At 73.6% G+C, this 55,643-nt stretch carries 55 protein-coding genes and 1 riboswitch (2 of these 56 cut by a window edge); of the genes, 23 read left to right on the top strand and 32 right to left on the bottom strand.

Going from position 1 to position 55,643, the window contains the following annotated elements:
• Together CCO04_RS05230 and CCO04_RS05225 are read right to left on the bottom strand one after the other, a co-directional pair.
• Positions 1-341: the start of a DUF6801 domain-containing protein gene (locus tag CCO04_RS05230; RefSeq protein ID WP_308281134.1), read on the bottom strand. The gene continues 721 nt to the left of window position 1, outside the view; the window shows 341 of its 1,062 coding nt (coding positions 1-341); it begins with the start codon at positions 339-341; the stop codon falls past the left edge of the window.
• A gap of 131 nt (positions 342-472) precedes the next feature.
• The gene (locus tag CCO04_RS05225; RefSeq protein WP_215813061.1) at positions 473-4,684 is read right to left on the bottom strand and encodes an SdrD B-like domain-containing protein; all 4,212 of its coding nucleotides are present in this window, start codon (positions 4,682-4,684) and stop codon (positions 473-475) included.
• A gap of 217 nt (positions 4,685-4,901) precedes the next feature.
• Here CCO04_RS05225 and CCO04_RS05220 point away from each other — a divergent pair, with 217 nt between their 5' ends.
• From CCO04_RS05220 to CCO04_RS05210, 3 genes are all read left to right on the top strand, one after another.
• Positions 4,902-6,479, top strand: coding sequence for a CdaR family transcriptional regulator (locus CCO04_RS05220; RefSeq protein WP_215813060.1), 1,578 nt, complete (start codon positions 4,902-4,904; stop codon positions 6,477-6,479).
• A 171-nt stretch (positions 6,480-6,650) separates the two neighbouring features.
• Positions 6,651-7,382, top strand: coding sequence for a 4-hydroxy-tetrahydrodipicolinate reductase (locus tag CCO04_RS05215; protein WP_215813059.1), 732 nt, complete (start codon positions 6,651-6,653; stop codon positions 7,380-7,382).
• Positions 7,383-7,429: 47 nt separating this feature from the next.
• Positions 7,430-8,491, top strand: a complete 1,062-nt coding sequence (locus CCO04_RS05210; protein WP_215813058.1) for a DUF917 domain-containing protein — start codon at positions 7,430-7,432, stop codon at positions 8,489-8,491.
• A 19-nt stretch (positions 8,492-8,510) separates the two neighbouring features.
• On the opposite strand, the gene CCO04_RS05205 is transcribed toward CCO04_RS05210, so the two are convergent.
• The 9 genes from CCO04_RS05205 to CCO04_RS05165 all read right to left on the bottom strand — a co-directional run bounded on the left by CCO04_RS05205 (position 8,511) and on the right by CCO04_RS05165 (position 18,076).
• The gene (locus CCO04_RS05205; RefSeq protein WP_215813057.1) at positions 8,511-9,500 is read right to left on the bottom strand and encodes a zinc-dependent alcohol dehydrogenase family protein; all 990 of its coding nucleotides are present in this window, start codon (positions 9,498-9,500) and stop codon (positions 8,511-8,513) included.
• Positions 9,497-10,267, bottom strand: coding sequence for an aspartate/glutamate racemase family protein (locus tag CCO04_RS05200; RefSeq protein ID WP_215813056.1), 771 nt, complete (start codon positions 10,265-10,267; stop codon positions 9,497-9,499). Before CCO04_RS05200 ends, CCO04_RS05205 begins: the two co-directional genes overlap by 4 nt.
• A gap of 57 nt (positions 10,268-10,324) precedes the next feature.
• Positions 10,325-11,311 (bottom strand): ABC transporter permease, encoded by a 987-nt coding sequence (locus tag CCO04_RS05195; RefSeq protein WP_215813055.1) that lies wholly within the window; start codon positions 11,309-11,311, stop codon positions 10,325-10,327.
• Positions 11,301-12,839 (bottom strand): sugar ABC transporter ATP-binding protein, encoded by a 1,539-nt coding sequence (locus tag CCO04_RS05190; protein WP_215813054.1) that lies wholly within the window; start codon positions 12,837-12,839, stop codon positions 11,301-11,303. Before CCO04_RS05190 ends, CCO04_RS05195 begins: the two co-directional genes overlap by 11 nt.
• A gap of 6 nt (positions 12,840-12,845) precedes the next feature.
• Entirely contained in the window at positions 12,846-13,853 is a 1,008-nt protein-coding gene (locus tag CCO04_RS05185; protein WP_215813053.1) for a sugar ABC transporter substrate-binding protein, read from the bottom strand.
• Positions 13,854-14,044: 191 nt separating this feature from the next.
• On the bottom strand, positions 14,045-15,052 hold the full coding sequence (locus tag CCO04_RS05180; RefSeq protein ID WP_215813052.1) for a dipeptidase: 1,008 nt from the start codon (positions 15,050-15,052) through the stop codon (positions 14,045-14,047).
• Positions 15,049-15,453, bottom strand: coding sequence for a nuclear transport factor 2 family protein (locus CCO04_RS05175; RefSeq protein ID WP_215813051.1), 405 nt, complete (start codon positions 15,451-15,453; stop codon positions 15,049-15,051). The genes CCO04_RS05180 and CCO04_RS05175 overlap by 4 nt, the downstream gene beginning before the upstream one ends.
• Positions 15,450-17,003, bottom strand: coding sequence for a hydantoinase/oxoprolinase N-terminal domain-containing protein (locus CCO04_RS05170; protein WP_215813050.1), 1,554 nt, complete (start codon positions 17,001-17,003; stop codon positions 15,450-15,452). Before CCO04_RS05170 ends, CCO04_RS05175 begins: the two co-directional genes overlap by 4 nt.
• A gap of 5 nt (positions 17,004-17,008) precedes the next feature.
• Entirely contained in the window at positions 17,009-18,076 is a 1,068-nt protein-coding gene (locus CCO04_RS05165) for a DUF917 domain-containing protein (protein ID WP_215813049.1), read from the bottom strand.
• A gap of 200 nt (positions 18,077-18,276) precedes the next feature.
• Here CCO04_RS05165 and CCO04_RS05160 point away from each other — a divergent pair, with 200 nt between their 5' ends.
• From CCO04_RS05160 to CCO04_RS05135, 6 genes are read left to right on the top strand one after another with little or no spacing between them, the layout of a single operon-like run.
• Entirely contained in the window at positions 18,277-19,248 is a 972-nt protein-coding gene (locus tag CCO04_RS05160; RefSeq protein ID WP_215813048.1) for an ornithine cyclodeaminase family protein, read from the top strand.
• Complete coding sequence (locus tag CCO04_RS05155; protein ID WP_215813047.1) at positions 19,242-20,561, top strand: FAD-binding oxidoreductase; 1,320 nt, start codon at positions 19,242-19,244, stop codon at positions 20,559-20,561. Before CCO04_RS05160 ends, CCO04_RS05155 begins: the two co-directional genes overlap by 7 nt.
• Positions 20,552-21,664, top strand: a complete 1,113-nt coding sequence (locus CCO04_RS05150; RefSeq protein WP_215813046.1) for a low specificity L-threonine aldolase — start codon at positions 20,552-20,554, stop codon at positions 21,662-21,664. The genes CCO04_RS05155 and CCO04_RS05150 overlap by 10 nt, the downstream gene beginning before the upstream one ends.
• A 53-nt stretch (positions 21,665-21,717) precedes the next feature.
• Positions 21,718-22,626, top strand: coding sequence for a dihydrodipicolinate synthase family protein (locus CCO04_RS05145; RefSeq protein WP_215813045.1), 909 nt, complete (start codon positions 21,718-21,720; stop codon positions 22,624-22,626).
• A 2-nt stretch (positions 22,627-22,628) separates the two neighbouring features.
• Entirely contained in the window at positions 22,629-24,131 is a 1,503-nt protein-coding gene (locus CCO04_RS05140; protein WP_215813044.1) for an aldehyde dehydrogenase (NADP(+)), read from the top strand.
• Complete coding sequence (locus CCO04_RS05135) at positions 24,128-25,444, top strand: leucyl aminopeptidase family protein (protein ID WP_215813043.1); 1,317 nt, start codon at positions 24,128-24,130, stop codon at positions 25,442-25,444. Before CCO04_RS05140 ends, CCO04_RS05135 begins: the two co-directional genes overlap by 4 nt.
• 16 nt (positions 25,445-25,460) lie before the next feature.
• On the opposite strand, the gene CCO04_RS05130 is transcribed toward CCO04_RS05135, so the two are convergent.
• From CCO04_RS05130 to CCO04_RS05115, 4 genes are read right to left on the bottom strand one after another with little or no spacing between them, the layout of a single operon-like run.
• A complete protein-coding gene (locus tag CCO04_RS05130; RefSeq protein WP_215813042.1) occupies positions 25,461-26,228 on the bottom strand; it encodes an ABC transporter ATP-binding protein in 768 nt (255 codons plus the stop codon).
• Entirely contained in the window at positions 26,225-27,244 is a 1,020-nt protein-coding gene (locus tag CCO04_RS05125; RefSeq protein ID WP_252372784.1) for an iron ABC transporter permease, read from the bottom strand. The genes CCO04_RS05130 and CCO04_RS05125 overlap by 4 nt, the downstream gene beginning before the upstream one ends.
• A complete protein-coding gene (locus CCO04_RS05120) occupies positions 27,241-28,008 on the bottom strand; it encodes a methyltransferase domain-containing protein (RefSeq protein WP_308281133.1) in 768 nt (255 codons plus the stop codon). The genes CCO04_RS05125 and CCO04_RS05120 overlap by 4 nt, the downstream gene beginning before the upstream one ends.
• Positions 28,005-29,033, bottom strand: coding sequence for an ABC transporter substrate-binding protein (locus CCO04_RS05115; protein WP_215813041.1), 1,029 nt, complete (start codon positions 29,031-29,033; stop codon positions 28,005-28,007). Before CCO04_RS05115 ends, CCO04_RS05120 begins: the two co-directional genes overlap by 4 nt.
• A 67-nt stretch (positions 29,034-29,100) precedes the next feature.
• Positions 29,101-29,296: riboswitch (cobalamin riboswitch) on the bottom strand.
• Between the two features lie 79 nt (positions 29,297-29,375).
• Between CCO04_RS05115 and CCO04_RS05110 the strand changes: the two genes are divergently transcribed.
• From CCO04_RS05110 to CCO04_RS05095, 4 genes are all read left to right on the top strand, one after another.
• The gene (locus CCO04_RS05110; RefSeq protein ID WP_215813040.1) at positions 29,376-30,104 is read left to right on the top strand and encodes a helix-turn-helix transcriptional regulator; all 729 of its coding nucleotides are present in this window, start codon (positions 29,376-29,378) and stop codon (positions 30,102-30,104) included.
• A 66-nt stretch (positions 30,105-30,170) separates the two neighbouring features.
• A complete protein-coding gene (locus tag CCO04_RS05105; protein ID WP_215813039.1) occupies positions 30,171-31,016 on the top strand; it encodes an alpha/beta hydrolase in 846 nt (281 codons plus the stop codon).
• A 31-nt stretch (positions 31,017-31,047) separates the two neighbouring features.
• Positions 31,048-31,611 carry a dihydrofolate reductase family protein gene (locus CCO04_RS05100; protein ID WP_215813038.1) on the top strand — a complete coding sequence of 188 codons (564 nt, stop codon included), beginning with the start codon at positions 31,048-31,050 and terminating at the stop codon, positions 31,609-31,611.
• 9 nt (positions 31,612-31,620) lie between these two features.
• Positions 31,621-33,342, top strand: a complete 1,722-nt coding sequence (locus tag CCO04_RS05095; RefSeq protein ID WP_308281132.1) for a helicase — start codon at positions 31,621-31,623, stop codon at positions 33,340-33,342.
• Between the two features lie 463 nt (positions 33,343-33,805).
• Here the strand turns inward: CCO04_RS05095 and CCO04_RS05090 are convergent, their stop codons facing one another.
• Together CCO04_RS05090 and CCO04_RS05085 are read right to left on the bottom strand one after the other, a co-directional pair.
• On the bottom strand, positions 33,806-34,159 hold the full coding sequence (locus tag CCO04_RS05090) for a cupin domain-containing protein (RefSeq protein ID WP_215813037.1): 354 nt from the start codon (positions 34,157-34,159) through the stop codon (positions 33,806-33,808).
• Between the two features lie 15 nt (positions 34,160-34,174).
• Positions 34,175-35,515 carry an FAD-binding oxidoreductase gene (locus CCO04_RS05085; RefSeq protein WP_215813036.1) on the bottom strand — a complete coding sequence of 447 codons (1,341 nt, stop codon included), beginning with the start codon at positions 35,513-35,515 and terminating at the stop codon, positions 34,175-34,177.
• 151 nt (positions 35,516-35,666) lie between these two features.
• Between CCO04_RS05085 and CCO04_RS05080 the strand changes: the two genes are divergently transcribed.
• Positions 35,667-36,479 carry a DUF4262 domain-containing protein gene (locus tag CCO04_RS05080; RefSeq protein WP_215813035.1) on the top strand — a complete coding sequence of 271 codons (813 nt, stop codon included), beginning with the start codon at positions 35,667-35,669 and terminating at the stop codon, positions 36,477-36,479.
• Here the strand turns inward: CCO04_RS05080 and CCO04_RS05075 are convergent.
• Both CCO04_RS05075 and CCO04_RS05070 read right to left on the bottom strand, forming a co-directional pair.
• Positions 36,457-37,557 carry a lipase family protein gene (locus tag CCO04_RS05075; RefSeq protein ID WP_215813034.1) on the bottom strand — a complete coding sequence of 367 codons (1,101 nt, stop codon included), beginning with the start codon at positions 37,555-37,557 and terminating at the stop codon, positions 36,457-36,459. The genes CCO04_RS05080 and CCO04_RS05075 overlap by 23 nt on opposite strands.
• A complete protein-coding gene (locus tag CCO04_RS05070) occupies positions 37,554-39,005 on the bottom strand; it encodes a M28 family peptidase (protein WP_215813033.1) in 1,452 nt (483 codons plus the stop codon). The genes CCO04_RS05075 and CCO04_RS05070 overlap by 4 nt, the downstream gene beginning before the upstream one ends.
• A gap of 88 nt (positions 39,006-39,093) precedes the next feature.
• On the opposite strand from CCO04_RS05070, the gene CCO04_RS05065 reads away from it, so the two are divergent.
• The gene (locus CCO04_RS05065; protein ID WP_215813032.1) at positions 39,094-40,101 is read left to right on the top strand and encodes an AsnC family transcriptional regulator; all 1,008 of its coding nucleotides are present in this window, start codon (positions 39,094-39,096) and stop codon (positions 40,099-40,101) included.
• Here CCO04_RS05065 and CCO04_RS05060 read toward each other — a convergent pair.
• The 3 genes from CCO04_RS05060 to CCO04_RS05050 all read right to left on the bottom strand — a co-directional run bounded on the left by CCO04_RS05060 (position 40,072) and on the right by CCO04_RS05050 (position 43,415).
• Positions 40,072-41,409: an MFS transporter gene (locus CCO04_RS05060; protein ID WP_215813031.1), complete on the bottom strand. Its 1,338-nt coding sequence runs from the start codon at positions 41,407-41,409 to the stop codon at positions 40,072-40,074. The genes CCO04_RS05065 and CCO04_RS05060 overlap by 30 nt on opposite strands.
• Before the next feature lie 288 nt (positions 41,410-41,697).
• Complete coding sequence (locus CCO04_RS05055) at positions 41,698-42,336, bottom strand: HD domain-containing protein (RefSeq protein ID WP_215813030.1); 639 nt, start codon at positions 42,334-42,336, stop codon at positions 41,698-41,700.
• 83 nt (positions 42,337-42,419) lie between these two features.
• On the bottom strand, positions 42,420-43,415 hold the full coding sequence (locus tag CCO04_RS05050) for a GlxA family transcriptional regulator (RefSeq protein WP_308281131.1): 996 nt from the start codon (positions 43,413-43,415) through the stop codon (positions 42,420-42,422).
• A 43-nt stretch (positions 43,416-43,458) separates the two neighbouring features.
• On the opposite strand from CCO04_RS05050, the gene CCO04_RS05045 reads away from it, so the two are divergent.
• Positions 43,459-43,917: a GNAT family N-acetyltransferase gene (locus CCO04_RS05045; RefSeq protein ID WP_308281130.1), complete on the top strand. Its 459-nt coding sequence runs from the start codon at positions 43,459-43,461 to the stop codon at positions 43,915-43,917.
• Here the strand turns inward: CCO04_RS05045 and CCO04_RS05040 are convergent.
• On the bottom strand, positions 43,914-44,264 hold the full coding sequence (locus CCO04_RS05040) for a GNAT family N-acetyltransferase (RefSeq protein WP_215813028.1): 351 nt from the start codon (positions 44,262-44,264) through the stop codon (positions 43,914-43,916). The two genes, CCO04_RS05045 and CCO04_RS05040, sit on opposite strands and share 4 nt — an antisense overlap.
• A 104-nt stretch (positions 44,265-44,368) precedes the next feature.
• Here CCO04_RS05040 and CCO04_RS05035 point away from each other — a divergent pair, with 104 nt between their 5' ends.
• Positions 44,369-44,623, top strand: coding sequence for a hypothetical protein (locus tag CCO04_RS05035; protein ID WP_215813027.1), 255 nt, complete (start codon positions 44,369-44,371; stop codon positions 44,621-44,623).
• A gap of 6 nt (positions 44,624-44,629) precedes the next feature.
• On the opposite strand, the gene CCO04_RS29115 is transcribed toward CCO04_RS05035, so the two are convergent.
• A complete protein-coding gene (locus CCO04_RS29115; protein ID WP_256448406.1) occupies positions 44,630-44,752 on the bottom strand; it encodes a hypothetical protein in 123 nt (40 codons plus the stop codon).
• A 55-nt stretch (positions 44,753-44,807) separates the two neighbouring features.
• Complete coding sequence (locus CCO04_RS05030) at positions 44,808-45,359, bottom strand: hypothetical protein (RefSeq protein ID WP_215813026.1); 552 nt, start codon at positions 45,357-45,359, stop codon at positions 44,808-44,810.
• Positions 45,360-45,436: 77 nt separating this feature from the next.
• Here CCO04_RS05030 and CCO04_RS05025 point away from each other — a divergent pair, with 77 nt between their 5' ends.
• Genes CCO04_RS05025 through CCO04_RS05015 form a run of 3 tightly spaced genes read left to right on the top strand, consistent with a single transcriptional unit; the run spans position 45,437 to position 47,542 of the window.
• Positions 45,437-46,081, top strand: a complete 645-nt coding sequence (locus CCO04_RS05025; protein WP_215813025.1) for a TetR/AcrR family transcriptional regulator — start codon at positions 45,437-45,439, stop codon at positions 46,079-46,081.
• On the top strand, positions 46,078-46,734 hold the full coding sequence (locus tag CCO04_RS05020; protein ID WP_215813024.1) for an enoyl-CoA hydratase-related protein: 657 nt from the start codon (positions 46,078-46,080) through the stop codon (positions 46,732-46,734). Before CCO04_RS05025 ends, CCO04_RS05020 begins: the two co-directional genes overlap by 4 nt.
• A 10-nt stretch (positions 46,735-46,744) precedes the next feature.
• Positions 46,745-47,542: an endonuclease/exonuclease/phosphatase family protein gene (locus CCO04_RS05015; RefSeq protein WP_215813023.1), complete on the top strand. Its 798-nt coding sequence runs from the start codon at positions 46,745-46,747 to the stop codon at positions 47,540-47,542.
• Here CCO04_RS05015 and CCO04_RS05010 read toward each other — a convergent pair.
• From CCO04_RS05010 to CCO04_RS04995, 4 genes are all read right to left on the bottom strand, one after another.
• The gene (locus CCO04_RS05010) at positions 47,532-48,851 is read right to left on the bottom strand and encodes an NAD(P)/FAD-dependent oxidoreductase (protein WP_308281129.1); all 1,320 of its coding nucleotides are present in this window, start codon (positions 48,849-48,851) and stop codon (positions 47,532-47,534) included. The genes CCO04_RS05015 and CCO04_RS05010 overlap by 11 nt on opposite strands.
• Before the next feature lie 68 nt (positions 48,852-48,919).
• On the bottom strand, positions 48,920-49,543 hold the full coding sequence (locus CCO04_RS05005) for a TetR/AcrR family transcriptional regulator (protein WP_215813022.1): 624 nt from the start codon (positions 49,541-49,543) through the stop codon (positions 48,920-48,922).
• Positions 49,544-49,548: 5 nt separating this feature from the next.
• Complete coding sequence (locus CCO04_RS05000) at positions 49,549-50,430, bottom strand: PaaX family transcriptional regulator C-terminal domain-containing protein (protein WP_215813021.1); 882 nt, start codon at positions 50,428-50,430, stop codon at positions 49,549-49,551.
• A gap of 1 nt (position 50,431) precedes the next feature.
• A complete protein-coding gene (locus CCO04_RS04995) occupies positions 50,432-51,040 on the bottom strand; it encodes an N-acetyltransferase (protein WP_215813020.1) in 609 nt (202 codons plus the stop codon).
• A 59-nt stretch (positions 51,041-51,099) separates the two neighbouring features.
• On the opposite strand from CCO04_RS04995, the gene CCO04_RS04990 reads away from it, so the two are divergent.
• Complete coding sequence (locus tag CCO04_RS04990; protein ID WP_215813019.1) at positions 51,100-52,317, top strand: DUF418 domain-containing protein; 1,218 nt, start codon at positions 51,100-51,102, stop codon at positions 52,315-52,317.
• Here the strand turns inward: CCO04_RS04990 and CCO04_RS04985 are convergent.
• The 3 genes from CCO04_RS04985 to CCO04_RS04975 are packed head-to-tail and all read right to left on the bottom strand — an operon-like array spanning position 52,304 to position 53,976.
• On the bottom strand, positions 52,304-52,645 hold the full coding sequence (locus tag CCO04_RS04985) for a DUF1801 domain-containing protein (protein WP_215813018.1): 342 nt from the start codon (positions 52,643-52,645) through the stop codon (positions 52,304-52,306). The genes CCO04_RS04990 and CCO04_RS04985 overlap by 14 nt on opposite strands.
• 10 nt (positions 52,646-52,655) lie before the next feature.
• Positions 52,656-52,979 (bottom strand): GatB/YqeY domain-containing protein, encoded by a 324-nt coding sequence (locus CCO04_RS04980; RefSeq protein ID WP_215813017.1) that lies wholly within the window; start codon positions 52,977-52,979, stop codon positions 52,656-52,658.
• Between the two features lie 22 nt (positions 52,980-53,001).
• The gene (locus tag CCO04_RS04975; RefSeq protein ID WP_215813016.1) at positions 53,002-53,976 is read right to left on the bottom strand and encodes an AraC family transcriptional regulator; all 975 of its coding nucleotides are present in this window, start codon (positions 53,974-53,976) and stop codon (positions 53,002-53,004) included.
• Between the two features lie 129 nt (positions 53,977-54,105).
• Between CCO04_RS04975 and CCO04_RS04970 the strand changes: the two genes are divergently transcribed.
• Positions 54,106-54,585 carry a flavin reductase family protein gene (locus tag CCO04_RS04970; RefSeq protein ID WP_215813015.1) on the top strand — a complete coding sequence of 160 codons (480 nt, stop codon included), beginning with the start codon at positions 54,106-54,108 and terminating at the stop codon, positions 54,583-54,585.
• A gap of 29 nt (positions 54,586-54,614) precedes the next feature.
• A protein-coding gene (locus CCO04_RS04965; protein WP_215813014.1) for an LLM class flavin-dependent oxidoreductase crosses the window boundary here: on the top strand, positions 54,615-55,643 show its 5' portion. Its footprint extends 84 nt past the window's final position; only the first 1,029 of its 1,113 coding nucleotides appear in the window; the start codon lies at positions 54,615-54,617; its stop codon lies beyond the right edge, outside the window.

Genomic DNA, 55,643 nt, shown 5'->3' with positions numbered 1-55,643 from the left:
ACCCGATCGATCGTCGCATCGACGGTTCCCGTGAGCGTGTCGTAGCCCGCGCTCTTGATCCGCTGGGACACCACCGGCGGAAGCGTCAGGACGAGCGCGACGCCGGGAGTGACCCGGTCCCCCGCGTAGATCGCGTCCGGCAGCGTGATCGTTGCGTCGACCGCCACCTCGAAGGGGTTGCCCGAGTTGACCTCCGCCACCGTGCAGAAGACCGAGAACGACTCCGTGAACGCACGTGCCGACGCGCTCGGCGTCGCTACGACGGCCGTCGTTCCTGCCACGGCCAGCGCTGCGACCCCCGCGACGGCCGTCCGCACGGCCCTGCCCAAGTACCTGCTCATCTGAAGCAACTCTCCCTCGTATCGTCCCGCCCGAGACGCGGCGCCTGGCCACCGGCTTGCTCTTGAGGTGACACCACCCACCGGGGGCGCTTACGTCACCTCCGCCGGCGCCCCCGGTGCAGCATGGATGGTCAGCGGCGATCCGTACGCCGTCGCGCGACGACCAGGCCGGTGCCGGCGGCGAAGCACAGGAGGCCTACGAGGAGCGCCCACAGCGCCGGGCCACCGGTGTTGGGGAGCCATCCACCGCCTTCGGTCTTGCCCCCGACGGTGCCCGGCCCGTCACCCACACCGTGATACCAGGACTGATCCGTGGCCTCACCGGCCGCGACGCCGTCAGCCGGGTCCGCGGAGGTCGCGGTCGCGGTGTTCTCGTACCGGCCCTCGATCGCGGTCGTCCGTGCGGTGCAGGAGAGCGTGTCTCCCGGCCGCAGGCCGCCTTCGGGCGTCTGCGGGCACCGGACCGCCACCGTGCCATCGGTCCCGTCGTCCGCGACGCTCACGTCGCCGACGGGGTAGTTGCCGGTGTTGGTCACCTCATAGGTCCACGAGACCTTCGAACCGGTGGTGACCTTCAGTCCGGGCGCCTTGACCTGGTGGGTGTCGTTGACCAGCTTGACCAGCTCAAGGCCGGCCGTGACGCCGAAGTACCACGACGTCGCACGGTTCGAGGTCACCGGCTCACCACCGAGATCGGTGGCCGTGGCCGAGGCCGTGTTCTCGTACTGACCCTTGATCGCCGTCCCCGACGCCGTGCACTCCACGGTGGCGCCGGCCGCGATCCGCTCGGGGCACGTGACCTCCGGCGCGGTCTCGTCCGACCCGGCGTCAGTGACCTCCAGGCCCGTCACCGGCGCATTGCCGTTGTTGGTCACCTCGTAGGTCCAGGTCACGGGCGAACCGGCGCCGACCAGGGCGCCGACAGCGCCGAAGTCGTCGGGCGTAGCGGTGTAGGCCCGGCCGTTGGTCTTCTTGACCAGGGTCAGACCGGTCGTCTTGCCGAAGTAGTACGACGTGTCCTCATTGCTGGTCACCGACGTCAGGCCGACCACGGGCGCACCGTGGTCGTCGACCGGCTTCCCGGTCGCCTGGGCGGTGTTGGAGTACTGCCCGGCGATGGCCGAGGCACCCGCCGTGCAGGTCATCGTGCGCCCCGGGAGGAGCCCACCGTCCGGGGTCTGGCACGCCGGTGCGGGCGTAGTGCCGTCGGAACCCCGGTCCTTCACCACGACCTCGGTGAGCGGGCTGTTGCCGTCGTTGGTGACCTCGTAGGTCCAGGTCACCGCCGAGCCGACCGCGACGGCCGCGCCCGGCGCCGCCGGGTAGTGGGTGCCGTTGGTCTTCTTCACCAACGAGAGCTCGGCTCGAACTGCCCGATAGCCGAACCGCACCCCACCGACCTGGTCCTTCCTGGCCACGGCGACGAGGCCGGAGTCGTTGTCCAGCGGCGGCGTCCGGTCGTAGGTCTGGACCGAGCCGCCGCCGAGGGCGGTGCTCACACTGGGCTGGTCGACCACGACGTGATAGCCGCCGGAGTGCAGCTGGTCGAACGTGTACGTGCCATCAGCAGCCGTGACGGTCGTGTCGACCTGGACGTCGTCGGCGTCGTAGAGCGCCACGTCGACCCCGCCGATCCCACCCTCGGCACCGTTCACGGTGCCGTCGGCGTCCAGGTCGTTCCACACGCGCCCCGACAGCGAGCTTCCCACTACGTCGACCACCGCCGGGCGACCGTCGCCGAAGGTGAAGTCGAGCGTCTTGCCCGTCACGGTGTTCGCGTACGAGTCACCGATCCGCTGACCGTCCACCTCGAGCTCCACCGCGAGCGATCCGACACCGGCATCGCCCGCCGCGAACTCGTCGATCTCGACCAGGAGTGCAGTGATGCCGGAGACGGTCGACAGATCCACACCCGCCGCGTCGACCCACGTCGTACTCGCCGCCGGTGCCGCCGAGACCGTGCCCGGCGCATCAGTCGTGTAGTACAACATGCCATCACCGGCTGCAGCCCCACCCAACGTCGCACTCCGCAACTGGGCAGTACCGTGGAACGCCGTACCCCGGGGGTCACCGTTGTAGGGCAGCACGTCCACGAAGCTGCTCCGCCCCTGGCTCGTGTTCTGGTAGTTGATCCAGGTGCTCTTCCAGGAGACGACGTCGTCGCCCACCTCGATGTCCGGCCCGACCGTGCTGACCTTCTGCTTCGTCGTCACGTTCGCCTGCTGGACCGCCACGGTACGCGTGGCCGTCGGCCCGTCGATGCCGTTCACCACCAGCTGCGCAGAGTTCGTCAGAGCCCCGTTGGACGGCGCCACGATGCTCGTCTGCGCGGTGTAGGTGATCGGCGGGAGCTCATCATCCGAGGTGACCGGACCCACGTGCGTGAAGGTCGCCACGATCCTGCCGTTGACCGTGGTCTGACTGACGGTCCACGCCGGATCGAGCCCTGAGGTGTCGATCGAGATGATCTCCGCAGGGAGCGTGTCGACGACCTTCAACGGGTTCACCGTCACGCTCTCGGGACCGCCGGGGACCGAGAACATGTAGGGCGTGATCGTGTAGGCGATCGTGTCGCCCGAGAGGTACGCGTTCTTGTTCGTGGACTTGTAGATCTGGAGCAGGTAGGGGGCGACGTACACCACCTGGCTCACGCCCGTACTGGCTTCCTTCGAGGTCCACTGCGCGGTGTCCGGCACGGCCTCGCCCGTCCCGGCGACGATGCGGAACGGCAGCGCGACCTCGAACCACAGGTCGCTCCCGGTAGCACCTTCGCCGTAGACCGGCCCACCGGTGTAGGCGATCCGGATGCCGCGAACCGCCGCGGGTCCACCTGCGTCAGCGACGGTGTCGTACCAGGTGTTCGCGGTTCCCGGGGAGCTGGTGCTCGCTCCGTCGGTGTACTGCACCCGGTAGCTCGACGGCGGGAGCTCAGTGGGCCCCGGCGCACTCCCGTCGTAGGCCCCTCCGACGTAGTAGCCGTGGTCCGAGATCAGCCGCTGCTTGGCCGGGTCCCAGAAGTCGTAGGCCACCAGGTCGGTGCTTCCCGTACCCGTGCCGTCTTCGTGCGTCGTGCCGTGGAAGAACATCCGGCTCACCACGACCGAGTGGGGAGCGACATAGCTCAGGCTGACGTTCTGGTAGGCCGATGGGTTCGACGCCGGATCGATGCCGTAGACCGGGTGGTCCGGATCCTGGGCAACCCAGATCTCCTTCTCCCTCGCGATCGGCAGGCCGCCGCCACCACCACCCGTCGTCGGCTTCACGTAGCTGGTGGTCGCCACGTTGTTGTTCGGGTTGACGTCGTTCGCGCCGATTCCCCAGTCGCCGACAGCGCTGACCTGGTTGCGGAGATAGAGGGGCCGCTCGCCGTTGTTGGGCACCTCCGAGGCAGGAATCCAGACCTTCACCAGGATCCCGTAACCCCAGACCTCCGCCAGCGACAGAGGTGTGGGCCCACTGATCGTGACCGTCGAACCGCTGACACTGACGGTGTCGCCCGCCGGCAGGTTGGGCCCCGACACCTCGGTGTCGAGCGTGACTCCCGAAGGTGTCGGCGCCAGTACGTCCTCGAACGAGATGGGCAGCGTGAGCTTCGTGTCCGCCGCGCCCACCCGGTTCTCCGGCTGCTTGATGTTCACCCAGAACACGGAGGAGAAGGCGTCGACCTCACCGGCACCGAAGTCGTGCTTGCCCGCCGCACCGTTCGAGGAGGCGGTCTTCAGGAGATCACTGCGGTCCTCGGAGCGCACCGTGATCGCGGGCGCGGTCACACCGCGGGACCCGGCCGCGTCGGTGACGGTCAGCGTCGGGGTGTAGGTGCTGCCGTTGGCACAGCTGCCGTTCACGGTCGCGGTCAACGTCCGGAAGCTGATGCCGGTGGCGGAGGCGTCCTTCGTCGAGACCCTCGCTGTGAGCGTCTTGGTGCCATCCGGGTTGGTCACGATCTCGTAGGTGCTGGAGTAGTACGAGTTGTCGGTGTCCAACGTGCCGAAGGTGCCCGCGTCCCAGGTCCAGCACGCCGGGATCGTCTGCGAGAGGATGCCGTCCTTCAGGTCGTTGGCGGTGATCGCCCACTCGAAGCCGACCCGGTCGTTGACCGCCACCACGTTGTTGCTGGAACCGTCATCGACGGAGTTCGGCGTCGCCGTACCGTCGAACAGCGTCTTGATGACGGGATTGTTGACCGTCCCCGAAGGTGGGCCTGCGACGGCCGGCGCGACCACCGCGCTCATTGCTCCGAGCGCCAGCACCAAGACGAGGCCGACCGGCCAGGTCCGCTTCGCCGCGCGCCGCGCGCGGACCAGGACGTCACGCAGAGCACACGTGAAGACAGACATTCTCATGGGATTCCCTAGTCCTTCGTTCAGCCATGGCCAACGCCAGCGGTTTGGCGCGGTGGATCCGAAGATGGGGACCGGGATGAGGCGAGTCGCTTACGCCGCCGCATTCCGCGATCAGTCATTCGTGGGCAGATCAGTACGGGCGATCCGCACACCGATCCGCCCTCTCGCGCTGCAGAACGCGCATCCACCGCGGCGGCGTTGTCCCTACACTCGGACGATGGGAGGCGCCGCGGCCGAGCACGGTCCAGTCACGGTTCAGCAGCTGGCGGCAGCGCCCCCGCTCCGCGGTGCCGAGCTGGTCGGTGGTATCGACGGGCAGGGCAACCAGGTGACGTCGGTGCGCCTGGCGCCCTCGACCCGTGACGGCGGCGACGACTTCGCCGGCGCCGTGGTGCTCATGGACGGCGAGCAGCTCGCCCGCGACACCTACCTGGTCGACTTCACCCTGCGCTGGATGCACGACCTGCAGGGCGGCGCGTTGGTCGTGGTGTCCGCGCGGAACGCCATCAGCCTGGCCAGCTGCCGCCTGGCCGACAAGCTCGGGGTCCCGCTGCTCACCGTGGACGGCGACCTGCTGCAGCTCGCCGACGGGCTGCGGGAGATCGTGCACGCCCCGGACCGGGTGATGTCCGCGCTCGTCATCGACGGTGTCCACCGGCTCTCCCGGGTCTCACCGGCCCAGGGGCTCCCCGGGCTCCTCGAAGCCCTCGGTGAGACGCTCGGGGCCGATGCGACGCTGATCGGGGCCGAGGGCAGTCTCGTCGCGGGAGCGCCGCTGGCGACCCCGGTCGAGGACCGGGACCGGCTGCCGGTCCCGATGGGGCGGCACCACCACGATCGGTACCGGCTGGTCCATCCGATCACGCTCGCCAGCGGCGAGGCACCGTCGTTCTGGCTGGTCGTCGAGACCGCGGCGCCGACGACGGTGTGGACCGGTGCGGCGGGGATGCTCGCGCACGTGGCCAGCCAGCACGTGGCGATGCGCCTCGTCTCGCACCGGCTAGAGCTGGAGCGCGACGCACGCTTCCGGCTCGGCGTCCTCAACGCGGTCATGGCGTCGAGCGACCACCCCGAGCCTGCGCTGGTCCAGCAGCTGGCCACCCTCGGTTGGGCGACGGAGGGCTGGTGCAGCGCCGTGCACATCCGGGTCGGGGCGTCGGAGTCCGCGCGGGTCCTCGCGCTCACCGACGAGCTCTTCCAGGAGCTGGACCGGCTCGACCTGACCGGGCCCGTCATCGAGCGCCCCGACGGGTGGACGACGTGGCTCACGACGCCGACCGAGCCCACCGCCGCCGTCCAGACGGCCACCGTCCAGCGGCTGCGCGGCGCCCTGCGCGAGTTCGGGAACGGGCACGCCACGCTCCGCCTCCATGCGGGCATCGGCCGGCCCTATCCCGGCGTCGCCGGGCTGAAGCGGAGCCTCGACGAGGCCCGGCAGGCGGCCACGCTCGTCGCGGCCGGCGGTACCCGGGTGGGGCTGCAGCACATCGACGAGTTCGGGGTGCAGCGGATCCTCTTCGGCTGGTACACCTCCGACGACTTCGGCGAGTTCGCGCGCACCCTGCTGCACCCGGTGCAGTCGATCGATCGCGACGAGGACCTGATCCGGACGCTCGAGGTCTTCCTCGACAACGAGTCGTCGCCGACCGTGACCGCGGCGATCCTCGGCGTCCACCGCAACACCGTGATCAAGCGCGTCGCCCGCATCCGCTCGGCCATGTCCGTCGACCTCGACGAGCCGGACCAGCGGCTCGCCGTCCAGCTCGCCTGTCGCGTGGTCAACCTGCGCCACTGACCGAGAGGTACGACGGGGAACGGCGAGCCGGCAAGGGGCAGGTCGCCCACCCCGCGGGCTCGCCCGTGTGAACGACGACCACAGACGGACGCCCCGCCGCGGTGGTGGAGTCGGGTCGCCAGCCGTACCCGACGAAAGGGACCGATCGAGATGCCGCGTGCCCTCGCGCTCGTGGGAGCGACCGGAGCGATGGGCCGCCTGGTCCAGGAGATCGTGGCGCTCGACCCGGCGTACGAGATCGTGGCCGGGCTCGACTCCCGGTCCTCGCTCGACGCGCTCCGGGGCGTGGACCTGGTCGTCGACGTCACCCTCCTCGACGTGAGTCGCCGGGTCGTCGACCGCTGCCTGGAGGAGGACCTCCCGGTGCTCGTCGGCACGTCCGGCTGGACGGCGCCCCTGATCGACGACCTGCGCCGGCGCATCGCCGACCAGGGCCGCGGCACGGTCGCCGTCGTCCCCAACTTCTCGATCGGGTCCGTGGTGGGCAGCGTCCTGTCCCGGGTGGCGGCCACGGTCCTCCCGGACGTCGAGCTGGTCGAGATCCACCCGCGGAGCAAGCCCGACTCGCCCTCCGGTACGGCGATCCACACCGCCCACCTGATCAGCGGCGCACGCACGTCCCGAGCCGAGCCCGCTCACGCCGATCAGCCGGCGCGCGGGGTGCATGTCGGCGGCGTCCAGGTCCACAGCCTGCGCCTCGGCGGCGTCCACGGCGTCCAGCAGGCGATCTTCAGCGGGACCGAGGAGGTCCTGACGATCAGCCACGAGACCTACTCGTCGCAGGCCTACGCGCCGGGGATCCGGCTCGCGCTCGATGCCCTGCCGCACCGGCCCGGGCTGTCGGTCGGGCTCGCCGAGCTGGTGGACCTCGGCGTCGTCTCCGAGCTTTCGGGCCGCGCCTAGGAAGGGTCGCCGGTACGCTCCCCCCGGGGGTGCCGATGACGAGGATCATGCACGAGCTGACGAGCGCGGACATCGGTGACCTGGCGCTGGGCGCGACCCTGCTGGGCGCCGGCGGCGGAGGCGACGTCCGCGTCGCGTCCCTCATGCTGCAGCACACGATCGAGCAACGCGGCCCGGTCCGGATCGTCCGTGCCGAGGACCTCGATCCCGAGGCCTACGTGCTGCCCGTGGCCAACATGGGCGCCCCGACGGTCTTCGCCGAGAAGCTCCCCACCAGCACCGAGTACGTCGCCGCGGTCACCGAGCTCGCCCACTTCCTCCGGGTCGAGCCCGCGGCCGTGATGCCGCTCGAGGTCGGCGGCCACAACACCCTGCTCCCTTTCGTCGTGGCGGCCGAGCTGGGGCTCCCCGTCGTCGACGCCGACGGCATGCGGCGGGCCCTTCCCCAGCTGGAGATGACCACCTTCGGGCTGCACGGCATCCCCGCCGCCCCGCTCAGCGTGGCCGACGAGCACGGCAACGCGATCATCATCCGCAGCGCCGACAACGAGCTCACCGAGCGCCTGGCCCGCGGCACGATCATGCTGATGGGGATCTCGAACGCGATCTCCTGCTACGCGATGACGGCACGCCAGGTCGGTGCGGCCGCCATCCAGGGGTCGATCGCCTACTGCTGCGAGCTCGGCCGGCGCTGGCGCGCGGTCATGGAGTCGCGGGAGGACGCCTGGGCCCGGTTCGCCGAGTACTCCGGCGCCCAGCTGCTGTTCGCCGGCAAGGTCGTCGACATCGACTGGCGCACGACCGACCGGTTCGCCCGCGGGACCGTCGTCATCGAGCACCTCGTGGAGCCGGACCGCACGATGCGGGTCGAGGTCCAGAACGAGCTCCTCATCGCGATCGAGGACGGCCGTCCGCTCCTGACGCCGCCCGACCTGCTCTGCGCCGTCGACCACGACCACGCGACGCCGGTCGCGACGCACGACCTCGCGTACGGCGAGCGCATCGACCTGTTCGCCCTGCCCGCCGCCCCCGAGTGGCGGCGGGCGGGCTATCTCGACCTCGTCGGCCCCCGGGCCTTCGGGTACGACGTCCCCTACGTCCCGCGCTGAGCCGCCCCGCGGCCGGCGTTCAGGCGCCGGTGGTGACCACGATCTTGCCGGCCTGGGCGTTCGACTCCATGTAGCGGTAGGCGTCGAGTGCGTCGGCGAAGCCGAAGACCCGGTCGACCCGCGGCCGCAGCGATCCGCCGGCGACCGCCTTGCTGATCAGCTCGACGCCGCGCCGGCGCTGGTCGGGGATGCCGATGTGGTTGAACAGCGAGTACGGGTGGAAGACCGCGCCGGCCCGGCACATCGCCGCCACCGGGATCACCGGCTGCTCGTCGCTGAGCGTCCCGTAGCCGAACACGGTCGCGCCGGGCGCGAGGTCGTCGACGTACCGGCTCAGGGAGTCGCCCGCGATCGGGTCGAAGGCGGCGTCGATGCCTCTCCCCCCGCTGACCTCGGCGATCGCCGCCGAGAGGTCGTCGTCGCCCACCACCACGGCGGTCGCCCCCGACGCGCGCAGCAGGTCCGCCTTCGCCGCTGAGCGGGTCGTGGCGACGGTGGCGATCTCCAGCTCGCGGCACAGCTGGAGGGCACCCAGGCCGGCCGAGCTCGCCGCCGCGGTCACCAGGACGACATCGCCCCGGCCGAGGTCGCGCACCTCCTTGAACGCCATGTACGGCGTGAGGTACTGCATCCAGACCGCGCAGGCGTGCACGTCGTCCAGGTCGCCGGGCACGGGCACCACGTAGTCGGCCGGGAACACCGCGCTGGTGCCCTGCACGCCGTCCTGGGTGAAGAAGGGGATGGTCGCCACGCGGTCACCGACCGCGAGCTCGGACACGTCGGCGCCCACCTCGGTGACGATGCCGCTCGCCTCCGAGCCGATCCGCGCGGGGAACTCCGGGATCGTGTAGTGCTCGCCGTGCAGGTACATCAGGTCCGCCCGGTTGAGCGCGAACGCCGCCACGTCGAGCCGGACGTCGCGCGGGCCGAGCGGGCGGTCCTCGAACGCGCCGGACTGGAGCACCTCGGGGCCGCCGAAGCGCTCGAAGAAGATCGCCTGGTGGGTCATCGCGGGTCCTCCGTGAGCACGGGCGCGAGGGGCTCGATCGTGAACGGCTCGTCCGGTCCGGGGCTCTGGTAGCCGAGGCGCGACGACACCGTCCAGCCCTGCACCTTCGCCGCATCGGCGAGCATCTCGGCGTACCGCAGCGGGGCCACGGTCGCGTCGATGATCGGGACGCCGACCTCGGCCTGCAGCCTGCGGTAGAAGCCGAACTCGATGGTGCAGCCGAGCACGACGACGTCGGCCCCGTCCTGCTCGACGGCGGCGATCGCCTCCTCGCGGATCCGCTTCTCGGTGACCTCGGGGTCGACCTGGAACTCGGTGACGCCCAGGCCCAGCTCGCGGAACGACGCGAGGTTGCGCTCCGCGCCGTACCGGTGGACGTTCTCCTCCATCTCGGGGATCCACTTGCGCCGCCCGACGAGGATCGAGAAGCGCTCACCCACCGACTGGGCGAGGCGGATGCAGGCCTCGGCGGGCGCGGTCACCGGCATCCGGTTCGTGACCTCCTTGGCCGCGCGGACGAAGGGGTCGTAGAAGCACCCGATCACCGCAGCGTCGTAGCCCTGCTGCTCGGCCCAGACGATCGCCCGGATCGAGGGCTCCGCGACGCACAGCTCGAAGGCGTTGTACTCCAGGTGCACGGGTCCGCGGCCCGCCAGCGACGCGACGTCGAGGCGGGTGTCGGGACGGGCCTCGGCGCGCAGGGACTCGCCGATCGCCACGTCGTACGCCGGGGTCATGGCCGGGTTCAGCCAGAGAATTCGACTCATTCGCTCTACTCCTCTTGGGTCAGGTGGTGCAGGGGATGTCCGGGTGCGACGGGAGGGTCAGCGCCGGCGGGCGCGCGACGAGGCATCGATGCCGACGGCCAGCAGGATGACGGCGCCCAGGATGATGCGCTGGTAGATGGGGTCGACGCCGTTGAGGTTGAAGCCGTTGTTCATCATCGCGATGAACAACGCACCGGCGGCGCTGCGCCAGACGGCGCCCGCGCCGCCCGCGATCGACGTACCGCCGACCACGACCGCGGCGAGCGCGCCGAAGACGAAGCTGAAGTCGTCGGTCGCCTGGGCACTCATGCTCTGCGAGGCGTTGACCATCCCCGCGAAGGCCGCGGCGGCCGCGGTGAGGACGAAGGTCGACGCGACGATGACTCCGGTCCGCACGCCCGAGAGGCGCGCGGCCTCGGTGTTCGCGCCCGTCGCGTAGACGTGTCGGCCGTAGCGGGTGGTCTGCAGCAGGATCCAGAACAGCGCGGTCACGAGCAGCGCCATCCAGCTGGCCGTGGTCAGGCCGAGGACCTTGGTGCCGGAGAAGTCGATGAAGCCGGGGTCCGACGGCGTCAGGATCGCCTGGTTGCTCACGAGGTAGCCGAGCCCCGCGATGATGTACGACGACGCGAGCGTGCTGATGAAGGAGTTCACCCGGCACACCACGATCAGGAAGGCGTTGAACCCGCCCGCGACCACGCCGGCCAGCACCCCGGCGAGGACCGCCAGCAGGATCGAGTGGGTCTGGCTCTCGACCTGGAGCCCGACCAGGGGCGCGGTGATGTAGACCGCCGAGAGGCTCACGTCGAACTGGCCGGCGATCAGGATCAGGGTGAGCGGGGCTGCCACGATCAGGATGGGCGCCTGCTGGTCCAGCAGGTTCACCAGGTTCATCGAGGTCAGGAAGCCCGGCGTGGTGAGCGCCAGGACGACGAACAGGAGCCCGACCGCCCACAGGATCCCGAAGCGCGTGGCCCGGTCGGCCAGCGCCTTCGCCTGCGGGCGGGCGACCGGTGGTGACTGCGTGGCGCTGTCAGTCGACATAGTGATGTCCTTTGGTTGTCTGCCCGAAGGCGAGGTGGGCGATGCTGCTCTCGTTGATGTCGTCGCCGGTGAGCTCGCCGAGGACGCGGCCCTGGCGCATGACGATGACGCGGTGGGCGAGGCCGATGACCTCCTCCATCTCGGAGGAGACCAGCAGGACCGCGCTCCCCCGGGCCGCCTCCGCGGCGATGAGGTCGTAGATCTGCCGCTTGGCGGCGACGTCGACACCGCGGGTCGGCTCGTCCGCGATCAGCAGGCGCGGCTTCCCGAGCAGGGCCCGGGCGAACAGCACCTTCTGCTGGTTGCCGCCCGACAGCAGGCTGGCCGGCGCCTCGGGGGAAGGCGTCTTGACCCCCACGTCCTCCATCGCGCCGGCCGCGGCCCGGACGACCTGCTTCGCCCGCACCAGACCGGCCCGGGTGAAGCGGCGCAGGTGCGGCAGGGAGACGTTGGCGACGAGCGGGAAGTCGAGGAAGAGGCCCTCCGTCTTGCGCGACTCGGGGATCAGCGCGACTCCCCCCGCGATGGACGCGCGGGGACTGCCCGTGCGGCTGACCTTCCCGTCGACCTCCACGGTGCCGGCGGTCGGCGTGTCGAGGCCGTAGATCGCCCGCAGCACCTCGGTCCGGCCCGAGCCGACCAGCCCGGTGATGACCACGATCTCACCGGGCCGGACCTCGAAGCCGACGTCCTCGAAGACACCGCTGCGGGTCAGGCCGGTGACCTTCAGCGCCGGCGCCGGGACCTCGTCGGCCGCCGTCCGGGCCTCCGGGACGATCCGCTTGGGCGGGAAGGCCGCGTCGAGGGTGCGGCCGACCATCGCCGCGATCAGGCTCGCCGGCGTGAAGGACGACGCGGCTCCGTCCGCGACGACCCGGCCGTCGCGCAGCACGGTCACCTGGTCGCTGATGCCGAGCACCTCCTCGAGGAAGTGCGATACGAACACGATCGTCGTGCCCGCGCGGCGCAGCCCGTCGAAGATCCGCATCAGGGCCTCGGCCTCGTGGGTGGCGAGGCGTGCGGTCGGCTCGTCCATGACGATCACGTCGGCCCGGCGGGCGAGGGCCCGGAGGATCTCGACCTTCTGCTGGTCGGCGATGGTCAGCTGGTCCACCGTGGCGTCGCCGTCGACGTCGATGCCGGTCTCCGCGACGAGTGCCTCGAAGCGGCGCCGGAGGGCCGCCGTACGGACGAACGGGCCGGTGGTGACCTCGGAGCCGAGGAAGACGTTCTCGATCACCGACCGGGTGCCGACCAACGCGATCTCCTGGGCGACGATCGTGATGCCCAGGGCCAGCGCCTCCCGCGGGGAGGCGGGGTCGACGCTGGTGCCGTCGAGCCGGACGACGCCGGTGTCGGCCTGGTGCACCCCCGCGAGGATCTTGCCCAGCGTCGACTTGCCCGCGCCGTTCTCACCGACGAGGGCGTGGATCGTCCCGGGCCGGACGTCGAGGTCGACGTCGACCAGGGCCGCGTTGCCCTCGAAGGACTTCCCGACGCCACGGACGCTGATGGTCGGCGCAGGCATCGCGGGTCAGCCCGCCCACTGGGGGGTGAACTCGTCGACATTGGCCTGGGTGATCAGGCCGTCGTCGACCAGGGACGTGGTCACGTCGATCCCCCCGTCGTCGGTGCCGTCGAGGGCGTTCATCATCGCCTCGAAGGCCTGGTGGCCCTCCGTCTCGGGCGCACCGGCGACGTCGCCCCACCAGGTGCCGTCCTTGAGCCCCGCGATCGCCGGCTCCGAGCCGCCGACGCCGATGAGCTTGACGTCGGTCTTGCCGGCGGCCTTGAGCGCGAGGTGGGCGCCGCGGATCTGCTGGTCGCCCGTGCCGACGAGGACGTCGAAGGCCGGGTGGGCCTGGAGGATGTCCTGGGTCGCCTTCTTCGGCTCGTCGGTGCCCAGGAAGCCGCCCTGGCCCTCGGCGATGACGGTGATGCTCGGGTGCGCTCCGATCTGCTCGTCGAAGGTGCTCCGCAGCGCGGTGTCGAACGGGGTGCCCTTCTGGCCGTACATGAAAACCACCCGGCAGGGGTCGAGGTCGGCGCAGGCGTCGACGGTCAGCTTGCCGACCCGCTCACCGGTCGCGGTCGGCGGCGCCAGCACGGACGCCGAGACGCCCGGGACCTGCGGGTCGGCGGTGTCGAGCTCGGTACCGATGATCTGGTTGAGCACGACGACCTTCAGCCCCGCCTTGATGGCCTTCTGCAGCGCGGGGATGACCCCGGCGCCGTCGACGGTCGCGATGATGATGCCCTTGTACTGACCGGACGAGATGACGTCCTGGACCTGCTTGGCCGCGGCCCCCGGCGTGAACTTGGCGTCGAAGGTGGTGATCTCGACGTTGTTCTTCTTCGCGTCCTCCTGCATCGCCTTGCCCGAGGCGGTCAACCAGGTGTTCGCGGCGCTCGCCGTGAGGTAGGCGATCTTGACCGGTCCGTCCCCCGAGTCAGACTTCCCGCTGACGGCACAGCCGCTCGCCATCGCCAGCGCGAGGGACGCGGCGGAGATGCCGGCGACGGCGCGAGCTCGGATCCTCATGTCTGCTCCTATCGATCTCCTCGCCTCCTGCGAGGGTTGCCCGACAGTAGGAGCGGCTCCGGAGCGACGACAGGTGCAGAATGCACACCCGCGTGCCGGGCACTGCTGCGGCGCGCACTCGAGACAGAAAACGGCAACGGACCGGCCGCCATCGACGTGATGGCGGCCGGTCCGTTGTCGCCGTGCTGGTGTCAGTCCCCCAGCGTCTTGACGAGGAAGTCGGTGAGGTTCCGGCTCAGCACCGACCGCGCCAGGTCCGGCCCGAACCGGCGCTCGCCGGCCTCGGCCAGGCCCGGGAAGTCGGACGGACGCTGGAGCCCCACCGTCTGCGGGATCTGGGTCCAGTCCACGAGCAGGCCGGTGAACACCGGATCGACGACCTCGACCACGTCGTCGATGAAGTCGGTGCCGAGCCCGACGCGCTCGGGCCCCAGGACGCCGATCGCGTGCTCGACGTGGTCGAGGAACCGCTCCACGGTCGGCTCGCCGTCGGTCAGGAACGGCCCGAAGGCGTTGATGGCGACGAACCCGTCGGCTGCCCTGACGGCGCGGAGCTGCTCGTCGCTGAGGTTGCGCGGATGGTCGGCGAGCGCCCGGCACGAGGAGTGCGACGCGATGAACGGCTTGCTCGCCACGTCGAGCAGGTGGAAGAAGCCCGCCTCCGACAGGTGGGAGACGTCGACCAGCATGCCCACGTCCTCCATCCGGCGCACGGCGTCGACGCCGAGCTGGGTGAGCCGGCCTCCGGTGTCCTGCTCGCCCACGCCGTCAGCCATCATCGTGCGGCGGTTCCACGAGAGCGAGCACATCCGCACGCCCTCGCGCCACATCACGTCGATCAGCTCGAGCGAGTGCCCGATCGGCTCGGCGCCCTCGATGGCCAGCAGCAGCGCGATCCTGCCGTCCTCCTCGGCCTCACGGATCTCACGGCCGTTCGTCACGATGGTCACCTCGTCGGCGTGCACCTCGGCCAGGTGACGCGCCTCCTCGATCATCAGCAGCGCACGGCGCAGCGCGCCCTCGCCGACGAACTGCTCCTCGGTGCAGACGGGGAGCACCTGGAGCGCGACCCCGCCCGCCCGCAGCTGCGGGAGCCAGAAGTCGCCGAACGGGTCGGCCTGGCCACGCTCGCGCTGGTGCCGCACCGACATCAGCAGGTCGTTGTGGCAGTCGGCGATCGGGTGGCGGACGGCGCTCATGACCGCTCCCCCGCCGTCTGGAGCACCCGGTCGAGGGCCGCGCCCTGGTAGTACAGGAAGGCCTCGGTCATCCGGCCTCCGCGCACGGTGACGACCGAGCAGCCCGGGACGTCGAGGGGCTCGACGGCCGAATCGGCGGAGGTGCCCCGCATGCGCCACCGAGCGACGACCCGGTCACCGGCGCCGATGATCTCGTCGACCTCACGCCGGTAGTCCGGGTAGACGCCGATCAGGTGCTCCATCGCGCGCAGGTCGTCCTCGGCCGAGCCGACGGCCCGGACCCCGTTGACCTGGACGGTGAGGTCCTCGGCGATCAGCGCCGCCATGGCCACGTAGTCGCGAGCGTTCTCGGCCGCGTTGTACGCCAGCCAGGTCGCCGCGCCCTCCGTCGGCGCGCTCATGCGATCAGCGGGCCGGCGGCCTTGACCTGCACCCGGCAGGCCTGACCGGGCACGTACGACAGCGGGACCTCCTGGACGGCGGTGATGCGCACCTTCCGCGGGTCCGCACCCGAGCGGGTGGCCGCGTCGATGGCGAGGGAACGCGCCTCCTCCAGGCACGCCTCGCGGCCGCGGTCCTCGTAGCGGAAGACCCGGTCGATCGCACCCGAGGCCTCGGCGATCGCCGCGCCGTAGGCGTTCGCGACCGCGTGGTTCTCGGGACGGACCACCTCGGTGACACCCGGCACCACGTCGGGCACCAGGTGCGAGCCGCCGCCGACCGCGATCAGCGGAAGCGCGTGCCGGCTCGCCTTCATCCGGTCGGCCATGATGCGGATCTGCTCGTCGACCCAGGCCAGCGTGCTCTTGACCGTGGCCTCGGAGACGGACCCGGCCAGGTCGGCGTCACCGAAGCCGGTCAGCCGGCCCGCGCGGGTCGAGATGTCGGAGAGCGTCACCGTACGCCCACCGCGGACCAGGGCCTCGGTCACGACGCCGTAGCCGACGGAGTCGGGACCGACCACCACGTCGGTCCCCTCGCCACGGACGACGGTGCCGCCGCCGAGGCCGATCGAGATGAGGTCGGGCATGCGGAAGTTCGTGCGGACGCCACCGACCTCGATGGCAGCGGTCGACTCCCGCGGGAACCCGTCGACCAGGATGCCCACGTCGGCGGAGGTGCCGCCCACGTCGACCACGAGCGCATCGGAGAGCCCCGCCAGGGAGCAGGCCCCGCGCATGGAGTTCGTCGGCCCCGAGCCCAGGGTGAGGACCGGGAACTGCGCCGCAGCCTCCGCGGTCATCAAGGTCCCGTCGTTCTGGGTGAGGAAGGAGTCGATGTCGAGGCCGTTCTGGAGCAGCGCGGCGTGGAAGCCGGCGACGACATTGCGCGCGACGCCGAGGAGCGAGGAGTTCAGGATCGTCGCGTTCTCGCGCTCCAGCAGGCCGAGCGCGCCGACCTGGTGGCTGAGCGAGACCGCGAAGTCCGGGCCCAGCTCCTCGGCGAGGATCTGGGCAGCGCGCAGCTCGTGGTCGTTGCTCGCCGGCGAGAACGGTGCCGACACGGCGACCGCGGCGACCTGGCCGCCCGCGCACTGACCGGCGAAGCGCCGTACGGCGTCCTCGTCGAGCGGAGCGATCTCGGAGCCGTCGAACTCGTTGCCGCCGCCGACGATCTCGGCCGGTCCCATGATGGTCTCGAGGAGGTCCTTCGGCCAGGAGACACCGGGACGCACGCCCAGCGAGGCGGGCGCCGCCAGCCGCAGCACGCCGACCCGCTGGAGGTCGCGGCGCTGGATGATGGCGTTGGCCGGGTGCGTCGTACCGAGCATCGCCTGGGTGATCTGCGTGCGGTCGACGTCGGCGATCACCTTCGACAGCGACTCCTTGATCCCGTCGAACGGGTCAGGAGTGGTGGCGGACTTGGTGGCCGCGACGACCTTGCCGTCCGCGTCCACCACGACAGCGTCGGTGTTGGTGCCGCCGACGTCGATTCCGATCTTGAGCGACATGGCGATCAACCTTTCAGGGGCGTGTAGTCGGCGTCGTAGCCGAAGGCGGCAGGACCAACGATGTCGAGCATCCCGTCCCGCTTCCAGCCTTCGGCACAGGGAATCCCGAGGACCCGGACGCGCTGGCCGTAGGCCAGCGCCTCGGTCGTGATCGGCTCGGAGGTCTCGTGGTCGAGCATGCAGATGAGGTCCGGCGGCGTGACGACCGGCCGGCCGTCCTCGACGGCGAGCAGGAGCTCGTTCTGGATCTCGATCTGCAGGGTGCGCGACGGGTCGGCGAACGCCTCGACGACCACGGTGCCGCGCGCGAACCCGGTCGTCGTACGACGGTCGAGGTCGATGATCTTGCCCTCGAAGATGATCACGCCCTCGGTGAAGTCGAGGAACCGCTCCCAGGCGCCCTCCTCGTGGCTCTGGACGGCGTGCAGCAGCCCGCCGACCTCGTGGCAGTAGGTCAGCGAGCCCGGGATCGCGGCGTCCTTGGCCTGCGCCACCGTCATCGGGTACGACGCGAGCGCGTTCGTCAGGCCGAGCATCATCGCCGAGCCGCGCGCGAGCTTCTCGCTGACCTGGTTGCTGATCGTCTCGAACGCGAGCTTGTTGCCCTTCTCGTCGGCCAGGCTCATCGGCGAGGCCGAGATCCCGCCCAGCGTGAAGGTGGTCATCTCGATCTGCGGGAACGCCCGCCGCATGCCGTCGGCATCGACGCACGGGATGCCGATCTCCGAGGCCACCGCCAGCGGGACGAGCGTGTTCATGCCACCGACCTCGACGGGGATGATCGCGTCCAGCTTGCGTCCCAGGTAGGACTCGAGGGCGCGCACGGCCTCGATGAACTCCCGCCCCGAGGGGATCTTCTCGATGATCACCGTGGGTGCGCCGATCACGGCGACGGTGGCGATCATCGCGTCGTCGGGCAGGTCCTCGAGCCCGACGATCTCGATGGGTCCGTTGTCGATGATGGCCTGCTCGACCATCAGCTTCGCGATGAACGGATCTCCTCCGCCACCGTTGGCCAGCAGCGTGGCACCCAGCGTCAGCTGGTCCAGCGCATCCAGTGCGAGTTGTCGCATGTAGCGGTCGTCCTCTCTGTCCCAGCACCCGCCCGAAGGCGGTCGCCCGATCCGGTTGGACTGGTCCCGGCCGGGACGAGTCGAGTCGGACGCTAGGCACAGCCCGGGAGCGAGGCGATGAGCGATCTGCCCCCATTCCCCGCCTTCGGCAGTGCGCCGTGCCCATCGTTGCGCGCGACGGACTCCACGAGTCTGGGCACGTGAGCCAGACCCCCGCCGCTACGGCCCTTCTCGCGTTGTCCCGGGACGACGTCGTCGACCTGCTCTCCTTGACCGAGGCGATCGCGACCCAGCGTGCGGCCTTCGTCGGCCTCGCGACCGGGGAGGCCTACCTGGCGCCCCGCATCCTGTCCGGCGGCGCTCACGACGACACCACGTTCGTGTACGTCGCGCGGCTCTCGCCGGAGGCCGGTGTGGTCACCAAGATCGGGAGCGTCGTCCCCGGCAATGCGGACCGCGGCCTGCCCACGATCCACGCGCTCGTCGTCGCGGTCGACCCGCTCACCGGTCGCCCCGCGGCGCTGCTGAACGGCGAGGCGGTCACCGAGCTCCGCACGGTCGCGGCGTCCATGCTCGCCGCGCAGACCCTGCGGCCGGGCGGCGTGGCGCACCGGATCGCCCTCGTCGGCTACGGCCGGCAGGGCCGCGGCCACGGCGCCGCTGCGCGACGGCTCTTCCCCGACGCCGAGATCACCTTCTGGGACCCGGTCGCCACGGGCGACGACGAGGAGCACCGCATCGGCCGCGCCGGTTCCGCCCAGGACGCGGTGGCCGGCGCCGACCTGGTCATCACGTGCACCACCAGCACCGAGCCCGTCATCGCGGCCGACTGGCTGGCCGACGGCGCGACCGTCATCAGCGTGGGCTCGTTCGGTCCGCAGCACCGCGAGGTGGGCGACGACGTCCTCTCCCGGGCGAGCGTCGTCGTCGACCACGCGGCCACCGCCGTCGAGCAGGCCGGTCCGGTCCGGCACGCGATCGCGACCGGCGCCCTGGCCGTGGACGACGTCCGCTCGCTGGGCGAGGCGATCGTCGACGGCTACACCCGGCCGGCCGACCGGACCTGGACGTACTACAACACCGTCGGGATCGGCATCCAGGACGCCGCCGTCACCGCCGCGCTCCTGGAGCGGGCCGCGGCGGCGGGCGTGGGAAGTCTCCTCCCGTGGTGACCCCCCGCTCGCTCCGGCCGCAGGGCGACGCCTCGGACGTGGTCGTGATCGGCGGCGGCGTCGTCGGGCTGTCGACCGCGCTGCACCTGCGCCTCGGGGGCGCCGAGGTGACCCTCGTCGAGGCCGGGCCGATCGGCGCCGGTGCGTCGCGCCGCAATGCGGGTTGGCTCGTCCCCTCCATGTGCGAGCCGGTCCCGTCTCCCGCCGGCCTCCGGACGGCGCTGCGGTGGCTCGGCCGCCGCGGCGGGCCGCTCAAGGTCGGCTTCGAGCCGTCCTGGTCGTACCTCACGTTCCTCACCCGGATGCTCCTCGCCTCGCGCACCTCCCCCTACCAGCGCGGTCTCGCGGCGACCGCGGCCCTGGCGTCGCACGCGATCGACGCGTTCGACGAGCTGGCCGCGCTGGGGATCGAGTTCGAGCGGCACCGGGACGGCGTCCTCCTGCTGTTCGTCCAGGAGCACGGCATCCAGCCCCATCTCGACGACCTCGCCGCCATCGAGCGGTACGGGTTCCCCCGCGCAGAAGCGCTGACGGGACGCGACGTCCGCGACCTCGAACCCACGGTGGGACCGGGGGTGATCGGCGGGATCCTGTGCCCCGGGGACGAGCGCGTCGACCCCGACTCCCTCACCGACGCCCTCGCCGCCCGGTGCATCGAGGCAGGTGTCCGGATCCGGACCGACGCGCCCGTGACCGAGATCGCGGCCGGGCGCGGCGGTACGACCGTCGTCGCGGGCGGCGTCCGGCACCGGTCCGGGTCCGTGGTCCTCGCCGCCGGCGTCGGCACCCGCCGGCTCGCGGCGCAGCTGGGGATCCGGGTCAACATCCGGGCCGGCAAGGGCTACGGCTTCGACTACGGGCCGGCGCCGCTGGGACTTCGCCGCGCGGTGTACCTGAGCGACCACAAGGTCGCCGTCACCCCGCTCGACCGGGGCATCCGGCTCGCCGGCACGATGGAGTTCGGCGCGGAGGACCTGCGCGTCGACGAGCGCCGCGCCGCCGCCATCCCGGCGGCCATGGCGCACTACTTCCCCACGTGGCCGGCGTCCCGGCCCCGGCCGTGGACGGGCCTGCGGCCCATGACGTCCGACGGGCTCCCGGTGATCGGGCGGGTCTCCCCCGCGCCCGTGTACGTCGCCGCCGGGCACGCCATGCTCGGCGTCACCCTGGGGCCGCTGACCGGGAAGCTCCTCAGCGAGTCGATCCTCACCGGCACCGAGCCCGCGCTGCTCCGGCCGTTCGGCCTCGACCGGTTCCAGGTCCTCCCGCACCGGGACCGCTCGTCCGTCGCCGAGGGCGTGCCGTGGGGCTGATCGCCACCTACCACGAGTCGCCGGCCTTCCGGCAGGCCTTCGCCAGGTGCACGGCCTTCGTCGTCCGCCACGACGGGCGCAGCCCCCGCCAGGTGTACGCCGACCTGGCCGGCGACTGCGAGCGGCTGGGCATCGAGCACTGGGACGTCATGGCCGAGGGCGGCGCGGTGACGCGCCTGGAGGACGCGGTGCGCGGGCTGCTGGGCACCGAGGCGGCCGCCGTCTTCCCCAGCGGCGTGATGGCCCAGCAGGCGGCGCTGCGCGTCCACGCGGACGACACGGGCAGCCGCCGGGTCGCCGTACCGGACCTCAGCCACCTGCTGGTCCACGAGGAGGACGGTCCACGGATCCTCCAGGGCCTGCGGTTCGAGCACCTGACGACCGGCTGGGAGACGCCGACGGCACGACACCTCGACGCGATCCCGGGCCGGCTGGCGGCGGCCGTGGTCGAGCTGCCCCTGCGCGACGGCGGGAGCATCCTGCCGTCGTACGCCGACCTGGAGCGGCTCGCCGCGGCCTGCCGCGGGCGCGGGGTGCGGCTGCACCTCGACGGTGCCCGGATCTGGGAGAGCCAGGCGTGGTTCGGCCGGCCCCTGGCCGACGTGGTCGCGCTCGCCGACAGCGTCTACGTCTCGCTCTACAAGGGGCTCGGCGGCCTGTCCGGCGCGGTCCTCGCCGGCCGCGCGGACTTCGTCGCCCAGGCCCGGCTCTGGCGACGGCGCCTCGGCGGGACCCTCTACCGCACCACTGACGCCGTCGCGGGTCTGGCCGGGCTGGAGCGCATGCTGCCCCGCATCCCGGACACCGTGCGCTGGGCCCGCGCCCTCGCTGCCGCCCTGCCGCCGGAGGTCCGGGTGTTCCCCGCCGTGCCCCACACGAGCTCGTTCGTGCTGTTCGCCGACCGCGACCCCTCGTCCGTCAACGCCCGCCTGGTCGCGCACATGGCCGCCACCGGCACCGCGCTCACCCGCTCGTGGCGCTCCTACGACGGGTCCGGCGTCGCCATGACCGAGCTGACCGTCGGCGTCGGCGCGCTCGCCCTCGACCCGCACGAGGTCGCCCGCGCGATCGCCGCCGCAGTCGTTGGCCCGCCCCCGTCCTGACCCACCCCTGAGACCGCCGAGGGCGGTCGCCCACCCCAACCCGAGGAGAGAGCATGACCACCACCGAGAAGAAGCCCTGGCACGGGGTCTACGTCGCGACGGCGCTCGCGTTCACCGACGACCTCGAGGTCGACCACGACGCCTATGCCGACCACGTGCGCTGGCTCGCGGAGAACGGCCTGCACGGCGTGACGCCGAACGGCTCGCTCGGCGAGTACCAGACGCTCACCCCCGAGGAGCGGGCTCGGGTGGTCGAGACGGCCGTGGCGGCTGCGCCCGACGGCTTCGGCGTGATGCCCGGGGTCGCGGCGTACGGGGCCCGGGAGACGTGCCGCTGGGTGGACCACGCCGCGCAGGCCGGCGCGGCGTCGGTGCTGATGCTGCCGCCCAACGCCTACCGGGCCGACCGCGCCACGGTCGTCGAGCACTACCGCGAGGCGGCCAAGGTCGGCCTCCCGATCGTCGCCTACAACAACCCCTTCGACACCAAGGTCGACCTGACGCCCGGCCTGCTCGCCGAGCTCCACGCCGAAGGACTGATCGTGGCCGTCAAGGAGTTCACCGGCGACCCGCGCCGGGCGTACGAGATCCGCGAGCTCGCCCCCGAGCTCGACCTCCTCGTCGGCACAGACGACGTGCTCGTCGAGCTCGGCCTCGCCGGTGCCGTGGGCTGGATCGCCGGCTACCCCAACGCGCTGCCGGCCGCGAGCCTGGAGCTGTACGAGCTCGCCACCTCCGGCGACGTCGCGGACCTCGAGAAGGCGCTGCCGCTCTACCGCGACCTCCACTCCCTGCTCCGCTGGGACTCGCGCACCGAGTTCGTGCAGGCCATCAAGCTCTCCATGGACGTCGTGGGCCGTCGCGGTGGCCCCTGCCGGCCGCCGCGGCTCGCGCTGCCCGAGGACACCCGGGCCGAGATCGTGCGGGCGACCGAGGCCGCGCTCGCCCTGGGCTACCGCTGACCATGAGCACGGGGAGCGCGGAGAGCACGGAGAGCGCGGTGTCGCTGGTGCCGGACACCCGGCCCGAGGAGGTCGATGACGTCGTCCGTGCGGCGGCGCGCAGCGCGACCGTCTGGTCGGCGTCGCCCCGGTCCGTGCGCGCCGCGCTGCTGGAGGCCGTGGCCGACGCCCTCGGCTCGGCACGCGAGGCGCTGCTCCCGCTCGCCCACCGGGAGACCCGCCTCCCGGTGGACAGGCTCGGCGCCGAGCTGGACCGGACGACCTTCCAGCTCCGGCTGCTCGCCGCCGCGGTGCGCGACGGCGGCTACCTCGGCGTCCGCGTCGACCCTGCCGACGACCAGTGGCTCGCGGGAGCGCCCCGGCCCGACCTGCGTCGTACGCGGGTCCCGCTGGGGCCGGTCGTGGTCTTCCCGGCGAGCAACTTCCCCTTCGCGTTCGGCGTCGCGGGAGGTGACACGGCGTCGGCCCTCGCCGCGGGCTGCCCGGTGATCGTCAAGGCCCACCCCGGGCACCCCGGGCTCTCGGCCGCCCTCGGCGAGGTCGTGCGGGCGGCGCTGGCGTCCTGCGCGGCACCCGACAGCCTGTTCCAGGTGGTCTTCGGGCGGCAGGCCGGGGTGGACGCGCTCGCCCACCCCCTCGTCCGGGCCGGGGCCTTCACCGGCTCGATCGCCGGCGGTCGCGCCCTCCTCGACGTCGCGAACGGCCGCTCCGAGCCGATCCCGTTCTTCGGCGAGCTGGGCAGCGTCAACCCGGTCTTCGTCACGGCCCGCGCGGACGCCGACCGGGGAGCCGAGCTCGCCGCCGGCCTCGTCGGGTCGTTCACCCTCAGCGCCGGACAGCTGTGCACGAAGCCGGGCGTCGTCCTCGCCCCGGCCGGCGGCCGGCTGGTCGAAGCGGTCCGGCGGTCCCCGCTGCCGCCGGCCGCGCCGATGCTCAACGACCTGGTCGAGGCGGGCTACCTCGCCCGGCTCGCGGAGCTGCGCTCGGCGCCCGGCGTCCGGGTCTTGGCCGGGGACGGCTCGCCGACGGCGTCGCAGCCCGGTCCGGTCGTCCTGACGGTGCCGTCGTCCGCGCTGCGGCACTCCGCCGGCGTCCTGCTCGAGGAGTGCTTCGGGCCCAGCACCCTCGTCGTGGAGTACGCCGACCAGCAGGAGCTGCTGCCCCTCGCGACCGGCCTCGCCGGCCAGCTGACCGCCGGCGTCTTCGCCGACGAGGACGACCCGACCGCCGGCGACCTCGTCGGCGCGCTGACCGCGAAGGCCGGGCGCATCCTGTGGAACCAGTGGCCCACCGGCGTCGCGGTCACCCATGCCCAGCAGCACGGCGGCCCCTATCCCGCGAGCACCGCCGCGGGGACCACCTCGGTCGGCACGGCCGCGATCGAGCGCTTCACGCGGCCGGTCACGTACCAAGGCCTTCCGGACGGCCTCCTGCCACCCGAGCTGAGGGCCGCCTCGTCGGTGCCCCGGCACCTCGACGGCTCCTACGTCACGGCACGATCGTGACGCCCGAGAGCGACCCGGTCGACCCGATCGACCAGGCCCTGGCCGGGCTGTCCGGGCCGGCCGGCCTGCGCTTGATCGCGACCGGCGACACCCCCGACGACTCGACCCCGTGGCTAGCCGGCGCGACCGCCGAGGAGGCACGGGCGTGGGGTGGCGAGGCTGCCCAGCGCTCGTCCGCCGCCCCCTCGCCGGCCGTCGACCTGACCCGGGCCGAGCCGGCGCTGCTCCCGGTCGCGCTGGAGGGCGTCCTCGACCAGGGGTACGACGGCGACGTGGTCGTCACCGCCCCCACCACCGCGGCCCCGCTCCTCGAGCGAGCCCACGCCGTCTCCCGAGCCGTCCGGCTCACCCGCCGGATCGTCGACGCCCGCGCCAACCAGTGCCCGCCGCCGCGCTTCGCCGAGGTCGCCGAGGCCCTCGCCCGTACCCACGGACTGGGCTACCGGCTGAGCGGCCCGGACCGGCTCCGCGACCTCGGCATGGGCGGGATCCTCGCCATCGGCACCGGGTCGACCGAGCCGGCGCTGATGGTCGAGCTGTGGTCGACCCCCGGCCGGACGCCCGGCGACACCCCGGCGCCCGGCTCCGTCGCACTCATCGGCAAGGGCGTGACCTTCGACAGCGGCGGCCTCTCGCTGAAGCCGCCCGCTGCCCAGGTCGGCATGCACACCGACAAGGCAGGCGCCGCGACCGTCCTCGGCGCCTTGTCGGCCCTCGCCGCGCTGGACGTGCCCGTACCCGTGCACGCCGTCCTCCCGGTCGTCGAGAACCTGCCCGGCCCGGGCGCGGTCCGCCCCGGCGACGTCGTCACGACCCGCAACGGGCTCGGCGTCGAGATCGTCGACACGGACTTCGAGGGCCGCGTGATCATGGCCGACGCCCTCGCCTGGGCCGCCGAGCACCGGCCCCGCGCGGTGCTCGACATCGCGACCTTGACCTACCAGGCGACGATCGCCCTCGGCCCGTCGATCGGTGCGCTGATCGCCCGCGACCGTGCCCTCGGCGCACAGGTCCTCGCCGCCGCCGAGCGCTCCGGAGAGCCGCTGTGGGGCCTGCCCTGGGCCCCGCGGTACGCCGACCAGGTGCGGTCGTCGGCACCCGGAGCGACGGTCCGCAACCATCCCGGCACCGACACCGGCCGGGCCCTGACCGCCGCCCTCTTCCTCGGTGCGTTCGTCCCCGAGGACCTCCCGTGGGTCCACCTCGACGTCGCCGGGCCGGCCGTCAGCGGGTCCGGCGCCGACGCACGGGCCACGGGGTTCGGCGTACGGACGCTGGTCGAGCTGCTCCGCACGTGGGAGCCCGCACGATGACGCAGCACCGAGCCGGTCAGGGCTGGAGCCGGTCGAGGATCCGCACCCACGGCCCGTGCTCGTCGACGACGACCTGGGCCCGGACGTCGTACACGTCGGCGATGAGACCCGCCGTGAGGACCTCGGCCGGCTCGCCGGAGGCGACGACCCGGCCGGCGCTCAGCACGAGGAGCAGGTCGCAGTAGCGGGCGGCCAGGTGCAGGTCGTGCAGCGCGACGACCGAGGTCACCGGCTGGCGCCGGACCAGGGCCAGCAGCTCCAGCTGGTGGGCGACGTCGAGGTGGTTGGTCGGCTCGTCGAGGAGCAGCTCGCGCGGCTGCTGGGCGAGGGCGCGGGCGAGCTGGGCGCGCTGGCGCTCGCCGCCGGAGAGGGTGTCCCAGGAGCGGTCGAGGAGGTGGGTGATGCCGACCGATGCGGCCGCCTCGGTCACGGCCCGGTCGTCGCTCGCGTCGTGCGGGCGCCAGGGTCCCTGGTGCGGGATCCGGCCGAGCGCGACCACGTCGGCGACGGTCAGCGCGACGCTGGTGTCGGCGTGCTGGTCGACGACCGCGACCCGGCGCGCGAGCGTACGACGGCGCCAGTCCCGCAGGGGGAGGTCGTCAAGCGTCACCACCCCGGACGTCGTACGACGGGTGCCGGCGAGGAGCCGCAGCAGCGACGACTTGCCCGACCCGTTGGGCCCGAGCAGGCCGACGGTCGCCCCCTCGGGTACGTCGAGCGAGACCGCGTCGACGATGAGCCGGCCACCCTGGCGCCAGGTGACCTCGCGGGCGCGGAGACTCATGCGCGCCTCCCGCGGCGGCGCAGGATCAGCGCGAACGCCGGGACGCCGACGAGCGCGGTGATCACCCCGACCGGCAGCTCCTGCGGCTCGACGACGACCCGGGCGATCGTGTCGGCCCAGACCAGGAAGACGGCGCCGACCAGTGCCGTGACGGGGAGCAGTGCGCGGTGCCGCGGACCGACGACGGCGCGGGCCGCGTGGGGCAGCACGAGGCCGACGAAGCCGATCGCACCGGCGGAGGCGACGGCGACCGCGGTCATCGCCGCCGTCGTCACCAGCAGCACGGCGCGGGCCTGGCGGACCGAGACGCCCAGGGTGCCGGCGGCGTCGGCACCGAACGCGAACGCGTCGAGCGAGCGCGCCATCACCAGGCAGACCAGGGTGCCCAGGGAGACCACGACGACGACCAGCGCGGCGTCCGACCAGCGGGCGCCGCCGAGCGAGCCGAGCAGCCAGACGAGGACGCCGCGGGTCTGCTCCGGGTCGGCGGAGGTGAGCACGATGAACGACGTCAGCGCCGAGAACAGCTGGGTGCCGGCCACGCCGGCCAGGATCAGCTTGTCCGGGCCGGACCCGGCCGCCCAGGCGAGCAGCGCGACGAGCGCGAACGAGACGAGGGCGCCGACGAAGGCGCCGCCGGTCAGGCCGACGGTGCCGGCGCCGATCCCCAGCACGGCGACCGCGACGGCTCCGGTCGAGGCGCCCGACGAGATGCCCAGCACGAAGGGATCGGCGAGCGGGTTGCGCAGCAGCGACTGCAGCACCGCGCCGCACACCGCCAGTCCCGCACCGCACGCGGCCGCGAGGATGCTGCGCGGCAGGCGCAGCTCCCACACGATCGCCGCGCGGAGCGGGGAGAGGTCCGCGGGCGGCCCGCCGAGGTGCTCGCGGACCACGGCGACGACGTCCGGGACCGACAGGTCGGCCGGCCCGATCGTGATCGCCGTCGCCAGCGACAGGAGCACCAGGGCGGTGCCGGCGACGAGGGTCCCGGTCAGCCGCGGCAGGGAGGTCAAGCCACCCCGTAGACGACGAAGTCGTCGAAGAGCTGCCACACCGTCCCGTGCTCGGCGAAGCCCGCCTGGGCCAGTGCGGCCAGGCGGAAGCCGACCTCGCTCGGCTCGGGCGCCGGCCGGTCGGCGAAGCGCCGGTCCCGCTCGGCGGTCAGCTCGGCGTAGCCCGGACGCGCGGCGAGCTCGGTCCACCAGGTGTCCCACGGCTCGGCGCCGGCGGCGAACGCCGCCTCCTGGGTACGACGGTCGTGCGCAGCGGCCCAGGTCCGCAGCCGGGGCTGCCGGTCGTCGTACCGGAAGTGGTCGCCGTCGAGGAAGACGCCACCGTCGGCGAGCAGCGAGCGTGCGCCGCGGTAGGCGTCGACCAGCTCGCCCGGCGCGAGCCAGTGCAGCGCCGTCGTCGAGACCACGCCGGCCACGGGGGCGTCGCCCGCGTGGGCCCGGACCCGGTCGGTCCAGCCGGCGGAGGTCAGGTCGTCGTCGACGAAGAGCACGCGGTCGCCACCGGGGTGCTCCGCGGCGGCCTCACGGGCCAGCGCGAGCAGCGACGGGTCGTGGTCGACGCCGACCACGCGGACCTCGGGGAACCGCTCCAGCACCCGGAAGGACAGCGAGCCCGGCCCGCAGGCGAGGTCCACGACGACCGCAGGCGCACCGCCCGACTGGAGGTCCAGGACGTCGAGCATCGCGCCGAACCGGCCCTCGCGGTCGGCGATGTAGGCGGCCTGCTGGTCGTCCCAGCGCTTCAGGAGATCGAGGTTGCTCACGACGCCAGCCCCAGCTTCCGCAGGCCCGCGGCCAGCTGCTCGATGCCGTCGACGTTGCGGATCGACGGGTCCATGGTGGTGCCGTCGAGGATGATGTAGCGCTTCTCCTTGACGGCGGTCAGCCGGCTCGCGACCGGGTCGGACTCGAGGAAGGCGATCTTGGCCCTCGCGCTGTCGCCGTCGCCCCCGCGGCCGAGGTCGGCCAGCACGAGCACGGTCGGGTCCTTGTCGAGGATGCTCTCCCAGCCGATCTCGGGCCAGTACTGGTCGGACTCCTCGAAGGCGTTGGTCGCGCCGACCGCGCGGGTCATCAGGCCCGGCGCCCCGCAGCACCCGGCGATGTACGGCGACTTGGTCGCGGCGTACCACCAGGCGAGGGTGACCTCGTCGGCCCCGTCCGCGGGCTTGGCCGCCGCGGCCCGGTCCTGGAGGTCGGCGACGAGCGCCGCGCCCTTGTCCTCGACGCCGAAGAGCCGCGCCACGTCGGTGATCTCGTCGTACTGGTCCTGGAGGGTGAGCGCCTTCTTGACCTCGGCCTCCTGGCCGGCGCACTCGCTCGGCGACTGGTACGTCGGCACGCCGAGCCCGGTGAACCGCTCGCGGTCGGCGATCCCCTCGTCGGTGAACGTGTAGTCGAAGGTCGTGTAGAGGAAGTCCGGGTCCCGGTCGAGCACCGACTCGAACGACGGGAACTCGGCGGCGAAGGGCTTCACCTTGGCGCGCTCCTCCTCGAGCTCGGGGAGCACGCTGTCGTCGCTGATCGCGTAGCCGGTCATCCGGTCGCCCAGGCCGAGCGCGAGCAGCAGCTCGAGCGCGGGCTGGTTGACCGCGACCGCGCGCTCGATCGGCCGGGTGACCTCGACGTCGACGCCGCAGTTGGCGAGCGCGACGGGGTAGCCGCCGGCGGTGCTCGGGTCGGAGCCCGCATCGGTGCGGGCATCGGCGTCCCCGCAGGCGGTCAGCGCGCCCAGCAGCAGGACGCCGCTGAGGAGCGCGGCAGGGCGAAGAGGGGTGGGACGGAACATGGGGTGCTCACCATCGTCATCCGCAGACCCGGGTCGCGGGGCCTGTCCATCGGGTTCGCGCGGATCAGGACGGCCCGCGGAAGCCAGCAGGTCTTCGGACTCGGGATCAAGCAGGCGGAACGCCTTCCCGGACCATGCTCGGTCCAGTGGCTGCACGAGGTGCTGCTCCGCCCGTCACCCTCACCGCTGCGCGTCAGCTCCGGATTCGCACCGGATTCCCTGGCCGTGGTGGCTTGACTGGCACCGGCAGCGTAGCAGCGCTCATCGGCCACCCCGGAGCGTCCCCTGAGCCGAGCGGCCCGTGGCACACTGACCGCGCCGCCCGCAGCTCGAGGAGTGCCGATGCCCCAGTGGTCCGGTGACGGCCGCCTGCGTCCCGGCCTGCTCGAGATCGAGGGCCCCCTGGGCAGCCTGCCGCGGCACGCGCACCACTCCGTCCAGGTGGCGATCGCCCACCAGGGCTCGTTCGTGATCGAGGACGGCGACGGCCGGGAGCGGCGTACGGACGCGGCGATCGTCCCGGCCGACCAGACGCACGCGTTCCACGCCGACGGGGCGTGGGGCGTGGTGGCGCACGTCGAGCCCGCGTCGGCGCTGGGCGCCGAGCTGGCCGGGCTGGTCGACGATCCGGGCGATGCGGGCGCGTGGCACCGTGCCGGGCAGCGTCTGACGAACGGGCACCGCGCGTGGGCGGACGGGCGCCTCCAGGTCCCGGGAGGGCTGGAACCGCAGTCGCGTCACCCGGGCGTGGCCGCCGCCCTCGCCGTGCTCCGCGACGACCTGGACCAGCGGCCGGTCCGGCTCCGGGACGTCGCCGCGGCCGTCCACCTGTCCGAGAGCCGGCTGTCCCACCTCTTCGCCGACGACCTCGGCATCACCTTCCGGGCGTACGTCCGCTGGCTCCGGCTGCTGCGGGCGACCGCGGCGGTCGCCGAGGGGCGCTCGCTCACCGAGGCGGCGCACCTGGCCGGCTTCACCGACAGCTCGCACCTGACGCGCACCTGCCACCGGACGTTCGGGGGTCCGCCGACCGCGTTCGGCGCGATCCGCTGGGAGATCGTGGCGAGCTAGCAGGTTCGTCCAATCGTGGACCCGCGCGGAGCGGCGAGGCTCGGGGCGACCCGAGAGGACCTGCTCGTGACCGACTTCCCTACCTTCGACTCCTTCACGCTCGACGACGACGGGCCCCGGCTCGCCACCGTCCGCTGGACGCCGAGCGGACCACCGCGCGCCAGCGTCGTCGTCCTGCACGGCCTCGGCGAGCACGCCGCCCGGTACGACGGCACCGCCCGCCTCCTCACCCACGCCGGGTTCGCGGTGCTCGCCCTCGACCACGAGGGCTTCGGGCGCTCCGAGGGGCGTCGCGGCGACGTCCGCTATCCCCCGACAGCACGGGCCGTCGACCACCTCGTCGCGCGCGAGCGGGAGCGGACCGGCGGCGCGCCCGTCGTGCTCTACGGCCACAGCCTGGGCGGGCTCTACGCCTTCCTCTACGCCGCGGACCGGCCGGCGGCGGACCTGGCCGCGGTGGTCGTGACCGGACCCGCGTTCGACTCGGAGCTGCGGAGGCAGCGGCTCAAGGTGGCGGTGGTCCGGACGCTCGGGCGTGCTCTTCCGGGCCTGACGGTGCGCAACGGGCTGCGGTTCGAGCGGATCAACCGGGATCCCGATGTCGTCGCCGAGCGGTACGCCGACCCCCTGGTCCACGGGCGGGCGACCGCGCGCTTCGCGATCGACGTCCTGGCGCAGATGGAGCGGGTGCCGACGGCGGCGGCGCGGGTCGCCGTACCGCTGCTCGTGGTGCACGGGGACGCCGACCTGATCAACCCGATCGCCGCCAGCCGCGAGGTGGCCGGCCTCGTGCCGTCCGCGACGCTGCGGACCTGGCCGGGCGGCTTCCACGGGCTGGAGGACGAGCGCGAGGGGCCCGACGTCCTCGCCGAGGTCGTCGCCTGGATCGACCAGACGCTCGCCGAGCGATGAGAAGCAGCGCCGGCAGGAGTCCAATTGCCCCATGAGACCACTGCGGTACGCGATCAACGTGACCCTCGACGGCTGCTGCCACCACGAGGCCGGGATCCCGCCCGACGAGGAGTCGATGCGCTTCTGGACCGACGAGATGGAGCGGGCCGACACGCTGCTGTTCGGCCGGGTGACCTACACGATGATGGAGGCCGCGTGGCGCCGGCCCGAGAGCGGCGTGTGGCCCGACTGGATGGGCGCGTCGGAGACCCCGTTCGCCGAGGCGATCGACCGGGCGCCGAAGCACGTCGTGTCGAGCACGCTGAGCAGCGTCGACTGGAACGCCGAGCTGGTCCGGGGCGACCTCGAGCAGGCCGTACGCCGGCTCAAGGACGAGCCCGGCGCCGGCGTGTTCGTGGGCGGCGTGACGCTCCCCCTGGCGCTGGCGGACCTGGGGCTGATCGACGAGTACGTCTTCGTCGTCCAGCCGGTCCTCGCGGGGCACGGGCCGACGCTGATGGCCGGCCTGCGCGAACGCGTCGAGCTCGGGCTCGTCGACCGGCACGGGTTCCGGTCGGGGGCGGTCGCCCTGCGCTACCGGGCACGCCCCCGATAGCGTCCGGGGGTGGCCAGCTCCCGTCGTTCCAGCACGCGCCGGCGTCGTGCGTCCCCGCGGAAGGGCGAGACGCGGCCCCTGCCGTTCGTCGGCCCGGGCGAGCGGCTGTGGGTGCTCGACGTCCCCTACGGGACGCAGGTCGACGGCGCCACCTGGCACTCCGCCGTCAAGACCCACCTGTACGTCGGCCGCGCACTCCCCGCGCACCTGGAGCCCTACGCGCCCGGCCCCTACACGCTGGGCCGCTTCATCGAGAACAACCTCAACCCCGACCACCGCACCCCTGACCCCGAGCCGACCGAGGCGCTGGAGCCGCGGCGGATCCAGTTCGAGGCCGCCGACGCGATCGCGGCGCGCGCCGAGGCAGGTGGGCGGCTGTTCCTGCTGGCCGACGAGCCCGGCGTGGGCAAGACGATCTCGGCCGTCCTCGGGGCGGTGGCGGTCGGCGACCTGCGCGGCGCGCGGCGGGTGCTCGTCGTGGCCGACCGGCCCGCCGCGATCACGATCGGCCACTGGTGCCGCACGATCACGGCGCTCGGTGGCGACGGTCTCGAGTGGGTCGTGATCACCTGGGACCGCCTGGAGAAGGTCAAGGACCACACCTGGGACGTGATCATCGCGGACGAGGCCCACGCGCTGCGACGGACGACGACGAAGCGGTGGAAGCTCTGGGCGCGGATCTCGGGGCACGGCAAGCCGCACGACAAGGCGCCGTTCGTCATCGCGACGACCGCGACGCCCGGGCACACGCCGCTCGAGCTCCCCTACCTCGCCCCGGCGTACGCGCAGGCGCTCGGCGAGTCGATGAAGGAGTGGACGACAGCCACCCAGCCCGGCGCCACGTTCGCCGCGGCGCTGGAGCGCCACGGCGTCGGGGTGGACCAGGGCCGCTACGGCGCGACGTGGACCACCGACCCGACCCGCCGGGCCGCGGACCTCAAGCTGGTGCGCGGCTGGCTCGACGGGGAACGGCCGCCGGCGATGCTGCACCGCGCGGCACCGTGGGGTCCGGTGCCGATCTCGGGCATGCCGGTGGCGCTGACCCCGGCGGAGCGGGCGGCGTACGAGGCGGAGTGGGGCGAGTTCTGCCGCGAGATGGACGTCGCCCGGCGCGGCCGCAATGTCGCCAAGGGCCGCGCGGCGCTGCTGCGGTTCCGCCAGAAGGCCGGTCTGATCCGCGTCGACTCGACGGTGGACTGGATCGCCCAGCAGGTCCAGGCCGAGCGCCAGGTCGCGTGCTCCGTCGAGTTCGTCGCGACCGCCGCCGACCCGATCGCCGACCGGCTGCGCGACGCCGGCATCGAGGTCGCCAGCATCTACGGCCGCGGCCGGTTCGACGCCGAGGCCGAGCGCCTGCGGTTCCAGACCGGCGCGGCGAAGGTCTGCGTGTTCACCACCGTCGCGTCGATCAGCCTGCACGCGGGCGAGACCCTCGCCGACGGCCGCCAGGCGAGCACCGAGCCGCGGGTCGGTGTCTTCCACCAGGCCCGGTTCTCGGGCATCGCGGGACGCCAGGTGACCGGCCGCACCCACCGCGACCACCAGGTCTCGCCGTGGCACATCGCGTACGCCGAGGGCACCGTCGAGGAGCAGGTCGGCAAGGTCATGGTGGAGCGGATCGCGGCGGCGTCCGACACGGTGGGCAGCGACACCACCGGGCTCACCGACGTCGCCGAGCTCCTCGGGGCGGCGTGGCTCCCGGCCGCGACGCTGACCGAGGAATCGCAGTAGCATCGCCGGATGACGACTCCCCAGATCGGAGATGCCGCGGCGTAGCCCCGGCGCCGTCCGCCGGACGGCAACCTACGACTCCCGCGGCCGAGCGCAGGCCCCGTACCCGCTTCCGGCGGACGTCGCCGCCGCGCTCCGCAGGTGGGAGTGCGAGCGCGGCCTCTGGCCCGGCGAGACGCTTTCCTGGCTGTCCGCCTGGCAGCGCGTCTCGCGGCGACCCGCGGCGTGGGCTGCTCGGCCCGCCGAGACCTCCTGCTGGATCGACGGGTGCTGCCCGGACCCGGCAACGGTCCGCGAGCAGATCGAGCGGCTCCTGCAGTCACCCCTCGGACGCAACGGCGGTTCCTGCGCCGAGCGGTCGCCCAGCAGGACGAGCGCATCCTGTCCCACCGGGCCGTCGTGGCCAGCGGCTTCGGCTCCTGGTGGCGCGACCCGACGGTCTGGTGGGACTGATGGACCAGCCTCACCCCGGCTTCGCGTACGCCGCCACGCCGGTGTCGAGGATGACGCAGGCCTCGTCGCCGACCGTCCAGGCGTCGTGGCCCGGATCGAGGTCGATGACGTCGCCCGGCCCGATGTCGAGCTCGGCGCCGTCGTCCGGCTTGATCGTCATCCTCCCGGAGACGCAGATACCGGTGTGATGGACCTGGCAGGAGTCGGTGCCGGCGATCGGCTTGACGTCGTTCGACCAGCGCCAGCCGGGCTCGAAGGTGCCGCGGCCGAGGGTGAAGGCGCCGAGGGTCACGACGTCCATGTGGCCGTGGTCCTGGAAGGCGCGGCGCTCGTGCGGGGTGTCGATGTTCTGCTTGTCGGACATGAGCCTCTCCTCTGCTCAGACGGTGGCGCGGGGGCGGATGTTCTGGTTGCCGGCGAAGACGTTGTCCGGGTCGTACTCGGCCTTGATCCAGGTCAGGCGCTCGTACTTGTCCGGGCCGAAGGCCGCCTTGATGCGCTCGTCGCCCTCGTCGCCGATGAAGTTGAGGTAGACGCCGCCGGTGGTGAAGGGCGCGTTGGCGCGGCGGTAGTCGCGGACCCAGGCGATGTTGGCGGCGTCGTCCGCGGCGTCGTCCCAGGTCGCGAAGGGATGGCTGACCCAGCGGGCGGAGCGCTGGCTGAGCGGGGTGGAGTCCGCGTCGATGCGGGCGACGGCGCCGCCCCACGGGAGGAGGAGGTGCTGGGTGATCGGCGAGGGACGGCGGGCGCCGGCGTCGAGGAAGACGTCGAGGGCGGCGTCCGGGAAGTCGTCGTGGTAGTCGGCACTCCAGTACTGCCGGAAGCCCGGCGGGTCGTCGATCATCGACTGCAGCTGGGCGTACGGCATCGGGCCGACCAGGTCGACCTCCGGCGACAGGTCGCGCATGACCTGGACGAGCTCCTGGCCCGTGGCGTGGTCGCCGTTCCAGCAGACCGCGACCCCGATCAGCGGTTGGCCCTGCAGGTGCGGCGGGATGAAGTCCTCGGGCGGACCACTGAGGACGACCAGGCCCGAGCCGAGCTCGTCAGGAGCATCGTCCGCCCAGTCCCGGAAGGCCAGCGCCACCTCGGCACCACGGGCGAGCGGCCAGGCCATCAGCCCGCCGATGATCATCGGGCCGACCGGGTGCAGCCGGAACTCCAGGGCCGTGACGACGCCGAAGTTGCCGCCGCCGCCCTTGCTCGCCCAGAGCAGGTCCTGGTGCTGGTGCTCGTCGGCGCGCACCTCGCGGCCGTCGGCGGTGACCAGCTCGACCGCCACCAGGTTGTCGCAGCTGAGCCCGTGCTGGCGCTCCAGCCAACCGGAGCCGCCCCCGAGCGTCAGTCCCGCCACCCCGGTCGTCGACACCCGACCACCGGTCGTCGCCAGCCCGTGCTCCTGGGCCGCGGCATCGAACTCGGCCCACGTGCAGCCGCCGCCGACCCGCGCCCGCCGGGCCGCCACGTCGATCTCCACGCCCTTGATCGGCCGTACGTCGACCACCAGACCGTCGTCATTGCTGGACTGCCCGGCCACCGAGTGCCCGCCCGAGCGTACGGCGACCGCGAGGCCGTCCCGGGCGGCGCGGTCGAGCGCCTCCTTGACGTCAGCGGGGCCGGTGCAGGCCGCGATCACCCGCGGCCGCTTGTCGATCATCGCGTTGAACAGCGCACGCTGCTCGTCGTACCCGGGCTCGCCTGGCCCGCACCACGTCGTCATGCCGACCTCCAGACTGCCTCCCCGGTCCCCCACGTTCCTCGGCACGGCGGCGGTGGGCATCCCGTGGACTGGGGAAAGCGATCGGCCTGCGCAGGGCGACAGAACCGCGGTACAACAGGACCCCGACCGATGAGACCGATGAGGAGGAGCGGTGCCGGACTGCGACTGCCACCTGTGCCGTCCCGACGCGTCGTACGGCGAGTGGGACCGCCGGGTCATCGACACCGTCCTCGAGCACGGGTGGCAGGTGCTGCTCATCGCCGGGGACGACTCCGGGCCGGCGTTCGCGTACACCGTGGGTCTGGGGCACCGGTGCGGCCACCCGGAGCTGCTGATGTCCGGTCTCGACCACGACCTGATGCACCGCTCGCTCAACCACCTCGCCCAGCGGATCATGGACGGCCGCCGTCTCGCCCCCGGGGACGCGATCGAGAACGTCCTGGGCGGCGTTCCCGTCGCTGTCGAGCAGGTCGCCGACGACGCGCTCCGCGAGACCGTGTCCTGGTCCGGCTGGTTCCACCGCCGCAAGCCGGAGGCATCGGCGCTCGTCTGGCCCGACACGAGCGGCGTGTTCGCGTGGCAGCCCGGTGCGCCGTCCGTCCTCGACGAGCGCCAGCCGCGCGCGTGGCGGGTGCCGATCGTTCATGCCGGTGGCCTGGCCGTGGCTCCGACGTGGGACTTCCCCGTCCCGCCGGACCAGCTGGCGTTCTCGTGCACCCACATCGTCGACGACGGCGACGTGGTCCTCTGGGCCGCCCGCGAGTCGGACGAGGTCCGCGGTGAGGACTGGAGCGTCCACTGCGGAGCCTCAGGTCACGAGACCGGCGACATGCGCGTCGTGCACCTCGCCCACCTGGTCCGCTCGGCGCCGAGCCTCCGCGAGCTGAGCAACCTGGGACGGGACGAGGACGCGTCGCGGACCGGTCCGGACGCCCCCTGGGTCACCGCCCCGCTGACGCGCTGAGCTGCCGGACCACCCACTCCGCCGCCGGCTTCGGCGCCCGCTGCGCCGCGAGGACGCCGGAGTGCCCGGTCCGCCACCACGACGGCGCGACGTCGACGCCCGCGGCCCGGTAGCGGCCGACGAGCGAGCGGGTCAGCCAGAAGGGTGCGACCTCGTCGACGGTGGCGGCGTCGATGCGGACCGGAAGGCCCGGGGGCAGCGGGAGGTGGGCGACGTCGTGGGCGCGCAGGGACGCCAGCAACCGCGACCGTACGGCGCCGCCGCGCGCCCCGAGGAGCGCCCGCGGCGCCAACCCCCCGAAGGAGTCCCGGCGGGCGAGCTCGGTGAGGGTGAGCTCGTCGAGCTGCGGCCAGAGCGAGCGGGCGCGGGGGCTCAGGCCGTCGGAGTCGACCAGGGCGGCGAGCGACGGGTCGGCGGTGGCGGCGCCGCTGATCATCAGGGCGATCAGGGCCGGGACGACGCCGAAGCCGGGTGGGGTGAGCGGCCAGCGCAGCGAGAGGCCGATCGTCTGGTCCATGCGGGTGACCGGGGCGAAGACGGCGCAGCCGGCGAGGGTCGTGCCGTCGACCGGTCCGGCGGAGGCCGCGTGGAGGGCGGCGACGGCGCCCTCCGAGTGCCCGGCCGCCACCCAGCGGTCGGCGAGGGCGAACGAGACCGAGGAGCGTGCGGCCACCAGGAGGTCGCGCACGGACGTCGCGAGCGCGGGGCCGATCAGGTACGGGTGCGGGCCGGGGCTGCCGAGGCCCTCGTAGTCGGGCTGGAGCACGGCCACGCCGGAGCCCAGCAGGTGCGCGACGAAGTGGTCGCCCTGCGTCATCCGGCGCACCTCGGGGCTGCCGGCCGCCGCCAGGCTGGGGGCGGAGCGGTCGCTCCCGCCGGAGGTCATGTGGCCGTAGGTGACGACCGGCCAGCCCCCGGCGGGCGGCGTACCCGGCGGCAGGTGGACGAGGCCGGTGAGCTCGGCGGGGGCACCGGTGACCGACGTCGAGGTGTACGCCACGCGCCACGACTCCCCCGCCGCGTCGAGCGCCGCGAGTCCCCGCGCCTGCTCGCGCTGGACGATCGCCGGCGCGCTCACCAGCGCCCCCGCGGCAGCCGGCGGCGGATCGCGCGCGGGATCAGGCCGAGCCGGCCGGCCGGGCGCTCGTCGGCGGCCGCCATCAGGTCGGCGAAGGCGTTGGCGACCGGGACCAGCTGGTCGACGTCGATCTTGTCGACGGTGTCGGCGTCGTCGTACAGGTAGAGCGGGCCGGACACGAGGCTGATCGTCGGGACGCCCGCGGTGAAGGTGAAGGAGGCGTCCGTGGGCATGCCGTCCAGGGCGAACTCCAGCAGGCTCGCGTTGAGCATCGACGTCGACCCGAGCCCGTGCCGGCGGATCGCCCGGACGACGGCGAGCTTCATCGGCAGCGAGACGTTCTCGAAGACCGCGCGGGGCTCGCTCTGGTCCAGGGTCTCGAAGCCGCCGTCGGCGCCCGCGCGAGCGCGCAGGCCGACGTGCTCGACGGTGAGGTTGAGCGCGAGCGGGTACGGGCTGTCGGGGTCGATCGTGTAGCGGCGGGCGAACGCGCGGTGCGCCTGGTAGCCGGTGAAGTGGCTGTCGAAGGTCACGAACATCAGCGTCTTGTGCCAGGGCCGACCGGCCCGGGTGCGCGCGACGGCGTGCTCGGCGAGGGCGATGACCTCCGCCGTACCGCTCGCGTCCTCCACCGCACCCGGGCCGATCGAGTCATGGTGCGACTGGACCATCACGGTCTCCGCCGAGGCGCCCCGCAGGACGCCGACGACGGTGCGCGCGGTCACCCGCCGGCGCTCCGCGACCAGCCGCAGCCGGGCGCGCGACCCGGTGCGCAGCCGGGCCCGCAGCACCGCGCCGGAGCTCCGGGTGATCCAGACGCCGGGCAGGGTGAGCAGGGTCCGCCGGTAGTACTCGTTGTGGTAGCTGAGCGACTCCGGGTAGTCCCGCAGCACGCCGATCACCCCCACCGCTCCGGCCGCCGCGGCGTCACGCAGCACCCGGGTCAGCGAGGTGATGTAGGGGTTGCGGGTCGCGAGCGTCTCGCGGTTGAGCATCCGGCGACCGGGGTCGTGGACGTACTCGCTCAGCGGCAGCACCGCCCACTGCGGCATGTCGAAGGTCAGGTCGAAGAGCACGATCCGCCCGGCGACGTCGTGGTCGCCGACCTTGCCGGCCCCGATGTCCACGACCTCGGCGTCGGTCCCGTCGGGGCCCGTGCCCAGCGTGCCGACGTGCTCGTGACCGGGCAGGGCGCAGTGCCGGATCGGCGCGCACGGGACCTCGACCCCGTCGACGTGCACCGTGGCCAGGCGCGGCTCCCAGGCGAAGGAGTCGGTCTCCTCGACCCAGACCTCGTCGAGGCCGGCCTGGCGGAAGCGGTCCTCGACGTACGCGGCCGCCTTGTCGCCGCCGGGCGTCCCGGTCGCGCGGGGGGCCATGGCCACCAGGTCCTCGATGGTGGCCATCAGCTCGTCGGTCGTGGCCACGTCACCGGTGCTCTGGCTCATGGTGCGACCCTAGGGAAGCCGTCACCTCGGCAGCCTCAGACGCCGGGAACCGACAACCTGCCGACCACTTGTGCGGGAGACTGGTCACATGACGCCTGCCGATGACGAGATCCGTCAGCTCGAGATCCTGCCGGAGATCGACCTCGCCCTGATCGACGCGCTCCAGGTGAACCCCCGGGCGCCGTGGACGACGGTCGCCACGGTCCTCGACATCGACGCGGCGACCGCCGCGCGCCGCTGGCGGCGGCTGCACGAGGAGCGGCTGGCGTGGTGGGTGGTGCGGCCGTCGGCGGCGCGGCTCACGCCGTACCTGGACGCGACGCTGGTGCTGCTGCGCTGCCCGCCCGGCACCGCCGCCGAGGCGGCCGAGCGGGCCGCGGCGCCGGAGTGGGCGCACACTGTCGACCTCCTCGCCGGTACGGCGGACCTCGGCGTCGTCGTCCTCGGCTCCGGACTGGCCGAGGTCGACGCCCGCGTCGACGAGCTGGCCGCGCGGTGCGGGGGCGAGGTGGTCGAGCGCCGCGTCGTCGCCGACGTGTACGCCGAGGACGCCGGCTGGCGGCTCGGCATCTGCTCGCCCTCCCAGCGGCAGGCGCTGCTGCCGCGCACCGACCAGCCCGCGCCCGCACCACCCCGCGCCGACCTGGTCGACGAGCTCCTCGCGGCCCTCGGGGACGACGCCCGGCTGAGCGGGCATGAGCTCGCGACCCGCGTCGGCGGCTCCGAGCCGACGGTGCGCCGCGGGCTCGACCGGGCGCTGCGCTCGGGGGCGATCCAGCTGGGCTGCGACCTGGCGAGCCCCGCTGCGGGCCTGGGCCGCGGCGCGCTGCTCGAGGTCGAGGTGGACGACCCGGTCCGCGCGGGCCGGGCGCTCGCGGCGGCGGGGCCGGTCCACCGCTGCGTCCAGACGGTCGGCGCCGGCAACCTCACCCTGGGGGTCCGGCTGACCTCACTCGCGCACCTGCCGGCGATCGAGGCCGAGCTCGCCGCACCGGCGCCCGGCTGGCGGGTCCGCGGCCGGCTGACGGTGCTGCGTCCGGTCAAGCGCCAGGGACAGGTCCTCGACTCAGTGGGACGCCGCGCTCTCGACGGGTGACTCCGGCGACACCGGCGGAGTCGTGCGCAGCGCCTGGTCCAGGCGGTAGGCGCGGATCGCCGGCAGGCTGAGCAGCACGAGCGCCGCGGGCACGAGCGACGTACCGGCGAGGACCGCGAGCCGCGCGCCGTCGTCGTAGGCGTCGAGGCCGCCCTCGTAGCCGCCGAGGGCGAGCACCACGCCGAGCAGCCCCGGCCCGAGCGCGAAGCCGAGCAGCTCGCAGCCGGCCCAGACGCCGGAGAAGAGGCCGATCCGGTTGTGCCCGGTGGTGCGGGCGTCGTGGGCGGCGACGTCGGGGAGCATGGCGAGCGGGAAGACCTGGATCCCGGCGTACCCGGCTCCGGTGACGGCAGCCCACACCACGCACCACGCGAGGCTGCCGCTCCACGCGCCGACCATCGCGACCAGGCCGCAGCCGAGGACGGCGGTGGCGATCAGGTAGCCGCCCTTCTTGCCGTTGCGCCGGCCCAGCCAGGCCCACAGCGGCGCGGAGAGCACGCCGGGCAGCACGAACGCGGCGAACAGGTAGCTGCCGGTGGTCGCGTCGCCGAGCAGCACCCGGGCGGCGTAGGCGACGGCGGCGAGCAGCATGCTCGTACCGGCGGCCTGCAGCACGAGCGCGATGACGAGCGGACGCGCGTGGGCGTTGCCGAGGACGACGCGCAGCTGGTCGCGCAGGCCTCCCCCGGCGGGCTCGGCACGGACCACGGGCGCGCCCCGGGTGCACCACCAGACCGCGAGCGAGCCGGCGACGATGACCAGTCCGGCCACCGCGCCCATCGCCCGGTAGCCGCCCGCGGTGGTCGCCAGCCAGGGCGCGATCACGCCGGAGACGGCGATCGCCGAGGTCACCACACCGACCCGCCAGGCCATCATCTGGGTGCGCACGCCGTAGTCGCCGGTCACCTCCGCGGACATCGCGAGGTAGGGCACCTGGAAGAAGGCGTACGCCGTCGCGGCGACCAGGTTGGCGACGAGCACCCAGGCCAGCGCGAGCAGGAAGGGCGTGCTCGGCCCGGTGAAGATGAACGCCAGGCCCAGCCCCATGACCGGGCCGGCCACGAGGAGGAAGGGGCGGCGGCGGTCGCGGCGGCGTACCCGGTCGCTGATCCGGCCGGCGAGCGGGTTGCAGACGAAGTCCCACGCCTTGGGCGCGAACACGATGAGCCCCGCGAGGAGCGCCCCGACGCCGAGCTCCTCGGTCAGGTAGGGCATGAGCAGCAGCGACGGGACCGTGCCGTAGACCCCGGTGGCGACGCCGCCGAGCGCGTAGCCCCGCCGGATGCGCGCGGGCAGCTCCTCAACCATGGGCCGAACGTAGAGGACGATCGGCAGAGCGCCCGTGAATGCAGGATTCCGTCATCGGGAGGCACCGAGGACGGCGCACCGCTCACGGCGGGCCGACGAGATCACGCGGTCGGTCGGGAGCGGGTGCGGCCCCAGCGTGGGGGCATGAGGCCGCACCCTCCGGCGAGCACGGGGGCGGACGCATCCTCGAACGCCGCACCCCGGGTAGCCCCGCCGGTAAGGCGAGGCTACCCTTCGTGCCGCTGGTTGTCCGGCGATCGGCGGAGGACGCGGAACGACTCACTCAGGTCACTCGGGCCAGGCGCCGGCCCGGATGATGTCGACGAAGTCGGTCCGCTCGAACGACGGGTCGAAGTGGGCGAGGACGTCGTCGTTCATCGTGCCGAAGGTGCTGGCGGGGCGGTGGGCCATGCCGTCGCGGAAGGCGCGGAGGATGCGGTTCTTGAAGTCCGGGCGCGGGTGCGCGGCGACGACCTCGGCGCGGTCCTCCTCGCTGATCTCGTGCAGGTCGAGGCCGAGGACGTCGGTCTCGACGCCCAGGGTGACCACGGCGACCTCGGGCGCCAGGTGCAGCGGGACCTCGGGCGTGGTGTGCAGGGCGATGGCGAGCCAGACGTCGCGGGCCTCGGCGGCCGAGCGGCCGTGGTCGAGCAGGAAGCGGCGGGCCGCCTCGGCGCCGTCGACCTCGAAGCGACCGGTGCTCGCGGCGTACGCCGGGGTGAGGCCGAGGTCGTGGAAGAGCCCGCCGACGTACGCGAGCTCGAGGTCGACGTCGAGACCGCGGTGGCGCGCCTTGAGCGCACCCCAGAGGAAAACGCGGCAGGAGTGGTGGAACAGGTCGTCGTCGGTGGCGGCGCGCACGAGGGCGGTCGCCTCGCGGACGAGCGTGGTGTCGGGGACGGTGATGCCGGCGATGGTGTCGGGCACGGGAGGACCTCCGGGAGGGGTGCGGGTGGACGCGTTCCACTCTCGGGCGCGCGACCCGGCTCCCCCAGGGCAGCGACGGACGGCTAGCCCTCGGATCCGGACATGCGGCCCGGCACCAGCGGTGTGGCGGTGGCGAACCGGTGGCGGTACTGGCTGGGCGAGACCCCCAGCCGCGCGACGAAGGTGCGCCGCAGCGTCTCGGCGCTGCCGAAGCCCGCGGCCCGCGCGGCCTGGGCGACACCGTGGCCGGTGTCGATCAGGGCCCGGGCGAGGTCGAGGCGGACCTGCTCGACGTACCGAGCGGGGGTGGTGCCGACCTCCGCGGCGAACAGCCGGGACAGGTGGCGCGGGCTCACGCCGACCAGCGCCGCCAGCCGGGCCGTCGTGTGCTCTCCGCCCGGATCGGCGGTGACCGCGTCGACGGCCGCCCGGACTGCGGGCGCGCGCGGCGGCCGGAGCTCCATCGGTGCCGAGAACTGCGACTGGCCGCCGGGCCGCTGGAGGAACACGACGAGGCTGCGGGCGACCGCCCGGGCGACCTCGACACCGTGGTCCTGCTCGACGAGGGCGAGCGCGAGGTCGATGCCGGCGGAGACGCCGGCCGACGTGAAGACGCCGTCGTCCTCGACGAAGAGCGCGTCCGGCACCACGTCGACGTCCGGGTAGGACCGCGCGAGCAGGCCCGCGTGCCGCCAGTGCGTGGTCGCGCGGCGGCCGTCGAGCGCACCCGCGGCGGCGAGCACGAACGATCCGGTGCAGATCGACACCAAGCGACGGGCCCGGGCCCCGAGCTCCGCGGCGGCGGCGAGCAGCTCCGCCGGGATCGCGCGCTCGACCAGGACGTCGCCGCCGCAGACGACGACCGTGTCGATCGGGCCGGGCAGGTCGGCCAGGTCGGCGGGCCGGCCGGACACCGGCAGGAGGGCGCCGGCGGAGGTGGTGACCGGCGTACCGCCGGGCGAGACGTAGTCGAGGCGGTAGGCCGCACCGAACCGCTCGGCCTCCGCGAACACCTCGGCCGGGCCGGCGACGTCGAGCCACTTGACGCCGTCGAACACCAGGAACACGACGCGGCTCACGCCCGCCACCCTAGGCCGCGGGCGAGCGCACTAGGTTGGCTCGGTGACCAGCACCGCCCGCGAGCTGACGATCCGCCCGGCCCACGGCCCCGCCGAGCACCCCGTGCTGGTGGACATCTGGCGCAGCGCGGTGCGGGCGACGCACGACTTCCTGGCCGAGGAGGACTTCGCCCGGATCGAGGGCGCGCTGGCGTCCGACTACTTCCCCGCGGTGACGCTGGTGGTGGCCGAGCGGGACGGGCGGGCGGTCGGGTTCGCGGGCGTCGCCGAGGACGGCCTGGAGATGCTGTTCGTCGCGGACGACGCGCGCGGCAGCGGCGTCGGTACGGCGCTGCTGGCCGAGGTGGTCCGCCGGTACGGCGTCACGCGGGTCGACGTCAACGAGCAGAACGCCGGCGCCCGCGGGTTCTACGAGGCGCACGGCTTCCGGGAGTCCGGACGCAGCCCGGTCGACGGCGACGGGCGGCCCTACCCGATCGTGCACCTGCGCCGGGCGGCCTAGCGCCGGAAGCGGTGCATCGCGTCGTCGAGACCCTCGTGGGCCCACCCGAGCGCGGCGAAGAAGGCGAACGCCGGGGCGTTGTCCGGGTCGACGAACGCGATCCATCCCTCGGCAGGCGGGTGCCCGGGCCACGCGGTGACCGCCGTGAGAGCCTCCGCCCCCACGCCCGTACGGCGCCGGGCCGGGTCGACGGCCGGGTCGGCGAGCACGTCGGCGAGCACGTGGTCGAGCCAGTCGGTGTCGAGCGGGCCGAGCTCGCGGTCGAGCACCTCGTCCGCGAACCACGCCTGCACCCAGGCCCAGTCGGGGCGTTCGAGACGGCGTACCAGGAGCACGCGGACCAGCATTCCACCGAGGTCACGGCCCGCGGCGGCGTAGAGTGAGCCACGTCTCGTCTGTCACGCCAGCACACCCCGTGCCGGCCTGGGCGGGCGCGGCTCGGAGCGAGCAGATGCCGGAAGCGGAACGACAGGACCAGCGCGACGACCGTGCGCTGCTCGCGGCCTGCCAGCAGGAGGTCAGCGCGGCCCGCGAGCGGCTCGAGGACGCCCGCCGGCGCGGCGCCCGGCAGGACATCGAACCCCTGCGGGAGCTCCTGATCGCCGCCCTCGAGGGCTACGCCGCCACGATCGAGCGATCCGGCGCCCCGCTGCCGCAGCGGCTCCAGGGCGAGCTGCGGCTCTACCGCGGCCTCGGCCGCCACTAGCGCCCGCTAGTTGCAGGGCGCGCCCTCGCAGCACGGCCGGATGTAGCCGCAGCCGTCGCAGCGCTCGTGGGAGGTCTCCCAGCGCATCATCGTGCCGCAGGCGGGACAGGGTTCGGTCAGGTCGGCCACCGGTCCAGGCTAGGCCGCCGCGACGGTACGACGGCGGAGGCGCGAGCGTCTCCGCCTAGGTCGGCTCGACGACGAGGAGCTTCGACAGCTCGGCCGGCGCTTGGGCGCGAGCTGCCGCGTCGAGCTCGACGAACACCAGGTCCCAGCTGTCACGGCGGACCGCGCGCTTGGCCCCCTTGCGGGCGGACTCGATGGCAGCCGCCTTCTTGCGGTGCTTGGCCACGGCGGTCAGGCGCAGCGTGCGCATGGTCGCCTGCTCCGTCCTCGTGGCGACCACCTCCGGCGACGACACCCCGTCGGTGCAGCGATCGATGGTCCCGGTGACGTCGAACCAGGCCCTCGCCGAGATCCCGACCGTCGCGGTCGCGCGGACCTTGAACACCCGGCCGGCCTTGCGCACCTGGTACCGGATCCCCTGCACCACGAGGGTGGCGAACCCCTCGGCGCCCTCCACCGCAGTGACCCGGGCGGACGGCTCGCACTCGGTCGTCCCCGCGGGCTCTGCTCGCGCGGGGGCGGCCGCCACGGCCAGAGCACCGGTCACGAGCAGCAGCACGAGAACGGGCGCGATCGCGCGCGCCCCGGAGATACGCCCCAGGTGGTTCACGCGGCCAATGTAGGGGAGCTGGTCGGGCAGGGGCAGCGCTTCTCGTTCTAGAGCAACCGTTCCACTATGGTGGCCCCATGCCCCGCCAGCGCCTCCACCCCGTCGAGGACCTGCTCGACGTCGCGGAGCAGCTGGTCACCTCCGGCGACCCGGCGGGCCTGACCCTGCGGGCGCTCGCAACGAGTGCGGGGGCGTCCAACGGGACGATCTACCACGCGTTCGGGTCCCGCGAGGAGCTGCTGGCGCGGCTGTGGCTGCGTGCGTCCGAGCGGCTCGGGACGCTGCTCGTCGCGGCGGCCGGGAGCAGTACTGCGGGGGCCGAGGCCGTCGTCGCGGCGGCGCTGGCGCCGGTCACGTTCACCCGGGAGCACCCGGCGAGCGCCCAGCTGTTCTTCGCCCAGCGCAGCGACCAGCTCTTCACCGCCGACCTCCCGGTCGCGCTCACCGACGCCCTCGCCGCCGACCGCCGGCGGTTCACCGGCCTGCTGACGACGCTGGCCCGGGGCGTCTGGGACCGCCGCGACCGGTACGCCGTCGAGGCCGTCGCGGCGTGCGTCGTCGACGTGCCCGGCGGCATCCTGCGGCGCGCGCTCATCGAGGGCCGCGCCGTGGACGCCGCTTCCGAGCGCCGGATCGAGGCCGCCGTCCGGGCGATCCTCGCCGAGCCCCTGGACCCACCCACCCACCGACCGTCCCACCGATCGAGGAGCACCCACCGATGACCAGCCTGACCCAGCACGACGGCGTCCACGTCCTGCGCCTCGGCACGACCGAGAACCGCTTCACCGCCGACCTGCTCACCACGATCGAGGAGGCGCTCGACCAGGTCGTGGCGGCGCCGGCGCCGCTGGTGACGGTCGCGGAGGGCAAGTTCTTCTCCAACGGCCTCGACCTCGACTGGGTGCTCGCGAACCCCGACGAGCTGGGGCCCTACTCGGCGCGGGTCGAGGTGCTGCTGGCGCGGTTCCTGACGCTGCCGGTGCCGACGGTGGCCGCGGTCAACGGGCACGCCTTCGGGGCCGGCGCGATGCTGGCGATGGCCCACGACTGGCGGGTGATGCGGGCCGACCGCGGGTACTTCTGCTTCCCCGAGGTCGACATCCGGATCCCGTTCACGCCGGGCATGGCGGCGCTCATCCAGGCCAAGCTGACGCCCCGCGCGGCGCTCGACGCAATGGCGACCGGCCACCGGTACGGCGGCGCGGAGGCCGAGGCCGCCGGACTGGTCGACGCGACGGCGACCGAGGACCGGCTCCTCGCCGACGCCGTCGCGAGGGTCGCGCCGCTGGCCGGCAAGGACGCCCCTACACTCGGCGCCATCAAGGCGACGATGTACGCCGACGCCGCGCGCGCCCTGCGCCACGAGCAGCCGTAGGAGAGACCCCATGCGCATCGTCTCGGTCAACGCCTGGGGCGGTGCCCGCTACGACGACCTGGCGGCGTGGCTGCCGGAGAGCAAGGCTGACGTCGTGTGCCTCCAGGAGGTCACCCGGACCGCGGACCTGGGCGGGTGGACGTCGTTCGAGGACGCCGACCGCTCGCTCCCCCAGCGCGCCAACCTGTACGACGACGTGCGCGCCCTGCTGCCCGGCCACACGGCGCTCTTCGTCGCCAGCGACGCCGGCCCGGTCACCGACCCCGAGGGCCGGCGCCACCACCAGGACTTCGGGCTCGGCACCTTCGTCGCGCCGCAGGTGCCGGTGCTCGGCACCGCCGAGGGCTTCGTGCACGGCGCCTTCACCGACCACGACGAGTGGGAGGTCAGCGAGCGCCCGCGCGCCGTGCAGGGGCTGCGGGTCGCCGACCCGGTGGTGACCGGGCGGACCGTGTGCGTCGTCCAGCTCCACGGGCTGCGCGACAGCGCGGGCAAGGGCGACACCCCGGCCCGGCAGGCGCAGGCCGAGCGGCTGGCGGCGTTCGTCGAGGCGACCCGCGCGGACGGCGACCTCGTGGTCGTCGCCGGCGACCTCAACCTGCTGCCCGGCAGCGCGACGTTCGGCGTGCTCCGCGAGGTGGGTCTCACCGACCTCGTCGGCACGGCGGACACCCGGACCGCGGCGTACCCCAAGCCGGTGCGGCACGCGGGCTACCTGCTCGTCTCGGACCCCGGTGCGGTCGCGGACTTCGCCGTCCTGGAGGCCCCGGAGGTCTCCGACCACCGGATCCTCGCGCTCACCCTCTGAGCGCCGCCGCGACCTCGCGCGCGACCCGCTCCCCCGACTCGATCGCGCCCTCGATGTAGCCGGGGTGGTCGCTCGCGGTCTCGGTGCCGGCCCAGTGCAGGTGCCCGTCGGGCGTCGAGGGCAGCGGCAGGTAGCCGGCCCGGCTGCCGGGCAGCGGCAGCGCGACGTACCCGCCGCCGACGTGCTCGTCGCGGTGCCACGCCTTCTCGTGCCAGCCCGCGGGCTCGAGGACGGCGGCGCCGAGGTGGGGCGCGAGCTGCCCCAGCAGCGCGGTACGGCGTCCGGCCGGGTCGAGGTCGTCGAGCGCCCGGGCGTCCGGACCGGCCACGAGGAAGCACAGGTGCCCGGGACCGTCAGGCGGTGAGGTGTCGAAGCACGCTCCCCCCGGCTGACCCAGCAGCAGCACCTCGGCCTCGTGCCCCGCGTCGCGCCAGAACGGCCGCTCGTAGACGGCGATCGCCTTGTACACCGTCCCCAGGTACGACGCCTCCTCCGCCGCGCTGCGCCAGGCCGGCAGCGGCGGGTGGTGCGCGATCCGCGCGGCCGTGGGCGGCGGCACGGTCACCACGGCCTTGGCCGCTCGGACGTCACCACCGGCCGTGCGCAGCGTGACGCCCTCGGCATCGCGCTCGATCGCGGTCACCCCGCGGCCGGTGTGCAGCCGGGGGCCGAGCTCGGCCGCGATCCGCTCCACGAGGACCCCGGCGCCGTCGACGAGCAGGCTGTCCTGGGCCCCGCCGCGGGTGCGGAGCATCGCGACCAGGCCGCCCTGGACCTGGGCCGTCGACGCCATCGCGTGCGCGGTGAGCCGGTCGAGGTCGGCCGTCGTCGCGACCCCGGCGGTGACCTCGAGGATGCGCCGGGCCTGATCGCCGGGCACCCGGGCGATCACCTCGTCCAGCGTGCGCCGCTCCCAGCGCCCGGGGGCGCCGGTGCGTGCGGCGAGCGCCCAGCGGGCGAGGACCGCGAGGGCCGTCAGCGCGGCCGGGTGGGCCATCCCGATCGTGCTCGCGCCGTCGACGAGCCCCGGCTGCCGGGGCGTGCGCATCCGGAACGTGGGAGCGTCGAGCTCGGCCGCGAGCGCCGCGAACCGGCGGTGCCCGTGCCCCAGCCACTGACCGCCGAGGTCGAGCCGGGAGCCGAGCACCGACGTCTCCGCCAGCATCCGGCCGCCCGGCCGGTCGTTCGCCTCCAGCACCAGGACCTCGACGCCGCGCCGGGTCAGCTCCCGGGCCGTGATCAGCCCCGACATGCCCGCACCGACCACGGCCACCGTGGTCTCGACCCGCTCGGGGTTCTGCTCCGCCACCGCATTCTCCTCAAAGTCGGACAACCGTCCGACAAATGAGAACTGATGAGCGGCGATTCCGCAAGGGGTCAGCGGCGGCGCTTGCGCGCGACCGGCTGCGGGTCCGCGTAGAGCAGAAGCATCTCGATCGCGTGGCCGAGGTCGCGCCGCGAGCGCTCGGGGTCGGGCACCGCGGCGTACTGGAGGACCAGGCCGTCGATGGCCGCGAGCGCGAGCCGGCCGAGGGCGTCGTACCCGACGGCGCAGCGCTCCCCCGCCTGGGCCGCCGCCTCCTCGCAGAACTCCGTGACGAGGGCGCTGTAGCGCTCGAACTGCAGCCGGGCCAGGCCACCCGACCCCTCGGTGCGCAGGGAGTACGACAGCAGCTCGTACTGCATGAGCTGCAGTCCGACGCCGCCGTCGACGAGCGAGTCCCAGAAGCTCGTGAGCCCCTGGCGGACCACCTTCTCGACGCCCTGGTCGACCTCGAGACCGGCCCGGATCAGCTCGGCGGTCTGGTCGACCACGGTCGCGATCACCGACCGGAGCAGCTGGTCCTTGCTCGGGAAGACGTAGTGGAGCGTCCCGAGCGGGACGTCGGCCGCCGCGGCGACCGCACGCAGCGTCGTCGCCGGCACGCCGACCTCGCTGAGCACGCCGATGGCGGCCGCGACGATCTGGTCCTCACGCTCTGCCGGCTTCAGGTAGGCCATGCCCTTCAGCGTACATTCGGACGCTCGTCCGAATCACTGTAGAGCCGGAAGAGCCGCAAGGGCGACCCGGACTCACCCGGCGCGGGCGGCAGCGCCCGCAGCGCCGCCCAGCACTCGCGGGCCAGCCGGCGGGCCTCGGCGCCCGGCCACGGCTGCGGCAGCAGCTCGGGCGGGAGCAGCGGGTCAGGGGTCAGCGCGCGGCCGAACTCGGCGGCCAGCTCGACGGCCAGCCGGGTCCGCTCCGCCGCGGTCACCACCTCGCCACCGGCGACGCGGTCGGCGCCGGCCCGGGCGAGCGCGGCGAGCTCGCGGTGGCGGGCGGCGATCTCGTCGAGCGGCCAGAGCAGGGCGGCGAGCCGCCGGGGCTCGTCGGTCGTGCCGACCCGCAGGTCGCGCGTGGACAGCACGCTGAGCGCGTCCTCGACGCCGAGGTGGCGGGCCCGGGCCTCGACCAGGTCGCCGATGGCGTTGGCCGCGACGTACATCCCGCCCGGCAGCGGCGCGGCGCCGAGGTGGACCAGCGTCTCGCGCAGCCCGTCGCGGGCCGCCCGGCGCGACTCGGGGACGGCGAAGCCGAAGAGGTGCCAGGTGCCGGACCACGGCTCCAGGCCGTCGTCCTGGCGATAGGCGTAGCGGACGTGGTCGGCGTCCGGCGCGAGCGCGCCCGTGGGATGACCGGGGTCGGCCAGCGCGGTCAGCACGGCTTTGCGGCCGCGGCCCTCGTGGGCGAAGCGGCCCTCGGCGACGAGCCGCTTGAGGCACAGCCGCACCTGCTGGTCGGTCATGCCGAGCAGCCCGGCGACGTCGTACAGCTCCCCTGCGTCGACGACTCCGTCCTCGCGGACCAAGGCGTGCACCAGCAGCCGGGTCGGGATCGGCCCGTTCATCTCACGCTCCCCTTCGCTCGGTCGGCGCCCCCATCGCCCGGTGCATCGTCGTCACCGCTCCGAAGCCCATCATGGCGCGCAAGTACGGCGTCCGGTGGGTCCGCACCGCCGTGAACCCGTTGCGCTCGTAGAGCGCCCGCGCCCGCGGGTTGACGTCGATGACGTCGAGCCGGATCCGGCGGCAACCCTCCTCGGTCGCCACCGCGGCGACCTCGTCGAGGAGCCGGCCGCCGATCCCGCCGCCCCGGGCCTGCGGCGCCACGCAGATCCCGTCCATCACCAGCTCGCCGCGGGCCGCGGTGCGCTCCAGGATCGCGAGCAGCGCCACCCGCGGCAGCCCGCGGACCCGGCCGTACCGGGCGAGCACGTCGCCGGCGGTGCCGCCGAGCAGCGCCCGCCCGCCGAGCCGGTAGCCCGCGACCCCCAGCACCGCGCGGCCGTCGTCGCCGAGCACGACGATGCCGCGGTCGTGGTTCAGGTGCTCGGCCAGGAAGGCCCGGCCGGCAGCGGCCGGCCCGAGCGCGGCCCCAAGCTTGCGGCCGAACGCCTCCCAGTAGAGCGCAGCCACCTCGTCCTCGCACCCCGCCGGCACCCCTCGCACCACCCGCATGGCTCGCACCTTTCGCTCGTTTTCGCCACGACCGTTTCCGTCATGATAGATCTAGGTCCATGAGCACCACCCCACCCCCCGGACGTCTCGCCCACGTCGACGGGCTGCGCGGCTTCGCGCTGCTCGGGATCCTCGTCGTCAACATCACCTACCTGGCCTCGGCCTACCACGGCACCGGCCTGGAGGACCCCGGCACCGGCGACGCCCTCAGCCAGGGCGTGCGGTGGGTGACCGCGACCCTGTTCGAGGCGAAGTTCTTCCTGCTCTTCTCGTTCCTCTTCGGCTACAGCTTCACGCTGCAGATCGACTCCGCGACGCGCAGCGGGGCCCGGTTCGGGCCGCGCTTCCTGCGCCGGCTCACCGGGCTCTTCGTGCTGGGCGCGCTGCACGCGGTGCTGCTGTTCCCCGGCGACATCCTGACGCTCTACGCCCTGCTGGGGCTGGTGCTGCTGGCGGTGCGCAACCTCGCCCCGCGGACCGCCGTACGGGCGGCGGTGACGGTGCTCGTCGTCACCGCCCTGGCCTACGCGGCCCTCGCGCTCGTCGTGCTCCAGGCCGGGGCCGACGGCACGATCCCGGCCGGGACCGCGGAGAACGCGGCCGCCGCGACCGAGGCGCTGTGCGGCGGCCCGGGCGAGGTCATCGGCGCGCACCTGGACCAGCTGCCGGACGTGCTCTTCCTGCTGGTGTTCTTCCAGGCGCCGTCGGCCTTCGCGGCCTTCCTCGTCGGTCTGGCCGTGGGCCGGCGCCGGGCGCTGGCCGACCCGGCCGCCCTGCTCCCCCTGCTGCGCCGGCTCCAGTGGGCCGGCTTCACCGTGGGCCTGGCCGGCGGACTCGTCTACGCGCACGCCAGCCTGCGCCACCCGGAGACCGCCTACCAGGTGCTCGCCCTGGGTCTCGACGTGCTGACCGCACCCCTCCTCGCCGCGGCGTACGCCGCCACGGTGCTGCGGTTCCTCGACACCCGGCGCGGTCGCCGGGTGCTCGCCGCGCTCGCCTCCGCGGGCCGGATGTCGCTGACCAACTACCTCGGCCAGTCGCTGGTCTGCGCCCTGCTCTTCACCGGGTACGGCGCCGGGCTGGTCGGCCGGGTACCGCCGGCCGGGGTCGCCGCCCTCGCGCTGGCGCTGTTCGGCGCCCAGCTCGTGGTGAGCCGGTGGTGGCTGCGCAGCCACGCCTACGGCCCGCTGGAGTGGCTGCTGCGGGCGTGGACCGTGCTCGGCGTCCCGCCCTGGCGGCGGAGCGCCGCAGCGAAGGAGCCGGTCAGGACCGGTTGAGCGCGACCGCCTCGCGCACCAGCGCGACGAACCCCTCGGCGTCGAGCGCCTCGCCCTCGCGGACGTCGATCGCCCGGCGGGTGCCGGCGTCGAGGCTCGCGTTGAACAGGCCGTTCGGGTCCTCGAGCGCCGCGCCCTTGGCGAAGGTCAGCTTGACCTTGTCCTGGTAGGTCTCGACCGTGCAGATCAGCCCGTCGGCCGAGAACGTCGGCACGCCGTCGGGGTTGGAGGCCTTCTTCCACTTGGCCTCCTCGACGACCGCGGGCTCGGCCCGCACGATCAGCGATCGCAGCTCGTCGACCAGGTCGCTGCGCCAGTCCGCACTCATGGGAGCGACCCTACTCAGCCGCGGGCAGGTAGGGCGCGAGCACGGCCGCCTCGGCCGGCATGTCGTGGGCGAGGAGGTCGTCGCGCTCGGCGCGGACGATCGCGCGGACGTCGTCCTCGGTGAGCTCGCGGCGGGGTACCTCGGCCGCGCCGAGCCCGAGCACGGCACCGGCGATCGGCCCCTCGGCCACCGGCGGGGCCGCCTGCGGCACGGGCACCGCCTCGGCGTTGGCGATCGCACCCAGGACGGTGCGCAGCACGCCGGCGGACGCGCGGTCGCGGGCGCGCAGGGCGGTGGTCAGGTCGGCCCGGAGCCGGTCGGCGAGGTCGCTCACGCGCTCCACCGTAGGGGTGCGCTCAGCGCGCCCGCTGGAGGGTCTCGCTCGGCGTCTCGCCGAAGGCCGCACGGTAGTCGCCGGAGAGCCGGCCCAGGTGGGTCACGCCCCAGCGCAGCGCGGCGTCGGTGACCGAGGTGGCGGTGCCGTCGCTGAGGTCGTCGCGGACCCGGCGCAGCCGGGCCTGGCGCAGGTAGGCCATCGGCGTGGTCGCGAAGTGCTCCTGGAAGCCGGCCCGGAGCAGCCGCACGCTCAGCCCGACGGCCTCGGCGACGTCGGCGGTGCCGAGCGGCTCGGCGCAGTGGTCCTCGATGAGCTGGGCGGCCCGCTTGACCACCCGCTCGTGGGGCGTGGGCACCGGTCCCGCCTCGGCCTCGGGGCCCGGCACCAGGCTCGCGATGAGCCCGTCGACCAGCGCCACCTCGAGCGCCTCGGCGGCGAGGGGCACCGACGACAGCCCGCTCTCGCGCTCCAGGTCGGCCAGCAGCACGTCGAGCATCCCGCGCCACGACCGGCCCCGGCCGCGGGTGAGGTCGAAGGTGGCCGCGATGCCGGCCTCCGGCACCGCGCCGACCCGCTCGGCCAGCGCGAGCCGGTCCTGGAGCAGCGCCGCCCCGACCCGGACCATGAGCCGCGGGTTGCCGGCCGAGTAGCGCATCCGCACCGACTCACCGGCCGCGGTCACCGCCGCCGTGCGCTGGGTCGCGACGACCCGCTCGCGCCCGCAGCTGATGGTGGTCAGGCCGGCCAGCGGGATCTGGACGAGCTGGAAGTCCATGCCGTCGACGGCGACCTCGACCTCGGCGCCGTAGTCGATGTAGTGGATGCTCAGCCGGCCGAGCGTCGCGGCGTTGTGGAGCGCGCGGAAGCCCCCGGCGCCGGCCAGCGGGGTCAGCCGGTGCGGGGCGAGGGAGGCCGCGATCGAGGCGCGGGCGTCGTCGACGTCCGTGGTGCGCAGGACGCCGTACGAACCGAGCGGCATCACCGGTCCGGCCATGGCTCACCCCCTCCCCGCAGAACGGTGCCACGCCGGGCACGGACCGGGAAGGCCCGCGCCGCCGTAGCCGGATAGCGGCCGACGCCGTCCGGATAGCAGCGCGCGGCGCCGGTCCGCACGATCACCGCCATGACCTGGGTGACTCCGACCACAGCCGAGGTGAGCGCCGCGGTGCTCCGCGAGCAGCTGGCGCGCTGGCCCACCGGCGTCGCCGTGGTGACCGCGACCGGACGCGACGGGCGCCCCATCGGCAAGACCGTCAACAGCTTCCACGCGACCTCGCTGGACCCGCCGCTCGTGGGCTGGTGCGTCGACCACCGCTCCAGCCAGGTCGACGACTGGCTCGCCGCCGGCGGGTACGTCGTCCACGTGGTCGCGCACCACCAGGGCGACCTGATGAGGCACTTCGCGACGCCCTCGGCCGACCGGTTCGCCGGAGTGGCCTGGGGTCCGGGCCTCGACGCGATGCCGGTGCTCGACGAGCCGGTCGCGCTGCGCCTGGAGTGCCGGGTCGCGCACCGGTTCGCCGCCGGCGACCACACGTACCTGGTCGGCGAGGTCGTCGCCCTCACCGCGGCGGACGCCGTACCGCTCTGCCTGCAGCGCTGAACCCACCCATCCCAAGGAGAACAACCCGCATGAGCATCCCGATCGTCGAGGCCGACCACTTCCGCCTCGGACTCTTCTCGTCCAACTGCTCCGGTGGCCTCGCGGTCACCACGATCCCCGAGCGCTGGTCGGCGTCCTGGGCGGACAACCTCGCCCTGGCCCGGCTGGCCGACGAGGTCGGCATCGACTTCATGCTGCCGATCGCCCGCTGGATCGGCTACGGCGGCACGACCAACTTCCACGAGGGCGTGCTGGAGCCGATCCCCTGGGCCACCGCGATCCTCGCGCACACCGAGCGACTCAACGCGTTCGCCACCGTGCACACGGCGTTCAACCACCCGGTCGTCACCGCCAAGCAGCTCGCCACCATCGACCAGATGGCCCCGGGCCGGGTCGGCGTCAACGTGGTCGCGGGCTGGAACCAGCCCGAGTACGAGGCGATGGGCGTCGACCTGCCCCAGGACCACGACTCCCGCTACGCCCTGGCCCAGGAGTGGATCGACGTGCTCGGCGCGCTCTGGTCGCGCGAGGGCCGCTACGACCTGCCCGGCCGGTTCTGGGACCTGAAGGGCGTCGAGGCCGAGCCGAAGCCCGCCGCCGGCCGGCTGCCGATCCTCAACGCCGGGTCGAGCACCCAGGGCCGCGCGTACGCCGCCCGCAACGCCGACTTCGTCTTCACCATCGTCGGCGGTCCCGAGGACGGCGCCGAGGTGGTCAGCCAGGTGCGCGCCGAGGCGAGCGGGCAGGGCCGCTCCTCCGGCGTCCTGACGCCGACCCACGTCGTGTGCCGGCCGACCCGCGCCGAGGCCGAGGAGTTCCTGCACTACTACGCCGTCGAGAACGCCGACGGGGACGCCGTCGACAACCTGATGCGGCTGCAGGGCCTGCACGCCCAGTCGTTCACGCCCGAGATGCTGGCCGGGTTCCGCAGCCGGTTCGCGGCCGGGCACGGCACCTGCCCGCTGATCGGCACACCCGACGACGTCGCCGACGAGATCGAGCGGTTCGCCAAGGCGGGCTTCGGCGGGATCACCATGTCGTTCGTCGACTACGTGGGC

Source organism: Pimelobacter sp. 30-1 (genome assembly GCF_018831735.1).
Classification (GTDB): Bacteria; Actinomycetota; Actinomycetes; order Propionibacteriales; family Nocardioidaceae; genus Nocardioides.
This window is presented reverse-complemented; position numbering and strand designations above follow the sequence as displayed.

Excerpts from the sequence above, each read along its gene's own strand:
- CCO04_RS05220 (WP_215813060.1), top strand. The coding sequence starts at position 4,902 with ATGGGAGGCGCCGCGGCCGAGCACGGTCCAGTCACGGTTCAGCAGCTG.
- CCO04_RS05025 (WP_215813025.1), top strand. The coding sequence starts at position 45,437 with ATGCCCCGCCAGCGCCTCCACCCCGTCGAGGACCTGCTCGACGTCGCG.
- CCO04_RS05085 (WP_215813036.1), bottom strand. The coding sequence starts at position 35,515 with ATGACGACGTGGTGCGGGCCAGGCGAGCCCGGGTACGACGAGCAGCGT.
- CCO04_RS05205 (WP_215813057.1), bottom strand. The coding sequence starts at position 9,500 with ATGACCCACCAGGCGATCTTCTTCGAGCGCTTCGGCGGCCCCGAGGTG.
- CCO04_RS05060 (WP_215813031.1), bottom strand. The coding sequence starts at position 41,409 with ATGGTTGAGGAGCTGCCCGCGCGCATCCGGCGGGGCTACGCGCTCGGC.
- CCO04_RS05185 (WP_215813053.1), bottom strand. The coding sequence starts at position 13,853 with ATGAGGATCCGAGCTCGCGCCGTCGCCGGCATCTCCGCCGCGTCCCTC.
- CCO04_RS04970 (WP_215813015.1), top strand. The coding sequence starts at position 54,106 with ATGACCTGGGTGACTCCGACCACAGCCGAGGTGAGCGCCGCGGTGCTC.
- CCO04_RS05145 (WP_215813045.1), top strand. The coding sequence starts at position 21,718 with ATGACCACCACCGAGAAGAAGCCCTGGCACGGGGTCTACGTCGCGACG.
- CCO04_RS04995 (WP_215813020.1), bottom strand. The coding sequence starts at position 51,040 with ATGCGGGTGGTGCGAGGGGTGCCGGCGGGGTGCGAGGACGAGGTGGCT.
- CCO04_RS04975 (WP_215813016.1), bottom strand. The coding sequence starts at position 53,976 with ATGGCCGGACCGGTGATGCCGCTCGGTTCGTACGGCGTCCTGCGCACC.
- CCO04_RS05020 (WP_215813024.1), top strand. The coding sequence starts at position 46,078 with ATGACCAGCCTGACCCAGCACGACGGCGTCCACGTCCTGCGCCTCGGC.
- CCO04_RS05065 (WP_215813032.1), top strand. The coding sequence starts at position 39,094 with ATGACGCCTGCCGATGACGAGATCCGTCAGCTCGAGATCCTGCCGGAG.
- CCO04_RS04990 (WP_215813019.1), top strand. The coding sequence starts at position 51,100 with ATGAGCACCACCCCACCCCCCGGACGTCTCGCCCACGTCGACGGGCTG.
- CCO04_RS05000 (WP_215813021.1), bottom strand. The coding sequence starts at position 50,430 with ATGAACGGGCCGATCCCGACCCGGCTGCTGGTGCACGCCTTGGTCCGC.
- CCO04_RS05005 (WP_215813022.1), bottom strand. The coding sequence starts at position 49,543 with ATGGCCTACCTGAAGCCGGCAGAGCGTGAGGACCAGATCGTCGCGGCC.
- CCO04_RS05015 (WP_215813023.1), top strand. The coding sequence starts at position 46,745 with ATGCGCATCGTCTCGGTCAACGCCTGGGGCGGTGCCCGCTACGACGAC.
- CCO04_RS05175 (WP_215813051.1), bottom strand. The coding sequence starts at position 15,453 with ATGAGCGCGCCGACGGAGGGCGCGGCGACCTGGCTGGCGTACAACGCG.
- CCO04_RS05100 (WP_215813038.1), top strand. The coding sequence starts at position 31,048 with ATGAGACCACTGCGGTACGCGATCAACGTGACCCTCGACGGCTGCTGC.
- CCO04_RS05035 (WP_215813027.1), top strand. The coding sequence starts at position 44,369 with ATGCCGGAAGCGGAACGACAGGACCAGCGCGACGACCGTGCGCTGCTC.
- CCO04_RS05090 (WP_215813037.1), bottom strand. The coding sequence starts at position 34,159 with ATGTCCGACAAGCAGAACATCGACACCCCGCACGAGCGCCGCGCCTTC.
- CCO04_RS05170 (WP_215813050.1), bottom strand. The coding sequence starts at position 17,003 with ATGTCGCTCAAGATCGGAATCGACGTCGGCGGCACCAACACCGACGCT.
- CCO04_RS05190 (WP_215813054.1), bottom strand. The coding sequence starts at position 12,839 with ATGCCTGCGCCGACCATCAGCGTCCGTGGCGTCGGGAAGTCCTTCGAG.
- CCO04_RS05180 (WP_215813052.1), bottom strand. The coding sequence starts at position 15,052 with ATGAGCGCCGTCCGCCACCCGATCGCCGACTGCCACAACGACCTGCTG.
- CCO04_RS05040 (WP_215813028.1), bottom strand. The coding sequence starts at position 44,264 with ATGCTGGTCCGCGTGCTCCTGGTACGCCGTCTCGAACGCCCCGACTGG.
- CCO04_RS05225 (WP_215813061.1), bottom strand. The coding sequence starts at position 4,684 with ATGAGAATGTCTGTCTTCACGTGTGCTCTGCGTGACGTCCTGGTCCGC.
- CCO04_RS05140 (WP_215813044.1), top strand. The coding sequence starts at position 22,629 with ATGAGCACGGGGAGCGCGGAGAGCACGGAGAGCGCGGTGTCGCTGGTG.
- CCO04_RS04985 (WP_215813018.1), bottom strand. The coding sequence starts at position 52,645 with ATGAGTGCGGACTGGCGCAGCGACCTGGTCGACGAGCTGCGATCGCTG.
- CCO04_RS05115 (WP_215813041.1), bottom strand. The coding sequence starts at position 29,033 with ATGTTCCGTCCCACCCCTCTTCGCCCTGCCGCGCTCCTCAGCGGCGTC.
- CCO04_RS05200 (WP_215813056.1), bottom strand. The coding sequence starts at position 10,267 with ATGAGTCGAATTCTCTGGCTGAACCCGGCCATGACCCCGGCGTACGAC.
- CCO04_RS05165 (WP_215813049.1), bottom strand. The coding sequence starts at position 18,076 with ATGCGACAACTCGCACTGGATGCGCTGGACCAGCTGACGCTGGGTGCC.
- CCO04_RS05070 (WP_215813033.1), bottom strand. The coding sequence starts at position 39,005 with ATGAGCCAGAGCACCGGTGACGTGGCCACGACCGACGAGCTGATGGCC.
- CCO04_RS05195 (WP_215813055.1), bottom strand. The coding sequence starts at position 11,311 with ATGTCGACTGACAGCGCCACGCAGTCACCACCGGTCGCCCGCCCGCAG.
- CCO04_RS05210 (WP_215813058.1), top strand. The coding sequence starts at position 7,430 with ATGCACGAGCTGACGAGCGCGGACATCGGTGACCTGGCGCTGGGCGCG.
- CCO04_RS05130 (WP_215813042.1), bottom strand. The coding sequence starts at position 26,228 with ATGAGTCTCCGCGCCCGCGAGGTCACCTGGCGCCAGGGTGGCCGGCTC.
- CCO04_RS05110 (WP_215813040.1), top strand. The coding sequence starts at position 29,376 with ATGCCCCAGTGGTCCGGTGACGGCCGCCTGCGTCCCGGCCTGCTCGAG.